We start from the raw sequence: 45,641 nt of genomic DNA, 5'->3' as shown, positions 1-45,641 counted from the left end.
AATATTACCTTTGGCAATTCCAATTAATGTGTTTTTATTCACAATAATATTAATCCTTCCTATGTATAGTGTTTTATAAGGAATAGGGCAGTTATCTATCTTCCATTAAGCTTATGTAACACTGCCCTAAATAAAATAACTTAAATTAAGGCGTAACATCTATTTGGGTAAGAACTACTGTAATTACTGCATAAGCCAAACCTGCAACAACTTGTTCGGTCCATAACCAAGTTCCCGCAGGCTCTACATCGTTTCCTAAAGCAGAAACGCTTGGACGTGAATATTCCATTTTTCTCACCTCCTTTTTAAAGTGGTTTTAGATGCACTAAAGATGTTTTAATGAAACTGGTAATATAGCTAATTAATTTGATCATTTTATTTGAGATTACTTATATCATTCAAATCTTTGTCAATCATATCAATATAGATATCCTTATCCCGCCAGACAGTTGGAATGCCATCATTTCTTTTGTTCATATCTTCAATGCATACTATAGTTTTTGCTATGACAGAAGGAATCTTATTTTCCCATACTTTACCTAAACCTGAGTTCCAGTATTCACTAAAGCTGTGATTTCTTAAATTACCAACAACTAAAGGCAAATATGCTGAAACTACAATATCTCCGTTAGCTCTTACATTACAATGATTTACACATTGACTGCTGGATGTGGTTCGAAATCTTATTAAATGATCTATAGGATCTCCCCATTTGATTTCTAGTGAAGTGTTTTGATTATTAATCCGGTTAATTTCTTTTACAAGTTGACGATATTGCATTTTACTTACATTAATAGACGATTCATTTCCATCAGCTCTACCTAGTAACATTAGTGGCTGAACTCGAAGTTCTCCATCTATACCGATTTTACTTAAAATGGAATGAACCTCTTCGATTTCATCGACATTAAAGCAAGTAGGAGTAAAAGCGACAGAGCATTTTACATCCAACTTTTTCAAAAGATTTATAGCCAAAATAGCTTTATCAAAAACCCCCTTTTTATTTCTCAAACGGTCGTGGGAATCTGCCTTAGAACCATCGAGACTAACTTGTATACGGTTAACGCCATTTTCTTTTAGTTGCATTATAGTTCTCTCATTTAGAAGTAGTGCATTTGTTACCATCGAGATATTTGCTACTCCCAATGATTTTAACCGAGAAGACGCTTTGCATATTAAATCTTTTCTTAGCAAAGTTTCTCCACCACAAAAGCAAAAGTTGAACAACTCCATTTTTCCCACGTCTTCAATAAAATCCATGACCTCACTATCTGACAGCTCATTGGTAGAAACTATATTATCCCCGCTATTATTGTAGCAGTGCAGACAACGTAGATTGCATTTATTTGTAATATCAAAAGCTATTTGGTGAGGGCCTTTTAAAATATTAGCTGGATCAAGCAAAATATCAGTTGTACTCATTGTGCATTCCCCCTTTCAGTATATATAACTGAATATTTCAAGACTTTTTTCGTCAATTTCGTTTATTAAAAGACCCTCTTTAGTAAAATTAAGTTTTGTTAATTTTCGAGAAATTTCTTCATGATTTTTATTGTTCATTATGCTCTGATATTTTATTTTCGTTATGTTTTTTACAGCAATATCTTGTAAAGTTTCTTTTATCATAGAAATTATCTCATCAAAAAATCGCGCATTAATTTTAATGACGCCAAGAACAGATGTTGTTGAATTTTTCTGAGTAGGCAAGAAAACCGAGACTACTCCTTCCAATCTCCCACTAGGATTTTTAAGGAGAAAAAATTCCTCGGCATATGTAAACAGTTTTGATCTGTAGGATAATTCATCAGTATACTCTTTTACATCTCTAACTGGATTTAAATATTCTAGTATCGATGTATCAGCTATTACACTCTCTTTTTTGAAGAAATCTTTTAGCTGTTGTAAATTTCCTTCCTCCGCTAAACTTAATGTGTAGCCATCTTTCAATGTTCTTATCTTCGTCTGCATAAAAGGATTCCCCATTTCTCCCCAGTTAAGTAGGCCAAACCTGGAATAATCAAATAACACATTTTTTAAATCCTTAACAACTTGTTCCTTATCTGCGTTATTGAAAAATAATAAGATTTCTTCCATGACTTCATTAGTGGTCTTCTTACCATCACAAAAATCTAAAATTTTCAGCGCTGTCGGGTTAATTAAAATCTCTCTTAGCTGTGGCACAATGTTTGAATGGCAACTTACGAAGCCATTCTTTTCTTTTCTCATAAAGGAAATTGCCTTTTCGTTAAAAATGGGTTTAGAGTGTTGATATCTAGTATTGTCAACAGCGCTCGCTTCTTTTAGGTACATGAAACCTCCTCCTTCTAATCAAGTAATACTAGGAAAATCATAAATCAGAGAATTGAACGAATTTAGCTTTAATGTAAGAATTTATCTATGTCTTAAATAGTAATCTACGTATATTGTATTCCTACTCATAATTATGTCAATATTTTTAATTTTATATTTAAAATGGGAAATTTCTTTCTGGATTTGGATACACGAAATTGGTAGTGTGCTGAATTTTTTGATATAAATGTACTTGGGCGGTTGGCTAAGTGGGCTTTCTTTTGTATAATTAAGGGAATATTCACGGGAATTTTCTTTTTTTGAATTGAAAACATGCAAGTTATCCCTGGGGGTGCCTGATTTGAAGGAAACAACCACTATTCGCGCAGAGCTGGAGCAGTATATCAGACGAGAAGGAATTACGATTAGTAAGTTTGGGGAGAACACAGGTATTAATGCAGGTACGATCAGTGCCATTATTAACGGGAACCGGCCGATTGCGATGCTGCTGCTGGACCGAATTGCTGCCGGCATGGGGCTTGAAGAGGGGAGCCTCTATGAGCTCTATATTGATGAATTTATACGAAATACGGCGCCGAATTGGCGAAGGGTTCGTCCCTTTTTGCATCGCTGTGCAGAGCTGAACAAACTGGATTGTATTAAGCAAGTCGTGGAGTTTATGATGGACTATCTCATATACGCCCCGGCTTTGTTTGAGACAGCGGAGGAATTATTCAGCGAAGGCAGGTTCGAGGCGGCGGCCATTATTTATAAAAATGTGGCGGAAAGCGAGAAGTATCAACATTCGGAGCGGCTGGCGCTTTGCCAATACCGTTTATTTACGATTGCCATTGGCGATGACCAGGATGAAAATTTATGGGCAGCCACACATTTTGAAAGCTTTGTGGAGCGGTTGGGTGAGGCAGACCAATTGGATGCCCTAAGAGACTTGGCTAATACGTATGCCTCCTTGCGACGTTGGGATAAAGTAGAATGGTTTGCTGAAAAAATGGCTCAAAAAGCCAAAGTACAATACGAGCAAAAATACGGAAACACCAAGAAATCAGAGCGTGGCAAGGAACCTAAGGGTCCTTTGTTTATGTATATCGTATATTCTTACGTGCTGCGTGCCGGGGTGTGGGATGAGCGCGGGGATTACCAGAAGGCGTTGGAATATGTATCGCTATATTCTGATTTGAGCTGGGTGCAAGAGGATACAGAAGAAGCCCGGCATTTGAAGGCTCTTTGTAGCAACTGGGCTGAGGCCAATAGGTATTTGTATCAGTTGATGTCTGGCAGCCTGGATGTGATTCCACAGTATGTAGATTATTTGGAAAAAAACGAGGGCGAAATTCTGGTCGGGTTACATAAGATAATGGTAGCAGCCAACCGGTATGATTTTAATGTAGATCATGTACTGCAACACTTTGAAAAACAAATTGAGGCATTTGCAGATCAGCATACCAAGGTAGGCACTTATACAGAGCAAATGTCAGCAGATCTTTATGCACGATTTTTGGCAGAGATGGCTTGTTATGATCTCAACAAACATCGGTATTCCAAGGGTATGAAATTTTTACTCGAAAGCCTTTCCTATTCCGTTGTGCTCAATGGTAATCCTGTCACCATCAAATGTGTAGGACTATTTGAAAAGTATCGGCATACTGCCACTTCTGAGGACAAAGAGGAGTATAAAAACTTACTTGGAGAGGTAGAGTACATCCATGATAAAAAAGATCGTTTTTTCTCTGCTCGCATTTAATGTTTTTATCCTATTGAATTTTCCACCCGTTTCCCCTCCTACGGAGGACCCTAGTGATGTCCAAAGTCATGGTTTGGGGGGATGGGCATCGTCATCCTTTGAAACATCGACTTAGAGGGTCCAGATAACGTTAAAAAAGGTATTCTCTTATGAAAAAGGGGATACCTTTTTTGATGTGGAAATGCATTTGAAGGGGACTCTTGCCGTTAAGAGTGCGGAGCCGGAGGTTGGGTAGGTGGAAACCAGACATGACGCAAATCGACCCAGCCTTGGCTGTTAAAAGATACGCCGCGCACAGAAGGAAGATAGGCCGTCTGAACGGGCTTTTCATATAAGATGTGCAATTGGTGCTCATCCATGAGCCGAGTTTCGATATGCTCAAATTGCTGTGCCCTCACGGTATGATCGGCTTCCCGTGCAATTTCGCGCAGCAGTCTTTCGATATCCACGCGGCTATGCGGCTCCACATGCCCGGATACATTGAGATACAGATCAAACAGGCGCAATTGCTCATCACGATCCCGAAACAGAGAAAAGATGATCAAGTCTGATTCCATCCGAATAGATGAGCTTTTAAATTCATTCATGGGTGCGGCCACGATGCTACAGGTATATCCACAGGATTCGAGCTGAGCCGCGACCCGCTCTGCATCTGCTCTATACTCGGGAATGGTGGCAATTTGCAGCGTCGCCAGTGGTTCGCATGAGTCGTTGGCGTTAGATGAATCCCCTACTGAAGGAAGGGGGCGATGATCGAGACATGCTACAATGCGAGCACGTATTTCCGGGTTGCGCAGCGGCCCGTCCTTGTATGTGTTACAGGTGATAAATTTGCGTACCGAGGCCGCCGAGTGAATCTGACTCCATGCGGTATCTGTGTCTCTTGCCAGTATAGGATTATGGATAATGTGAAAAGAAGAAGCGGTGTCCTCCATATCTGGCGATTCCAGCTTAGTCGCCCACGGGAGCTGGACGATTTCTACCCGATCTAGATGAGCACGGCCTTGAAAATAAGGCGCAAAAGCCTCCAGTATGCATAGGCTTTCGTTCATTTCCGTGACCTTGAAAGCCCCCGTACCGATAGGACGGACGCCAAAGGCGGCTTCACCCACCTGATTAAGCTCACGTGGCACAATCGCAGCCCGGCTGGTACACAGGAAGGACAGAAATAGCTCGTTCGGCTCCTTTAGTATGAAACGTACCATTGTCGGACTTAACGCCTGAACGTGCTGAATTTTCCGCACAATAAAATGGTACAGTCTCCTTCCCGGCGCCCGACTCAGTCGCTCAAAGGTATAGACGACGTCTTCTGCGGTCAGTATTTTGCCGTTATGAAACAGCACTTCTTTACGCAGGAAAAAGGTCCACTGCGTACGAGTGGTATCCACCTCCCAAGCGTGCGCCAGTCCCGGCAAAATTTCACCGCTCTCGTTCGCCCGGCGGGCCAGCCCGTCAAAAACATGGCTGGATACGAAGGACTCGGCCAGCCAGTTCAAATACAACGGGTCCAGCGTATAGAGCTGCTGACGGATAGGCAGACGCAGCGTGTCAATCTGCTGCTGATCACTGCGCACCTCCGCATGATGCCCGAAATAATTCAGCAGCCAGCCTTGTAAATGCTCCTGCATGGTGGAGGACCGCGAGTGAACTCGAATTTCATCCAGCGCGCGTTTGATATCATGGCGGTCTATGGCTTGCATCATGGATTGCACGGCAATGTCTTCCGGCTGAATGAGGAAGCGCAGACTGGAACGTCGGCCTCTGCCTCGGCGGGGAGTCCACTGGATCCAGTCGTGCTGCTCCATTTTCTGAACGATCATTAAGGCATTGCGGTGGGTGCAGTCAAAAATAGCTGCCAGTTCATCCAGCGTAGTCTCTATGGTATGGTTCTCATCCCTGTCGTCAGCTGCATGGGAGTGAAGTCGTAAAAATTGGGCGTGAAGTTTCATTCAGGCATGCTCCCTTTCTCCTATGCTTGATTAAAAGCGCACCTGCTTTTATAAAATAGGAAATTTTATTTCGATTAATTTCTCTTTATCTTCTTATTTTATCATCTACAATAAGGGTTATAAAGCATAGTTGTGGAGGTATTTACCATGCATGACAAGATGAGTGGAACGTCTTTGCCAAAACCGTCGTTGTTGTCCGCCTTTGCTGGCGCCATTGTGTTGGCACTGGTTCATCAATATCTGTTCTACGGACATGGGCTGGGCGTGTCTATGCCTATTTTTGTTGCTGTATTTTATGCTTATATGTATACCTTTAATCGAGATCGTTTCCAGCCCAGTTCATGGATAAATCTTTTGCTATTTGTGATCATTTTCATGCTGGCATTGACATACGTGCTGTTCAATAACCTAGTCTTTTATGTGCTAAATGCCCTGGCTATACCTGCTCTGATTAGCGTACATATGGTGCTGCTGTTTGGGGAGAACAGGCATGGATGGTCAGAACCGGGTATTATCGGTCAGGCGCTAAGCCATTGGTTTTATCAAAACTTTCGTCATATCGTGACTCCGTTTCGGATGGCCAAAACGGCAGCCTTTCGGAATGTAAAAGATGAGCGTAAACGTGTGTTAGGTAAAGTGACGATCGGTTTGCTTATCGCCTTGCCACTATTGTTCATTATTATATCTTTACTGGCTTCGGCAGATGGGATGTTCAAAAATTTGTTATCCGGCATACCTGAGTGGATCGGTACGCTGTCCTTTGGAAGTGGCATGCTGCGGCTAATCTGGACCTGCTTTTTCACCTTCTGCTTCTTCTGTTACTTGTGGGGATTCGTACAGCCTGCTCCGCGGAAAACGGAGAGAGAGGTTCAGCCATCATCCACAGTACCTTACCACGAGCCAGTCGCGATCAGGTTTGATCCTGTCATTACGGCTACAGTGCTGATTGCTATGAACCTGGTGTATGTTGTGTTCGTTGTGCTGCAGTTTGGATATCTGTTTGGCGCATGGGAAGGTGCTTTGCCAGAAGGAACCTCGTATGCCGAATATGCGAGAAGAGGGTTCGGAGAGCTGGTAATGGTCACAGGTATCAACTTTGTGCTGATGATCAGTGTATTGAAGTGGACTGAATTCGGCTCAGGGATAGCACAAACATTGAACAGCGGCCTGCTGTACCTACTCGTAGGTTGTTCGGGTGTGATGCTGTACTCAGGATATACCCGACTGGTCATGTACGAAGAAGCATACGGATATACGTATACCCGCTATCTGGTACACGCGTTTATGATTTTTCTAGGCTTGCTGCTGCTCATTGCAGCTGTGCGTATTCATGTCCGTCAGCTTCCACTGGCGAAATATTATATTGTACTTGCTCTGATCGCTTATGTCGTCGTGAACTATGTGGGCATGGATGTACGGATAGCTGAAAATAATCTCGAACGGTATCGCACAACATCGGTGATAGACAAGGAATATTTGAGTGAGCTATCAGCGGATGCGATTCCGCTACTGATTGATTTTAGCCGCAAGGAACATGGAACGCTGGATGAGTTTTTACAAGCCCGCTTGACGAGCATGACGAGAGAAGAATCAGATTGGCCAGAATTCAATTGGGCTACGTATCGAGCGCAACGAGAATTGCACGACTATATTTTGAAATGAGAGGTGTTTGGGGATGATTGGAACAGATACGTTACAAGGTATGGCACTAGAGCTACAGGATGAAATGTCACACTACCAGCATCAATTTGGTGTAAGACGGAACGATTTTCTCGTGGAGGCTATGTCCTACGGAATGAGTGAGGAGGAAGCCCGTGCTAGTGCTATCCAGCGTATTGGACCAGTCGTTCCCGTCACCAGTATGCCTACGCTGGCTCTAGGTAAATCCAGACCGCTCAGTCCAATGTTAGCAGCGCGGTACCAATATGCCGGGGATTGGAAGGACATCCATGAGCACTTGCTTCTTCCTGATGAAGTGCTGCGGATCGCAGCTACTGAGCAGTTCCGCAGCTGGATCAGCGATATGCGAAATTACTGGGTGGAATCGGCCCCTTACCGATTCGGTGATGATCGTCTTTCGCTGCTATCGGTTGCAAGCGAGGAAGAAGGTCACTTTTCCATGCTCGTCTGGAAGGAACCGGGTGAAGAGCCGGAGGTATGGACGTATGCCTCCCAGCATGAATACCGATTTAGACATTTGCTCCACTGGTTCAAGTGGCTGAATGGGCGCAGTGAAGAATGAGAGGTTATAGATGATGAAAAAGAATCATAAATGGCTTGTGTTGTTTATCGGCATTGCTTTAATGGTGGGGTTTACAGACTATTTTGCACAGGCTAAGCCTGCGGCTACTCCTGAGCTTATCGTTCCAACCATAATCAGTGATGAAAGCCTTCAGCTAGGTGCTGATTAAACAATAAGGGGTATACATTATAAAAATATAGTTTATTTTCTGTCGTAATACGTTGTTAAAGTAAGCCGAAAATCACCCTAATAGTTGAGAGGGAATTGAAGCCAACATCAATTGAATGTGGAAAGCCATTCAGATGTTCAAGCGACTCCGTCATTTCCTCTACAACTTATAATCAGGGGGAATTTTCAATGGCTAGAAGTGCAAGCACATACGCATCTGTAATCGACGGTTTTAAGGTGGAAACGAACAAAAAGTATTCGCCGGTAGGTGGAACGAAATGCAATATTTTCGCCCAAGATGTCATGTCTGCGATGTCGGCACCCTTGCCGAGTGGCTTAGCCAACCAAATGGCTGATGATTTATTGAATAAAAAGGCACCGGGCTGGTCCTCCGTAACCTTTCAGGATGCTCAAAAAAGAGCAAATCTCGGGTATCCTACGATCGGGATCAAAAAAGCAGATGGGCACGGTCATGTCGTCGTCGTCAGACCGAAGGGTTCATCCATCACGATCTTGAAGGAAGTACAGATTGCTCAGGCGGGGACCAAAAATTACAACAGTAATACTATCAATTATTCTTGGGTGGCAGCTGATCTGCCAGGAGTGAAATTCTACACACACGACTAAGAGGATTTGAGATATTGGCAATCTAAAAGACCCTGGAAGCAGATGGAGTGGATCTGCTTCCAGGGTCTTTTTTTATTTTGAAACAGAATGCTTAGATACAATGAAAGCTTTGCCTGGCTTGATAAAAGCAACTGCATAGCCATTAGAGAAGGAAGAAGATTCAGATCTGTATTCAAGTTTAGTTAGCAATTGGCCTTGGCGATTGATGTAACCGAATTTTCCGTCTGAGACAGATGAGTTTGTTTGTTTACCGACTAAAGCAATGCCTTCCTTGAATGGAGATGCAACATCATATTTTTGTTGATATTTAATGACCAATGCTCCGGTTTTATCAATAAATCCAACCTCGTTTTTTGCATTTTTCACACTGGCCAAGCCTTCACTAAAATTCTGTGCATCCGTAAATTTAAAGGGAATCACGACTTTTCCCTGTTTATTGATGAATCCCCATTTCCCCTTGGCATTTTGGACTGGAGCCAATCCTTCCGAGAAGTCCCCACCGGATTTGTATTGAGGTGGAATGACTTCTTTCCCTGCCGTATTGATATAACCGTACAGACCCTTGCTATTCTGAACAATAGCCAAGCCATTCGAGAAACTACGGCTGTATTTGTATTGATAAGGAATTGTTAGTTGACCGGAAGTATTCACAAAACCAATCTTCCCGGTGTTAGGGGCATAGGCAAGAGCCAGGCCGTCTGTAAATACATATTCCGAATCGCCATTTACTTTAAAATGAGAAAGGATTTTTCCTGTTCGATCTATAATGGCATTTTCCTTAGTGTCCGCTATGGTGACCTTGGCTTTGCCTTCGCTAAACGAATGAGCTTCGGCATATTGGCAAGGAATAACCAGTATTCCTTTGGTATTAATGTATCCATAGAGATTGGTTTTTGTATTTTTAACTACAGCGCGCTGCTCATGGAAATCCTCACCAACAGGCTTGATTTCGGCAGGAAGAGAGAAAGCCTTTGCTCCTTTGGTATTGTAATACACAAGGCTTCCAGCAGATGTTTCGGCGGCCAATAAGCCATCATGAAAAGCACCATCGCTGAGCGGGCGAGCAATGTTGTAGTCCAGTGGACTTTTGGAAACCTCAATGGTTGTTGCACTGGATGCGGCCCAGCCTGTTCCCGTAATGGAGAGGCTAGTCACCAGAATTAATGCAGCTAATCCTAACTTTTTTAACATGCATAAGCTCCTTTGTGAGTTGATTTTTAACTTCGGGCTTTCGAAAATTCTGCCCTCATACGTAAGGTCTTCCATAATATAGACGAAAAGAATGTAGGAATGTTTCTTGATATTCTAAATTTTTCTAATTTCTAGTGTGTGAAAGCTCTAAACCTGTCCTATATCTTTCGGATGCGCAATAGCGAGTTGCCGTTACGCATAAACTCGTACGGGACCTTAATCTCCGTCACTCGTAAGCCTTCCGCTTCCAGCTCAAAAATCAATCGATCTAGCAGATCGTAACGAGTACCCGTTAAGTCGGTCAGTGGAAAAATACGGACTTCCTCCGAGGCCACTCGCAGCAGCTCGTGTATCGTATTTTTATGAAACTCATAGTCGAGTCGATCACTATACATGAACAGAAAATGGGCAGACAGCACGAGATCAAACTGTTCATCCCCAAAGGGAAGCTCCGGAAGCACCGCAGAAACGTAGCGTTCTGGATGCTTCCTCATATCCTGTGTGCAATCCTGGAGTGCTTGACGGCGCTGCTCGCTAAGCTCTTGCACATCTCCATAATAGCTCCAAACATAATTATCTTTTGCACGTTCTAGTGTTTCCATTGCATGCGTAATATCCAGTTGACCTTTTTGTTGTAGATCGTCAACCTTGTGATCGTAGGCAATATCGCTTGCGGTGACATCCAGCGAGGCGTTGCAGCCTAGAGCAGTGAACGAACATGCGCCTGCGGGACAATCCAAAATTTTTTTACCTACAAGTTCAGGAATGCGCAAATTGAACATCTGTACGTACTCTTCAAACGTGCGACCGATGAACACGATCCGGTCCAACTCTTGCTTGGTTTTACTTTGCCTCTTCTCATCTCTACTCATCTCTACTCACCTCAGCTATTCTTTTGGGTACGGAGGGCTCTCAAGGTTGCTCCGTTAAGTTCATGTTAACATTTTTTAGATTCCATAACATATCATCAGGCACACCCTCTCATTGTGAAAATGATTATTATTGAGAGACTAAAGATAATAGATCGCGCTCATGTTCAAGAAAAAATGTCATTTTAAAAAAAGTCTATACATATAAATTAAATGTATAGACAAATCGAAAGTATGGATTTATAATTACGCTGTAAACGTTTTCTAGTACTTAATATCCAATAAGATCTTGAAGGGAAGGAATAATCATGAAGAAAATTTTACTGGCGTGCAGCTCAGGTATGTCTACAAGTTTGCTGGTTACTAAGATGCAGGAATATGCTAAGTCCATTGGAGACGAGGCTGAAATTTGGGCAGTAGGTCAAGATCAGGCGGCAGAAGACATGGCTAAGGCTGACGCAGTATTGATTGGCCCGCAAATGAGTTTTCTTAAAGGACAACTGGAAAAGGAAGCAGCTCCATATGGTATTCATGTGGAAGTGATCGACATGATGGCCTACGGAATGGTTGACGGTAAGAAAGCCTACGAACAGGCCGTGAAGCTGGTGGAACGCAAAAATGGATAAAGTTAATATAGCTGAATTGACGGAAGAGCAAATTAGTTTCCAACTTATTCTTCATAGTGGAAGCGCTCGCAGTAAAGTAATTCAAGCACTGACTGAATACCGAAATGAAAATGTAGAAGGCGCGGACGAACTGCTCAAAGAAGCCAAGCAGGATTTACGTGCTGCACATGATATCCATTTTCAAATGGTTAAGAAGGAAGCGGGAGGTACTCAAACTCCCTTCTCGCTCCTTTTGATGCATGCCGAGGATCATCTGATGTCCACGGTTACCATGAAGGATCTGGTGAAAGAACTGCTGGAGCTGTTCAAATCCAGAAGTTTATAGCTGGACCTGTAAATTTGTGAATTTTGAGACATGAAATGCTTGCAACCCTATTGATGCAAGTCACTTCGCGGGGAGGAATAGGCTTTGTTTGAAAAATTAAGCCGGATACTGATACCTATTGCCGGTAAACTGAACAACAACCGCTATCTTAGTGTACTGCGTGATGCATTCATGCTGTCATTTCCATTAACAGTTTTTGGCTCCATCATCGTCGTTATTATCAATCTGCCGTTTCTAAAAGGGTGGATGGGCGACGGAAATTATGCGACTTTTAGCAGTCTGCTGAACATTGCGCCTAATGCCACACTGAATATCATGACCTTATTTGTCATCGTCGGCATTGGTTATTATCTATCTCGAAGTTACAAGGTCGAGCCCATATTCGGTGGCATGATCGCGCTAGCCAGCTTCTTGATGCTCACCCCTTTTGTACTGACACAAGAAAGCGGTGCCACGATTGCTGGTGTTATTCCGGTGGATCGGATCGGGGCCAAAGGCATGTTCCTTGGTATGATCGTCGCCTTTATCGCGGCTGAGATATACCGGAGGGTGACACAGCGGAATTTTGTCATCAAAATGCCGCCAGGCGTTCCGCCAGCAGTAGCCAAATCGTTTGCCGCTTTGCTTCCGGCATGTATTACATTGGGCGTATTTTTGATCATTAATGTTGTCGTTACACTGACTCTTCATAATAACCTGCATGATCTGATTTATCATGCTGTACAGGCACCTTTGGTGCATTTGGGCAGTGGTATTATACCTACATTAATTGCTATTTTCTTTGTTCAGCTTTTATGGTTCTTTGGGCTTCATGGTCAAATTATTATCAACTCGGTTATGGACCCAATCTGGAATACGCTGGCACTTGAAAACTATGAAGCGTACTCCAAAGGAGCAGAACTGCCGCATATCATCACCAAGCAGTTTGTGGATATTTACACCGTAGGTATCGGTGGTACAGGTATGACACTGGCTGTCGTGCTTACGATTCTGATCTTCCTGAAGAGCAAGCAATTGAAGCAGGTCAGTAAGCTGGCCCTTGGTCCGGGCCTGTTCAATGTCAATGAACCCGTCATTTTCGGTTTGCCGATTGTGATGAATCCGCTTATTTTTGTCCCATGGGTCATTGCTCCAATGATCGTTACGCTGATTACTTACTTTGCCATGACTACGGGGATTGTACCGCCGCCAAACGGGATACAGGTTCCTTGGACGATGCCGTTGTTCTTTAGTGGAATGATGGCTACGGGATCTCTAATGGGAGGCATACTGCAGTTGTTTAATATGGCTGTCGTCTTTGTCATCTGGTTCCCATTCCTGAAAATTATTGATCGGATGAACGTTCGGAAAGAGCAGGAAGAGGAGCTTAACCAAGCAGCTATTGTAGGTAAGGATCAAACTGTTGGAATGTAGTGTGAATGAGCTGCTAGTTTAGCAGACTTGTTCATTGCAAAAGAGAGAGGAGTAGAGCTGTGAATCATACCGAAATGAAAGATATAGAGCAGCAAGCCATTCAATACCGTTTTCCATCCGACTTCTGGTGGGGCTCATCAGCCTCGGCTACCCAGACAGAGGGAACCGTGGAGGGAGACGGCAAAGGACCGAACATTTGGGATTATTGGTTTGAGCAGGAGCCAAACCGTTTTTATGACGGGGTAGGACCTGGCGATACATCCCGATTCTATACTCGTTACAAAGAAGATATTGCACTCATGAAAGAGCTTGGTCATAACTCCTTCCGGTTCTCTATTTCCTGGTCACGCCTGTTTCCGGCAGGAAGAGGGGAATTGAACCAAAAGGCGGTTCAATTCTATAATGCCGTCATTGCAGAGTTGCATCAGGCGGGGATTGAGCCGTTTGTGAATCTGTATCATTTTGATTTGCCGATGGCTTTACAGGAAAAAGGAGGCTGGGTGAACCGGGAGACGGTCGAAGCTTATGTAGATTACGCTAACACTTGCTTTGAGCTATTCGGGGATCGTGTAGCCAAATGGTTTACGCATAACGAGCCGATTGTCCCGGTGGAAGGCGGCTATCTGTACGATTTCCACTATCCAAATGAAGTGGATTTCGGGAAAGCTGTACAGGTGGGATATCATACCCTGTTATCGAGCGCGAGTGCCATTAAGGCATACAGAGAGGGAGGCTATAAGGGCAAAATCGGTATTATTTTGAACCTGACGCCAAGCTATCCGCGTAGTCAGCATCCAGCAGACGTGCGGGCTGCTGAAATATGCGACGCGTTCTTTAACCGTTCCTTTTTAGACCCATCTGTGACGGGAGAATTCAATCCTTTGCTCGTGGAGTTGTTACGCCAAGAGGGTTTTTTACCAAGCATGGAAGACGGAGATCGGGAGATTATACGTCAGGGCACTGTGGACCTGCTGGGGATTAACTATTATCAGCCACGCAGAGTCAAGGCCCGCGAGAGTCTGCCGAATCCAGATGCACCTTTTGTGCCGGAACGATTCTTCGATTATTACGCCATGCCTGGTCGTAAGATGAATGAGATGCGAGGCTGGGAGATTTATGAGAAGGGCATTTACGACATTCTGACCAATGTCAGAGAAAATTATGGCAACATTGAATGCTTCATTTCAGAAAACGGAATGGGCGTTCAAGGTGAAGAAAAATTCAGGGATGAAAACGGCATGATCCATGATGACTATCGCATTGATTTTATCCGTGAGCATCTCAAATGGGTCCAACGGGCCATCTCAGAAGGCTCCAATGTGAAAGGCTATCACTTATGGACATTTATGGACAACTGGTCCTGGACGAACGCTTATAAAAATCGTTATGGCTTCGTATCTGTCGATCTTCAGAACGAAGGCAAAAGATCCGTTAAACAAAGTGGGCACTGGTTCAAGCAGGTGATTGAGAACAACGGATTCTAAGAAGACAGGTGGTCCTCTGGGCCGCCTTTTTTCTTCAATTATTGAAAATGAGTTATGCTGTATACCGCTGGTGAGAAAGTATAATGTTCGGTATACTTATTTATATACCGTAATACCTTAACGTCCCGCCTGCAGAATAAAAAAACAGCGCTACCGATCTTTTTGGTAAAATGCTGACATAAAACAATTTTTAGTACAGGTGGTAGACAAATGAACAAATACGAACAGATTGCACGCGAGGTCAAAGAGCGCATTCTGAATAAGAGCTACAGTATTGATGACCCGATCCCCGACGAGATCTCACTGGCTAAGGAGTTTCGTGTCAGTCGAATGACGATTAAGAGGGCATTGGACACATTAGTGATGGACGGGCTACTGAATCGTAAAAGAGGACACGGAACCTTTATCGTCAAATCGGTTCATAATGGACCTGTTAATGTCGTTGTGAATGAAATGCTGGGGCTAACCAACGTGCTGCGCGGGAAAGAAATTAAAAATAAAATAATCGCCTTTGATGTTCAATTTCCATCCGAAGAGGTGGCGACCCATTTATTTATTGATGCCAATTCTCCCGTATATCATGTGGTCCGTCTGCGTGTGGTGGAGGGCGAGCCCTATGTTATCGAACGCACGTATATGCCCACCAAGCTAATCAGCGGTATTACCGAGGAGGTGCTGTACGGCTCGGTATACAAACATATTAAGGAGGAGTTGGGCCTTAATATTGTGGGTTCGCATCGTACAATCCGAGCATCCAAGTCGACAGAACTGGATCGGGAACACTTGGATTGTGCTGCGGATGACCCAATTTTGGAAATTGAGCAAGTAGGCTATCTAGATACGGGTATACCGTTTGAATACTCATTCTCACGACATCGTTACGATAAATTTGTGTTTACCACAGTGAATCGGATGCGTTGAGCGAATGAGTACGAGACAGGTGGTAAAGCAAACATGGCAGAAGAAGCCTATTAAGTATGGGATTCTCCTGCCATGTTCCTTTTTAATGAAGCAAGTTAATTGCCAAGCAACCTGACTTCATGCACCGTTGGGGTGTACCAGTTGTTTGGATTATTAAATAACACCGCATTTACAAGATTGATGCGCACGTAACGGGCTTGGAAGTTAACTTTGTCGCTGGTAAAGCCATATGCGGTATTGCTTGTGCGGTCAATGGTGGAATAATGAACACCATCCGTACTATATTCGATTTTATACTTATAATATGCTTCAGATCCTTTGTACATAAACCATGAAATATCCACTTCGTTAATCGTCTTGGTGCTGCCCAAATCAACCTGCCACCAAGCAGGCCAGGATGCAGATGTAGCCTTCCATGAGGTTTGGGGATTGCCATCGTTCGCCAGTGAAGCTGGAGAAGCGGATGCGGCAGAGCTGGCAGTTGCTGTTTTGCCTAGCGCGTGATTCACAAGAGATGGCAGGGTGACTTTGCCTGTGGCAGCATCCAGATCCCAACTACTGTACCAATTGAGGGTTGCTGTTTTATTAGCATCATTCAAGGTCAGTGGCAACCAAATAAATTTGTGGTCGCTCAGATTGAGCGGGTTCCAGCGGTCACCCATATAGATGTAGCTAATTCCTGCGCTGCCTGTAATCGTGGCAATGGAGTGGATTTGCGATCCATAAGCCGCTGGATCACCGAAGGGCGACAAAGCAGACCAGCTCCCAGTCATAGAGCTGGCGGTTGCATAGGCGCCCTGATTGGGATACCAGCCGGATGCTTGCGAGGTGAACAGGTAGTAGGTGTCGTTCTTTTTCACAACAGCAGGCGCTTCACGATAACCATTCTCAAAAATCCAGCCAACGAACGACTGCACGCCCGTATAGTCGGCTGTCAGCTTGAAGATCGCCATCGTATCGTTGGCGCCGCCATTTTTACGGGAAGCTGTAATGAGGTAGCCGCTACCGTCGGTATCTGTGAACACTGTCATATCACGGGACTCGTAATTGAGTGGACGGAAGCTGCCTTGGTAGATAAAATTCCCGTCGGGTGTATCGCTGGTAGCGACAGCTACGCGACCGAGTGAGTAATCCGTGCCATTTTCATAGTGTGCCCATAATACATATTTACCGGTGGATTTGTTGTAGATGACTTTGGGACGCTCGATCTTGCTTGAATTCAGCTCAGGGGCGGAATTTTTGGTGAGAATGCTGTTGCGGAAGGACCAATTTTTTAAATCGGTCGAGGTATATACGTTCACTTTTTCAAATTTCCAATTTTCGGCATGCTCGCCATACCAATAATAAGTGGCGCCTACTTTCAGGATATTGCCGCTATTCGCCTGAATCGGGTTGCCTGCGGTATCTTTCCAATCCGTTCCGTTCGTAATGGCTGTGCTTGCTGTTGTGCTCAAGGACAGTTCAGCAGGGGGTGCGCCCAAACCACCATCCAGTGCCTGGTTCGTCTCTGCCCCGTAGGTTGCTTGGGTCACATCTGTCGAACTGGCCTGTGCAGCATTAGGTTGAAGCCCTGTACTTACGAATACGAGTATTAGGCAAACCCATATGCCTAGCCATTTGCTATACATCCACTTCACGATATCATCTGCCTCCCATATAAATAGGATGGACCCGAACAGCTTGTCCGGTACCTCATCTACGATTCTATCTTAATTGGAAACGTTTACAAGTGGAATAAATTGAAGTTTTTCAAATCAGAAATTGGATTCGATACTGAATGAAAAAGAGGATGGGGTCAGCTGAGTTTAAAAGGAGCATCCCTTCTTTTCTTACTTGTAAATGTGCTATTATCTATACTTAAAATGTATATGATTGTGCGTTTTGTCACTGACATGTTCACATTATTTCAAATTTAAAGTGACTGGAATCACATAAAGGGTTACTTTATGTGGGTATACTTGCTTTTATTGAGGGTTAACAAAAGGGAGCTATGTTGTAACACTTTTTGTTCATCATTATTTTGGAGAGAAGAGGGATACAACAATGCTAAGTGAGCAAACCATTGCAACGATCAAATCGACCGTACCTGTTTTGGAGGTACATGGAACTACAATTACCAAGCGGTTTTACCAGTTAATGTTTGAGGCTCATCCTGAGCTTCTCAATATATTCAATCACGCCAATCAAAAGCAAGGACGTCAACAGGGTGCGCTGGCCAATGCTGTATATGCGGCTGCACAGCACATTGACCGTCTGGAGGAAATCCTTCCAGTGGTTCGTCAGATTGCACATAAACATCGCAGTTTGGGAATTAAGCCAGAGCATTATCCGATCGTCGGAAAATATCTGCTCGCCGCGATCAAGGATGTGCTGGGGGATGCGGCAACAGATGAGATCATCAACGCATGGGCCGAGGCCTATGGTGTGATCGCGAGTGTGTTTATAGATGTGGAAGCTGAAATGTACAAGAATGCTGAACAGCAGCAGGGAGGTTGGTCAGACTTTAAGAACTTTGTTGTACAGAAAAAGGTTAAGGAAAGCAACCAAATTACGTCCTTTTACCTGGTTCCGCAAGATGGACAGGTGCTGCCTGCATTCGAGCCTGGGCAATATATCAGCTTGAAGATGGAGATTCCGGGTGAACATAATACCCATATCCGTCAATATAGCCTTTCTAGTGCACCAGGAAAACCTTACTATCGGATATCGGTAAAACGAGAAGATGCTGTAGGGTCTCGTCCAGCGGGCAAAGTATCTGTGTATCTGCATAAGCACGTGCAGGAGGACGATGTAATACTAGTATCTGCACCGGCGGGTGATTTTACGCTGGATCGGACAGATCGCAGACCTGTTGTATTGATCAGCGGTGGAGTTGGGCTTACCCCGATGGTCAGCATGCTGGCTTCCCTGGTAGAGACTGCTCCGGATCGGCCCGTCACTTTTGTCCACGCAGCAGTCAGCGGAGATAACCATGCTCTGCGTAATGAGGTTGAGGAGCTAGTCGCTACACATGCACAGGCCGCAGTTCGGTGGTGCTACAGCAGACCAACGGAGCAGGATCGACTAGCTCAGGCCTTTCATAAGGAAGGACATCTGGATCTGGCCTGGCTGCAATCCGTGATACCGGAACGTAACGCTCAGTATTACTTCTGCGGTCCTCAGGGATTCATGCAGTCCGTATACGGGCTGTTGAAGGAGTGGAATATCCCTGCATCGGATATCCACTATGAGTTTTTTGGCCCTGCAACCGCGTGGGAAGCAGACGCACAATAAAATATTTAAAAAGACGAAGGATAGCTATCCTTCGTCTTTCTTTTTGCAATGATTACAATGGGAAATCCTATTCATTGGGCACTACCCACTGGTTACTAATTCTTCTTAGTATGCTCATGTTTTCATAAAGTAGATGGACACAAAAATTCTATATGCTGCGGCATATACCGACGTAAAGCCTCCGGAATTCTGATCGAGCCGTCTTCCTGCTGATGATGCTCCAGCAACGGGATCAAAATGCGGGGCGAAGCGACCGCTGTATTGTTTAGCGTATAACAATATTGTAGTTTGCCATCCGCATTACGATACCGGATGTTGGAACGACGCGCCTGAAAATCAAGCAGCTGAGACGATGAGTGTGTTTCGCCGTAAGCCTGTCGACTAGGCATCCAGGTCTCAATGTCCACCTGCTTGTAGGTTTTTTGCGACATATCGCCTGTACAGACAGCCATCTTGCGGTAAGGCAGCTCCAGCAGTTGAAGCAGATCTTCCGCATTACGCGTAATCTCTTGAAACATCTGCTCTGAAGCGTCCAGGCTTGCTTCGCAGATGATGACCTGCTCCACCTTGGCAAACTGGTGTACACGATACAGTCCGTGTACGTCCCTTCCGGCCGAGCCGACCTCGTTGCGGAAGCATACGGATACGGCTGCGAGCCGAATCGGGTCCGTAACGTCCACAATCTCGCCGCTGTAATACGAGACCAGCGGAACTTCCGAGGTGCCTACAAGCCATTGATCCTCTCCTGCGATGCGGTATGTCTGATCCAGCCCGAGCGGGAAAAAGCCCGTGCTGCGCATGGCCTCCGAGCGTACCATTAATGGAACGTCCAACAGCTGAAATCCTCGTTCGCTTAGCAGATCAACAGCAAGCTGCTGCACGGCCCGGTGCAAAGCGACCCCAGCTCCCGTCAGATAGTAGTTACGGGTACCGGCTGTTTTGACACCGCGAGGCACGTCGATCAGGTTGTGAAGCTGACCGAGCGTCATATGATCCTTGGGCTCAAATCCGAAGTCGGGTATCGTCCCGACCCGTTCCAGTTCTACATTATCTTGATCTGATTGGCCTCGCGGCGTATCTGGCGATACGATATTAGGAATCAGAAGCAAGAGCTGTTGAAACTGTTGCTCTACTTCCTGTTGCGGTGCCTCAAGAAGATCTAGCCGTCCGTTAATTTCCTTGACCTGACGCTTGGCCTCAACCGCCTGTTCATTTTTCCCGGTCTGAATTAGCGCCCCAATATCCTGACTACACTGATTGCGCGTCTGACGAAGCTGTTCCACTTCCTGAAGCAGCTGTTTTCTCCGATCATCCAGGGTCAACAGTTCTGCGACCGATACCTGTATTCCTTTGTCGTCCGCTGCTCTCTGAACCTGTTCTTGGTGCTCTCTAATCCATTTGATATCTAACATGACACCGCACTCCCTTTCGGATAAAAATACAAAAAGCGCCCTCATCCACATGGGACGAGGAGCGCTTTGATCTCGCGGTGCCACCCAAATTGACCGGACAGCATGACAGATGTCATGGCTCTCCAATCCACTTTGCTCCGCTTTAACGGGCGGGTCCGGTTTACTTAGGAACATATCGCCATATCGTACACTAACGTATAATCCTTGGCGTAAACGCCTCCGAGTTGGATGCTCTTCATAGGCATAATGTCGTTTGCTTTTTTGTTAGTATACGGATTTTTGGCAAGTTAATCAAGAGCGTAAGTCTGTACACTGGATTACTTCCGCTTTTCAACACGATCCTTTTCAATAAAAATAAATACACAGTGTAAATAATGCGGGTTTCATGTTTGCGAAGGGAAAGGTAGGCTTTATTTCTTATGTATTTCCATTCTACTTCATCTGCGATGATAAAACTGGAAGAATATATAAGTATTAGCCCTAATTCAGCATCCAAAATGGGCTATAGTCTCTATAATGCTTTTTTAATTTCATGTAAAATGTAATGATTACCACAACGAACAGCGATGGAGGAGAACATGGAGGATTTTAAAGATCGTTTACATACGATCCGCCAAGAACAGAACAAGCTGCTCAAGGAGTATCAAACATTAATTGCAGACTATGAAGCTTCAGATATCATTCTGGAGAATGAGGTGCTGCGAAAAAAGTTCGAGGATTATCAGGCTCGCTGCGTTCAGCTGGAAGAGCGGGTACGACATATTGAGCAGGAAAATAGTAAGCTGCGCACTGCGCTGACGGAGCAAATGCTGAGCGAAAAGGCGAATATGATTCGCATTTCGCGGGAAAAGCTGGAGACCTATTTTGCTTCCAGAACGACAGAAGGGGAAAATCGGCTGACATCCATTGAATATGGGGCTAAAAACCGGGTGGACCAGCTTATTCAGCAAACCACTCATGAGCTTAAAGAAGATCAGGACGAGATTGTCGCTAGACTGCGACTATTTTCGGAGGAGATTCGTGACCGGATCATGGAGCAGCGCAGGCGGTTTCAGGAAGCAGAGCGCAATTTGCTCCATCAAACGGCAAACGATTTTCAGCAGCTCGAAGAAGAAGAGATTAGCGAAGAAACAATGCAGAAGCGTATGAAGCAGAACCAGTTTGAAATGATGCTGGGATTGAACTGGATCAACAAGCTGGGGATTTTGCTCATTATCTTGGGTGTGGGAGCTGCCTTTAAATACTCATACTCGAACTGGTTTACCGGAAATATGAAGGGCGTTGCCTTCTTTTTACTAGGAGCGCTGATGCTGGGCGGCGGCGAGTGGTTGTATCGCAAGCAGAAACAGACCTTTGCGCTCGGGATTTTGGGCGGTGGTATTTCTGTACTATACGGGTCCATTTTTTATAGCTACTTTTTGTTAGAGATCATAGGAATTTATACAGGCATAGGCTTGTCCGTTCTCGTTACGGTCACTGCTGTGCTGTTGTCATTAAGATATGAATCTCGCACAATATGTTCTTTTGGTTTAGTAGGGGGCTATCTCCCGTTATTCTCTTATATGGCAGCAAACGGGCTGGAAGGAAACGCCGTGTACATCTCGATGGGCTATCTATTCCTGCTGAACTTGCTGATCCTGCTCGTATCCTTCCGCAAACGGTGGGTCATCGTGCAATATATCAGCTTTCTGCTTAATACCCCATTAATGGTTGTACTCGCGTGGTTATCAGACAGCACCATAGCCAGCATGCTATATGCAATCATTACATTTGCAATGTATCTTGGGATGACACTGTGGGTGCCGTTCCGATTCAAAACAAAACTATCCTGGCTGGATTTCTCCCTATTGGCTTTAAATACAGTCGTGAGCTGTTCCGTTCTGTATTCTCTATTCGGCGATGCAGGTCTGGATGATTACAAAGGCTTGCTGGCACTCGTATTTTGCTTGGTGTATGGGGGGTTGGGTCAATGGGTTCGTCGATATATTCCAGAGGAGAAACAAACCAAAGTACTGTTTTATGCGACATCATTGACCTTTGCCATTCTCATGATTCCATTCCAGTTTGGAGTCAGATGGTTGTCCATGGGCTGGTTAATCGAGGCAGTACTTCTCACACTATATGGACATCGTTATCGCTTAAAAGAATTGGAACGTGCAGGCTGGGGCATTCTAGCACTGTGTCTGGGCGCATTCTTTTTCATCGATTTCCCTATATATCTCTTATCAGGCTTTGAGACGGATTATTTTGGGCTTAAATATACGCTTATTACATTGGGAATGTTAATCGTTACTGTCTTCTATGCGATTGAATTTAGCCGTCCGAATGCTTTCAAAAACAATCGGTTGTACGAAATGCATATCATGCAAGGTTTTAAGTATGCAGCTTTGGTGAATGTGTACTTTTACCTTTTGTATGAAGCTGGGCATTGGTATAACATCGTCGTATCTGATGAGTTTGCACATTACACCTTGTATAAGGTATTGTTGTTCACCTGCGTATCGCTGGTATTGGCTTATTTCCTGCCTAAAGTGAAGCTACTCTACGATCGGGTGATTAAATACTATAGTCTGGCGTTGTATGTGATAGGCTACGTGCTGGCACTGGTGGTTACCGTAACGATTCCTACCTTGCATGAGGACTATGCGCAAAATACGGCTGCGGATTATGTAGCATTGGTTGTACTAACAGCCTTTAATGTACTGGTGTTCTTCAGCAGCAGGGATTTCCTAAACGCGCTGACGACCCGACATTATAGAAGTAATGAGCTGTATCCGGTCATTATGGGTGTATATTTGCTGGGGATCATTACTGCCTTTCTCGGGGTTCAGTTCCATCTGGGAGACGCGGGTCTTGCGTTCAGTCTGGTGTATCTGCTGCTGGCTATTTTGTATATTGTATACGGCTTCCTCAAACGAGTGGTCTACATCCGCCGGTTTGGGTTGGGCTTAACCCTGCTATCGACAGGTAAGCTGCTTTTGTACGATCTACACCTGTTAACGTCGGGAAGCACGATTGTAGCCTATTTCTCCTTTGGAGTTGTATTACTAGCCATTTCGTATATTTATCAAAAAGTATCCAATCGTATGGGAGAGACCATTACAAAGAAGGATACGGAAGAAAAAATGTAGTTTTTTGTAGTATTGTGTAGATACCAAGCATTATGAAAATAAATCCGGAAATAGTGAAAAATTATGCATGACCTTGCATCCTACTTACGCTATAATGAGAAAAAATTATTTATGTACGCATGCTCAAGTTTATGCGTAAGTAGAGAGAATGAGGGGGATACAATGAATTTGGGCAAGGGGCAGAATAACCTGTCTGATAAAAATGAACGCTTCTCGTCGGCTGGATTCATACTGGCAGCGATCGGGAGCGCGGCAGGGTTAGGTAACATCTGGAAGTTCCCTTATATTACCGGACAATATGGCGGAGCTGCGTTTTTCTTGTTGTTTATTGTCTGCCTGTTGCTTGTTGGTTTGCCTGTACTTTTAGCAGAGCTTGCGCTTGGACGTGCAGGTCGAGGAAGTGCTGCCTCTGCAATGGTGAAAGTAGGCGGACATCCAATTTGGGGCAAGATGAGCATTATGTTTGTTATCGTGCCGTTTGTTATTTTGTCGTTTTATGCCATTGTAGGGGGATGGACACTGCATTATGCTGTAGAAGCATTTAGTGGAAGTCTGTTTTCAAATAATGATTTTGCTGGACAGTTCGCTTCTTTTTCCTCCGGCTATGCGCCGTTGGTATGGTTGTTAATTGTTTTTGCATTTACAGCAGTCGTGGTTACCCTTGGGGTATCGAACGGAATTGAGAAGTTCAATAAAATTCTGATTCCTGCTAAAGTTATCCTGTTGCTCGTGTTGATGATTAACGCTCTCATGCTTCCAGGTTCTGGTGCGGGTGTATCCTTCTTTTTGAACCCCGACTTTTCTAAGCTGAGTATTGAGTCTGCATTGGTTGCTTTGGGACATGCTTTCTTCTCCCTCTCACTGGGGATGGGGATTATGGTCACATATGGTGCTTATGTGGATCGTCGACAATCGCTGGGTGGAGCTATGCTGGCAGTTGGTGGCGGGGATTTAATCTATGCGTTTATCGCAGGTATGATCATTTTCCCTACAACCTTCTCCTTTGGTATTAACCCTGCCCAAGGGCCGTCTTTGGTCTTTATTGCTTTACCGGCTGCGTTTTCTGCCATGCCTTTCGGAGCTTTCTTCGGTGGTCTGTTCTTCGTATTGCTGGCAGTTGCAGCATTAGGCTCTATGGTATCCCTGCTGGAGGTACCTGTAGCTTATGTTATGGAACGGTTCCGTTGGAGCCGGATTCGCTCGGTTCTTATCGTGTCGATCCTGTGTCTGTTGCTGGGCGTTCCTTCTGCGTTGTCCATGGGGTTGGTTCCAGAGTTAAAGGTGGGCGATAAATCCTTCTTTGACTTTGTTGACTTCACAGCCTCCAACATCTTCTTGCCGCTCGGTGGCTTGCTGATTGTTATATTCACAGGGTACTATTGGAAAACGGCTGGCGAACATGCCAATCTCAAACCTCTCTGGTTCCGTGTATGGTTGTTCGGTCTTCGGTATGTTGCACCAATCCTGATGTTGTTGGTCTTCCTTCATACTTCAGGGATCATCAAATTTTAATAGATACGAACTTGAAAAGAGGTATTTTCTTCCTAAGGGAAGAGATACCTTTTTTTGTATATCTATCAGTGGTTACCTAAGTGTGGAAAGGAATGATATAATAAAAACATTGTCATTAATTTTAACTTCAATGAAATCATTGCGATTATGAAGTTTTATATAATGAATGAAAAGGCTATAGGGCATCGACAGACGATGTGCAGGAGAGGGAAAGGGCAGAAGAGCATTGAAACAGACAGGAAGCTGGAATTTGCAAGAAGGACGGCGGCTGAAATGAAGTCTAATCGGTTGTCGCCACAACGTCGTTATATGCCAGGTTTGGATGGGTTAAGAGCACTGGCGGTCATCGCAGTCATTGTGTATCATTTGAATCCGGATTGGTTGCCGGGTGGGTTGCTGGGTGTAGGCATATTTTTTACTTTGTCAGGGTATCTGATTACAGATATTTTGGTCAGTCAGTGGGATACATATCATAGTTTTAAAATGAAAGATTTCTGGGTGCGTCGTGCCAGAAGGTTGTTGCCTGCCATGCTGACAGTTGTGGCTGTCATTGTCCTGTGCTCGTTGCTTTTCGATCCATCACGGCTTACGGCCTTGCGCGGAGATGTACCTGCCGCATTGATGTATATGAGCAATTGGTGGTTTATTTTCCATCAGGTTTCGTATTTTGAAAGTTTCGGACCTCCTTCTCCACTTGGACATCTGTGGTCGCTGGCAGTGGAGGAGCAGTTTTATATCCTGTGGCCATTACTGCTGGCGCTTGGGCTGAAGTACATGCCCAAGCGTATTGTACTGGCCGGATGGGTGACTTGTCTGGCGTTAATCTCGGCGCTCCTGATGGCCGTGATTTACGTACCGGGAAGTGATCCGAGCCGGGTATATTATGGCACCGATACACGCGGCTTCGCTCTGCTGATTGGTGCGGCGCTGGCCTTGGTATGGCCAAGCGGCAAGTTAAAAGAGCATGCTTCTGCCAAGGCGCGCTTGCTTCTCGATGGCGTCGGTGCAGTTAGCCTGCTGCTGCTTTGCCACTGGGCGTGGGCCTCGAATGAATACGACCCGTCTATGTACCGCGGCGGCTTGCTGGGGATTGCAGTGGTCACTGCTATTGTGATCGCAGCATTGGCACACCCGGTGAGCCATCTCGGTCGTCTGCTTGGACGCAAGCCGCTGCGCTGGATCGGGGCCCGTTCCTACGGACTGTATCTATGGCATGTTCCGGTTATCACGCTAACGACACCTCAGGTGGATACCGATGGTGTGCATGTGATGCGTATCTTTTTACAATTGCTAGCTACCGTACTGCTGGCGTCTCTTTCGTTTAAATATATAGAGGAACCGATTCGGCATGAAGGATTCCGGCACTGGCTGGCAGGAATTCGCTCAGCGGTTCGTCGACAAGCGCGGTGGAGATGGCTGCCTACAACGGCAACAGCAATGCTTTGTATAGGCATTGGTATAGGTACCGTTCACCTGTACGCGGCATCTCCTGATGCAACATTGCAGGCAGCAGCCAGTGATGAGAAGCCAATTGCCAAGGCAAAGGCGATGCCGCCGCTTCACGGAACGGTGTCCGTTGCTTCCAAAGAGCCTATAGCCACTAAGCCTCAAGGAGCCAAGGATAATAAGCCTCCGTCCCAAGCCGAGACGCCTAAAAACACGGCAGTCAAGGCGGGTAGTACGGATACTGCTACGACACAGTCTGGGGAGTCTTCGACTGAGTCCAAACAAGCTAAGCCTGTAACAGGGGATGGCTCAAGCGTGACCGCCATTGGAGACTCTGTCATGCTCGATGTACAGTCGTACATTCAGGAATACTTCCCGGGGGCTGTTGTGGATGGACGGATCGGCCGTCAAATGACGGAAGCGCCTGCTGTACTGGAGCAATTGAGACAGAACAGACAACTGGGCAAGACGGTGATTATCGAACTGGGCACGAACGGTGCTTTTACCAAGGACCAGTTATCTGATCTGCTCGCCAGCCTGAAGGATGCAAAGCGTATTATACTTGTGAATACCCGTGTACCTAGGCCCTGGGAGAGCATTGTAAACAAGCATCTTGCCGAGGCTGCATCCCAAGATCCGCGAATTACAATGATTGACTGGTATGCAGCAAGTTCCGGTAAAGACTCATATTTTGAGCATGATGGAGTACATTTAAAACCTAAGGGTGCTAAAGCCTATGCATCTTTGCTGGCTCAAGCCCTAACGAAGCAATCTTGATAAAACCGAAATGATATTTATAAATTATGCAAATGCAAGATAAGAAACCACCGGGAGTAGGTTGTTCATCCCCTGGTTGAAGTGCATCCTTAAACTTTCATCGGCTAAACTTCAGAGTTTTCCAATGCTCGTTCTAAGGTGCGCTTTCACCCTGCTCTGGTGGTTTTTCTTATTTTAGTGTGGAGGTACATAATCTAATGGAAAAGGGTTATTCACATAGCAGAACAAGAGAGCATCGCTTGAAGAGGAACAGAAGAAGGCTGATGCTGATTGCTATTGTATTATTTGTGGCAGGTTGTATTACTTTTATTGCGATAAAGGTTACGGATAGCAAATCACACGCGCCGACACAGGAGCTTGCTAAAAAAACAGATGCTGCATCCAAGGACTCATCTAATGCCAAAGCTGGCGCAGGGGCAAAGGATAAAGTGGTCCCTCCAAAAAATGATCCCGATGTAGAAGATGGTGCCTTCGTCGAGAAATATTTAAAACAGCAAATGCTAGGACAGATGCCTGATGGAGCCGATGGTAAAAAAGTGGCCTACTTATCCTTCGATGACGGTCCATCCGTGACGGTCACACCTCAAATATTGGACATTCTGAAAAAGCAGAAGGTCAAGGCAACCTTTTTTATTGTAGGTAAAGAAGCCAATGAAAATGAGCATACCAGGAACCTTATCAAAAGAATTGTCAAAGAGGGTCATGCGATAGGAAACCATACGTACTCACATAATTACAAGTATTTATATCCGAACAGACGAGTAAACACGGATCATGTTATGCAGGAGATCGAGAGGAACAATCAGGTTCTAAAAAAAATACTAGGACCCGAATTCTCCACCAGAATGATCCGATTCCCCGGGGGACACATGACATGGAACAGAAGAGATCCACAGGGAATGGCTGCTCTGGATAAGGTTTTGCTTGAAAAGGATTATCATCAAGTAGATTGGAATGTATTAACGAAGGATGCAGAGGGAAGATCCAAGAAGGCACCCGCACTAATCAACCAGTTTATGAGGTCAGTCAAAGGCCGTGAAAAAGCTATTATACTCATGCATGACACTTATGGTAAAGAAGAAACAGCCAAAGCATTGCCGCAAATTATAGAATATCTGAAGAAACAGGGATATGAATTTAAGGTTATGAAGTAGAATATATATGAGCAAAGGACGGGGGCACATCGCCACCGTCCTTTGCGCTATCTAAAGTATATAGTCCGCATCATTTAGATGCGCTCTGCTTCACCCATAGCCTGAATGAAGGCGCCAATCCCTTTGGGGTCATTAGTTATAATCGGCTCACTAATATAATAAGCGAAGGTACCATCCCGGCGATCCTTACCACCCAAACCGCTTACTTGCACTGTTTTGTTCAGATTCACGAGTCCTTCTTCGGTAATCGTGATAAACTCATCAATAATGCCTTTACGGATGATTTCTGCTTCTTGGCGATAATGCTCAGGCAGATAACCTTTGCGAACACCTTTGGCCATAGCGTACAGAATCATGCAGGAAGCAGAGGCTTCCAGATAGTTGCCTTTCACATGGCCCAGATTGAGCACCTGATAGAAGACGCCGCTTTCTTTATCACGCACCTTCAGCAAGGCCTCCAGTGTTTCGTTCAGCATATCAATCAAGACGGGACGATCTGCATGATCTTCCGGGATGTAGTCCAGCACGTCGACGAGTGCCATGACAAACCAGCCCATTGAGCGGCCCCAGAAATTTTTGGAACAGCCTGTTTCCGGGTTGCACCAATGCTGTTCCCGCTTCTCATCCCAAGCATGATAGAGCAGACCCGTTTCAGGATCACGTGTATGCTTGTAGCATAGCTTGAATTGCAGGGTCACATCGTCAAATTCTGACGGGTCTCCGAATTCGAGGATAAATTCAGCATAGAACGGGGCACCCATGTACAAGCCGTCAAGCCAAATTTGATACGGATAGATTTGTTTATGCCAGAACGCGCCCTCGCTGGTGCGAGGATGTTTTTCCAGCTGACTGCGTAATTGGAAGGCTGCCTTTTTATAGCGTTCATCCCCTGTGGCACGATACAGAGAGAAGAGCAGCTTGCCGTTATTCACGTGATCAATATTGTATTCATCTACTTTATAGCGCTGAATCACGCCATTTTCATCAACAAAGTGATCCATATGTTTTTTAATATATTCCATATACTTGGGATCGCCTGTCAGTTCGCCAACCCACTCCAGACCCCTGTAAATCACACCATGGTCATATTCCCATTTTTCATAAAATTCCGGACTCCGCTTAAGCACGGACTCGCTCATACGTACAGCCCAGGAACCTGTTTTTGTAGGATTGGTTGTTGGTTGCGATGTTGAATTTGCCATGATACAGTCACCTCTTCAGTAAAGTTTAATCTGTAATTGTTATTGCTGTTTACATAGACGGAGTATGTGTCTTGGGATCAACGGGTTTGTTCTTGAAGCCCACATTATTGTTGCCCCAGCACCGGTCGTAACTGAAACCTGTCAGCTGTTCGAACACTTTGCGAGCTTCCGGCTTCGCTGATTTCATGGAGCCACCGTTTTTGAGGCGGTCAATCTCCGCGATTAGCTTCTTGTGGCTGTCAATATCCAGCTTCATCACGACAGAAGCCATCATACCGATGATCGCGAGGGCGATCGTACCCACCACGAGTACATAAAAGATAGCGTGCTGAGCAGAGAGTGGCTGACTTTCAGCTCCCGATACAAAGCCAAAGTGCTGCAACACCCAGCCGAGAATGAAGACGACTACGGCTCGCACCATTTTTCCGGCAAAAGTCATCATCCCTGCATAAATACCTTCCCGGCGACGACCAGTCAACGCTTCATCCACATCGGCAAGGAACGTGTATTGATTCCAAGGGATGTAGTAGACGCCACCCGTACCAAGCCCCATGAACAGGGTGATGACATATAGCCATATCATTGTATTAGAGGCTCCTGTGAGATAGAGCAGACCATAACCGGCTACGCTAAAGCAAACGACGACAAGTGCGGCGATGAAAGGCATACGAAACCCTTTACGCACACAGAATTGGATAAAGAAATAGGTAGAGATCAATTGAATGACAGAGTTAAAGCTATTCAGATTGGATACCATTTCAGAGCTTTGGAACAAGGAGAATACAATAAAGTACGTAAACGCTGAAGTAAACAGCCACTCCGCCGAAAAGCCGCCCAGATACATCCCGAGATGATGACGAAATGTCTTGACCCGAAAAGTAGAAGAGATGTCGACAAACAACTTTTTCATGGAATCTATAAAAGAAAGCGGAGCTTCACCTTCCAGTTCCTTTTGCAGTTCCTCACTTGGTCGTTCCCAGGAGTTTTTGTATAAGAATGCCATGGCGATTAGCAGGATTGCTGCAAAAACGAGACCCGTATACAAGAACGGCAATGGTGAGTCTTTGCCGTAAGCAGCAATAAAGCGACCAGGGATAAAAGCGGCGGCGAAATTGGCAATTTTACCGAACATGGCCTTCCATCCAGTCAATCTGGAGCGTGCGCCGAAGTCTCGGGTCATCTCGGAGGCTAGCGCTTCATAAGGCACCATGACAGAGGTGTACACCAGTTCAAACAGCACATACGTACTCAGGTAATACCAGAAGCCCAACCCATCTATCCAAAGCAGCGGATACACGAGCATTAGCGGGATTCCCAACATGATGAAAAAACGGCGTCTGCCGAATTTACGGCCTAAGCGGGTTCGGTGAAAGTTATCGCTGATAAAGCCCATGATCGGATTGCTGACCGCATCTATGATGCTGGCAACAGAGAAGATGGCTGCGGCCTGAACAGGAGACAGTCCGCAGAAGGTTGTATAAAAGTACATTAACCATGCACCACTAATAGCAAGTGCACCACTTCCCAGCATGTTACCGCTTCCATAGGCAAGTGTATGTTTCAGTGTGATTTTTCGTTCCATGATCCGTTCACCTCATATTTTGTCTGGTTATGAGGACAATCACCGGTCGCTATATTATGCAGTATGGTCTAGGTTGGTAGATGGGCCAGGCGTCCTGATGAGTTGGAGCTATTACCGCGCCCCTATATTTCCGCTCGGAGTACCCGAGCCAATCAGATCGCTTCCTTTGGCCAGCTTAAGGAAATCCCCCAGCTGGATGGAAACGTCTGCACTTCGAGTGATGGAAGGTACGAGACTAACAAAGTCATCTGCACTGGCTGCGAGACCTTTGGCATTCGTCGATTTTTTGTTTTTCCACCAGACGTTGGAGTTATCCTGGTCTGTACCACTTGTTTTATCACTCGCTGTTCCCTCGAAAGAAAGATTGTTAATGAACACGTGTTCACCCTTATCAAAGGCGAAATTGCTTTGCCCATTGTCCCATGACGTATTGTTGGTCAACGTGATTGTGCCAGGGTTACTGTTGTAGGTGAATCCATGCTTTTTGTTTTGGAAAGCAATACTGTTTTTCACAATGTGGTTGACTTTGATTTTGTCTCCACCCAGCTTAAAGCCGTTGCCGTCACTGTTCGCAGTAGACGTTCCATCAGAGGTTTGCCCATTGTGATGAGCCACACTGTTCAAAATGGTTACGGCACCGATAGGGCCTGTTTCCGTTTTGCTGTACAGATCCCAACCATCGTCTACGTTGTACGCTGCCAAGCAGTTATCAAACACGTTGCCTGGCCCTACAGTCAGTTTGGCTGCAAAGCCATCGGCATCCTCGCCATTATCAGGATCGGCGTTGTCGTGAGAGTAGGAATTCAAAATCAAATTGTTTGACGGCCACTCATTGTTGGAAGCGTTAGGAGAATAACGTCCGAGCTGGAGCCCGGTATCCCGATTGTGGTGGGTCTCGACGTTTTCAATCCGGTTATTGCTGCCGCCGATATAGATACCGTTATCTCCGGCACCTTTAACCTCAAGACCTTTGACCAGCCAGAAGTCTCCGTTAAGCTGAAGTCCCCGATTGGCTGAACCAAAGGCCTGAGCAGAGAAATCAAGTACGGGCTTTTCACTGCCGTAAGCGACTAACCCTTTGAGTGAGCCGTTACTGCCGTTATTTCCACGCTGAATTGTAATTGTTGAGGAGTAGGCGTAGTTACCACCACGCAGGTAGATCGTTTTGCCAGGGGCAATTTGTGTCAGTGCTGCTTCGAGGGTGGTAGGACTAGAAATGGTGCCTGGATTGGACACGTTACCATTTGGAGCCACATACAAATCACCTGCCGCTAACGTAGTGGAAACAGCTGCTGGATTGGTTGCACTGACTGCCTCCTCTGTGAGTGTGGAAGAGGGAAGGCTGTTGGATGGAACATCCGCGTAAGCGGTTCCAAGAAGGCAAGAAGAAGCAAAAACAAAAGAAATACCGAGTCTTAGAGCGTTAAATCCGTTTTTTGGACGATCATTCCGTTTAAACATGTAAATTCCTCCTTATCTGAGCTCATATTTTAAAAGAAGATAGCACATATAAAAGCGGCTCATGCTGCCATTCCATTAAAAGGCAGGACACCTCCCGGGGGAACAGATTGACCTATCATAAGTCCAAAACGCTCTAAGAAGTATATGCACAGTGTAATATATGTTAACGTTTGCATCAATAGTTTTTTATTGCTTTTTTGATAATGTGAAAAAAAGTTCACACTTTTGTTTCAACTAAAAATATGGCTTTGCTAGACTAGGAAAATTTGATTATGCTTATACATTATACATATAATAGAAATAAAACCGTGAGAAAGGGCGGATTTAGTGCATGGAGAATGGGAAGCATTTGACGAATTCAGTTTCCGAAGCATTGCACGAAAAGCAACCGCGAGTGAAACATGAGATGATGGATTGGCTCAAAGCAATTGTTGTAGCTATTGTGCTCGTGTTCATTATACGTTGGTTATTGTTTGCGCCGTTTATTGTCGAGGGAGCATCCATGGAACCGAACTTCAAGACAGATGAGCGAGTGGTCGTGAATAAGATGATTTACGATTTTCGTGATCCCAAGCCAAGCGAGGTTGTTGTATTCCATGTGAGGAAGGAACAAAAAGATTTTATTAAGCGTGTTATTGGAGTGGCTGGAGATACCATTCAGTATCAAGGTGATCAACTTTATGTAAACGGTAAGAAAGTAGAGGAGCCATACATTCAAAGAGCTATCCAGGATGCTCATGCCAAGGGAGAATTATACAATAATGTGGACTTTCCCAATGGGACCATTACCGAATCCAAGGTTCCTGAGGGGTATATCTTTGTGATGGGTGACCACCGCAATAATAGTAGGGATAGCCGTGCTATTGGTTTTGTTTCCATCAAGGATATTGTTGGACGTGCGGATGTGGTTTTTTGGCCGATCGATAACGCCCAATGGGTTAAGCATAAATAAGGCCAGAGTACAGGCATGGACATCACGAAGACAAGAGGACTTGCGTAAGCTTTACGCAAGTCCTCTTTGGATTGTCTATAAGGGTGTAGTAGTCTCAGCCTTTGACGGCCCCGGCCACTACGCCCTTAACAATGTATTTTTGTAGAAAGATAAATACGATAATGGAGGGCAGCACAGCCATTACCATCGCGGTCATGGCATATTGCCAGTCGGATGTATACTGCCCGACGAAGGTATAGGCGGCCAGGGTAAGCGTTTTGGTGCTAGGTGAGCCGTTGACCATGAGCAGCGGAAGCAGGAAATCGTTCCATATCCACATCACGTCGATAATAACAATGGTGGCGGTGACCGATTTCAGCAACGGAAAGATGACGGAAAAGAAAAGCCGAAAGCCTGAGGCTCCGTCGATCTTGGCGCTTTCGTCAATCTCGACCGGAATGCCTTTCACGAAGCCATGATAGATAAACACTGCCAGCGGGGCTCCGAAACCCCAGTACAGCAGGCCAAGTCCCCAAGTGCTGTCTGCCAAATTCAAGTCTTTCGCCAGTCGCAGAACGGTCAGCATAATAGATTGGAATGGAATCAGCATCGGCATGATGCACAGCATGTAAATGGCGGAGCTCCACTTGCTTTTCGTCCGTGCCAGCTTATAGGCAGCAATGGAGGATATTAGCACGATGCCTGCAAGCCCGAGCAAGGTAATGATCGTGTTATTCAGAAATAAGCGAGGATAGTCAATGAACTTCCATACGTATACATAGTTATCCAGCGAAAGCTGCTTGGGCAGTGCAATGACGTCGGTCATGACCTCAGCGAAGCTTTTGAACGAATTGTTAATGGCGAGAAACAGCGGGTACAAAAATAACAGTGATAATACAATCATGCCCGCTTCCAGCAAAATACGTACCGTACGGCTGCGTTGCATCAGGCTTCAACCTCCCTGCGTTTGAAAATAGACAATTGAATAATCGTAATGACCAGCACTGCAACGAATAAAATCAGGGCTTTGGCTGTTCCGTAGCCATACAGATTGTTCTGGAATGTATCTCGGTAAATATCATACGCAATACTGTATGTCGTACCTCCCGGCCCACCGCCAGTCAGAGATAGAATAACATCGAACACCTTGATCGAGTTGGTCAGTGCCATGAAGACCGAGATCGTAATCGAAGGTGCGAGCATCGGTAAAATAATACTGAAAAATCTCCGAATCGGCCCTGCTCCGTCCACGATGGCAGCCTCTTTTAGATCCTCAGGCACCGATTGCAAGCCTGCGATATAAATGACCATGTAAAAGCCAATAGATTGCCAAATGGATACCGCCAGAATGGAAATAAACGCGAGCCCTTCCTCGCCTAGCCAACTGAGCTGGAAGATACCCCAGCCTGTACTGTGTCCCAGTGACTCGAAGCCTTGCATAAAGATGAATTTCCATATAAAGCCGACAATGACGAGGCTGAGGATATAAGGAATAAAGAAAGCCGCGCGCAGCCAGGCCGAGCTTTTGAGCTTCATGTCGAGGACGAGCGCCAGCAAAATAGCCAGCACGTTTACCAATACAATGTACAGAATGGCATATTTGACCGTAAACCAGGCTGCATGTGCAAAGTTAGCGTCTCCGAGCAAGATTTGCTTGAAGTTATCCAGACCTACGAATTTCGGATGTTTGGATATGCCGTTCCACTTGGTCAGGGAATAGCGTATCGTCATCAAAAACGGAATATAAAATGCAATTGTAATACACAAGATTACGGGCAGGGTGAATAGACCAAATTCTAGCTTACTCCCCTTGTCGCCTTGTGTTCCCCTTTTTCTCAGCATAACGCACCTCTTTTTCTCAGCATTTTCCGGTCTTTCGCTCCAGGCTGTTTAAGATATAATGAAAGTATAGGATAGCCCCTAGGGCCGGACCAATGGATTTAAGAAAACAGTTGAGGGTAAAAATGTGTACGCTTTCAAAAGGGGCGATTATCATGATGTCAGGGCATGTAGGAACATTTCTTCAATCCATGTGGAGGCGGATGACACAAAAATTAGTGAACAAGCTCATTCTGCTGTTTACCTCGGTGATTATCCTGGTGGTGGGCTCACTCACGATTATTTCCTATCAGATGATTGAAAAGGAGTCGGTTAATCATAGCATCGCCAGCACAACAAATAATCTGCTGCTGGTCAATCAGAATTTGGAGGATTACCTGGAGGGGATGCAGCAGCTGGCTCTTCCGCAGCTTCGCTATAACGATATTATGAACGCGATTGCCAATGAGAATCAGGACTATGCTGCACGAATGGTCATTGAGAATTACCTGCGCAACATATTCTATTCCCGCAATGACCTGGAAGCGATCTATTTGTATGTGGCGGACCGGCATCAATACTACGTGGTGACTAGGGAAACGTACAATATTACAGTACGCAAAGGAATAAACACGGATATTCCCAAGCTTCCCTGGTATAAAGAAGCGATGGCCAGTACCGCTAACGAATCTTTTCAATCCTTTGTCGGGTCCCGCTCCAATATGGGCTATGTGGCGCCACAAGCCAGCTTTATGGCTTACCATCGAGTGTTGAGATCGATTGCATCCCGTCACCCGCAGGCAGTGTTGTCCTTCTATTACAATACAAGCGCTATTGATGAAATCATGCAGAATGTCCCGCTGGGTGAGGGAGACCAACTGATGCTGCTCAGCCCTAAACGGGTTCCCTTTTATGTGAATAGCCTTCCGTTGTATGAACGAATGCGTGATTCTGGAGTATTGGCTCAGATTGGAGAGGAAGGAAACGGGCGAGTAACGTGGTCAGATCGCAGTGGCAATCAGGAGTATTTGGTCATTTATGATGCTGGTGAAAAGAACGGATGGCAGCTCATCAAGCCCATTCCGTACCGCCAAATTTATGAAGCAGCTACGACCACGCGGAATTGGAGCTATGTCATCGGAGCTTTATTTTTAGGTGTGTCTATTATTTTAGTGACATTGACCTCGAACGCCATTACCCGACCTTTACATAAGCTATCTACCCAGATGAAACGGTTTAGTACCGGGGATTTTGGGGCAAGGGCTCCTGTGAAGGGGAATGATGAGATTGCATATTTGTCGCTGCATTTTAACGAAATGGTCCAAAGAACCGAAGAACTTATTAATGAGCGCTACCGCATGAAGCTGGTCGAAAAGAATGCCATACTCAAGGCACTGGAGGCAGAAATTAACCCCCATTTTCTGTACAATGCCTTACAAGCCATATCCACACAGGCATTAAAACGGAAGATGTTTGACATGGCAGATATGGTGGATGCTTTGGCCCAAACCCTGCGGTATTCCATCAATGGCAAGGATATCGTAGCTGCCCGCGAAGAGCTCAAGCATATCGAACGGTATATAGGCCTGCAAAAGGCAAGATTCGGGACGAGACTCCAGGTCGAGGTGGTATGGGAGGATACGTTGATGGAGCTGCCGATTCCGAGACTATCCGTGCAAACATTGGTAGAGAACTCTATTAAACATGCGCTGGAGAAAGTATCAAGTGACATTCTGATCGTCATTTCAGCCGAATCGGATTCTACAGACGCTACAATTGCAGTCAGGGACAACGGACCTGGGATTTCAGAGGACAAGCTGAAGATGGTGCTCGATTCGTTCCATGAAAAATGGGAGGAGCGGGAGAGCGAGCATATTGGCTTAAAAAATCTGAACACACGGTTGAAGCTTTTGTATGGAGATCAGGCGGGATTATTCATACTCACAGATGAAACGGGAACGGAAATGAGAATGCAAATTCCCCGGGGAGGAGTCAGCCATGTATAACGTACTAATTATTGATGATGAAGAGCCGTTACGTGAAGCCATTCGTATTGTTGGAGACTGGGATCATCTGGGTATCGAACATATTTATGAGGCGACGAATGGAAGGTTGGGAATGGAGCTGCTCGGTCAGCACCCTATTGATATCGTGATGGTGGATATGAAAATGCCGGAGATGAACGGCATTGAGTTTCTTCGTGTGATCGAAAAGGCGTATCCTCATTTGCTGACCATTGTCATTAGTGGCTACAACGACTTTGAATTTACGCGACAAGCAATTCAATCGCGGGTGGTAGATTATCTGCTCAAACCTATCAACCGCCAAGATCTGAATCAGGCACTGCGCAAGGCGGTGGACATTCTGGAAAGCCGCAAGCAAAGCAAGGACGAGTTCATTAGCCAGAGCATTACGCTAAATATGTCACTGCCAAAGCTGAAAGAGAAGCTGTATGTATCCATTTTGGATGGTAGCTTCAAAAGGCAGGCCGATACCGCGTTGCTCCCTTTAATTGGAGCGGATCGGCCGGAAAACCGCTTCGGAGTCATCGTGCTGAAGCTGCTGAACAGGAATGAGATCCGCAGGACACGCTTTCATGGCGATGTTGAACTGATGGATTTTGCTATAACTAATGTATTAGCGCAGACATCAGATGAACGATTGCGTTGTTTTAGCTTCCCCCATCCGCGACGGGAGCGCGAGGTCGTTTCGGTCTGTACCCTGGCGCCAGGACAGGAAGAGCATATGCCTCTCCTATTGGCACAAGTGGCCCAGAAGGCAGTTGTGAATCTGCACGGGCTGTTCAGTATGGTGGTAGCGGCCGGATTGGGCAAGCTCTGTACAGACGTAGTGGAACTGGCTTCTGCTTATAGGGATGCCAAGATGCTCATTCACAGCACGGATGTGTTGAAGCTGGAGGGGGAATCTATACTCCATACGGTGCCCCGGCAAATGGGTTCATCAGAGGAAATAACATGGACGGATCGGCTGTTGTCGATTCAAAAGGACGCTCAGACGGGTCAGGCCAATCGGGCAAAAGTGCTGCTGGGCGATCTGTTGAAACAATTGGCATCAGGCCCTGTTTTCCGCTTACAAGATGCAGATCGATTGATGCGGGAGTTCCATTTTTTACTAAGAGAAGCAGCGATTGAGCTGAGTACGCCTGTGTCCGCGTCTAATCAGGAGGGAACTTTCGGGGAACTGGGGCGCGTGGTTGAAGGCGATTTGTCTGCTGATTTTACGAGCTTTGCCGACTACAGTCAGAGATTACACCGGATGCTTGAGCTTTACATTGCTGGGGTTCAACATGTTCAAGCGGGAAACCAGCCCTTTGATATTACAGAGATCAAAAGGTACATTGACCGCTACTATTTTGAAGATATCAAAATCTCGTTTTTTGCTGAAACCTACTTTTTGAGCCGGGAATATTTGATGAAGTTGTTCAAGCAGCAATTTGGTTACGGCATTCACGAATATGTACAGAAGGTCAGAATGGACAAGGCGAAGGAGCTGTTAGGTGATTCCAGCCTGAAAATTCAGGAAATCTCCGATATGCTCGGGTACAAGGATAAGAACTATTTCAGTAAGGCTTTTCGCAATTATTATCAGGTGTCACCGTCGGAGTATCGCGTGAGCCTGCAATAAACCACTTTTTTACCCTTAACGCTTCACTAATCTGCCTTTTTAATTGAGGCTATATTTTTTAGAATGAGCGCATGGACGTTGATCACAAACAGATGGGGGAGTATCCATGTTAAAGAAGATGATGGCGTTATCCGGCAGTTTGCTTTTGACGGTCGGTTTGTTGAGCGGATGCGGAAGCAGCGGCGGCACAGATGCGGCTAAAGAAAGCACTGGCGGCAAAGAAGATTTGAAAACGGTTACAATAAACATGTTTACAGCCTCACCGGAGTATACTGATGCTTTTAACGCGTATATTGAGGAGTATAAAAAGGTCAAGCCTAATGTGAAGATCAATCTGGAGATCATGCAGGCAGACTACAACACCATTCTTAAGTCAAAAATAGCTTCAGGCAGTACACCGGATGTGTTCCAGACCACGGCTGGAGGCGATATCGACACTTATGCTGATTATAGCGCGGATCTGACCAATGAGCCGCTGGCAGCAGCCATGACGGATGCCGTCCGGGCGAATATGAGTTCCAGTGACGGCAAAGTGTTGGGATTACCGGTCAAGGGGAACCTGTTTGCGTTGATCTACAACAAAGATTTGCTTACCAAGGCTGGAATAACCTCCCCGCCGAAGACGGTTGCAGAGATGCAGGATGCCGTTACCAAGCTAGAGGCGAAGGGAATTACTCCATTTGCTAATGCCTATAAGGAGTGGTGGGTATGGAAGCACATTTTCCAACACTATGTAGATGCTGCAGCGCAGGATGCCGGGGTAGAGCCGAAGCAGCTTGTTAATGATTTTATTGCAGGCAAAGCGAAAATCAAGGACTACCCATTGCTGTACAACAACTTCTTTAGTTTCATTGATCTGACGGTGAAACATGGTACAGATAAGCCGCTGGAACGGGATAGCAATGCTGAAGTGAGCGATTTTGCCTCTGGTAAAGCCGCATTTATGACGGGCAAAGGTGCATGGGATGAGGAAGCGATTAAGAAAATTAATCCGGATCTCAAGATTGGCATCATGGGATATCCGGTAAGTGACAAAGCGGATCAATCGGTCATCATTACGGGGGCCGATCAGGCACTGCGTATTAACAAGGATTCCGAGGTATCCAAGGAAACGATTGAATTCTTCAACTGGCTGTACACCTCAGAATACGGTAAGAACTGGTTCTCCCAAGTAGCGAAGGTAATTCCTCCAATTAAGGATGCTCCGCTTCCTGATCTGGAAATGCCTAAGGAAATGGAAAGCATTTTGAAAACATCCAAATCCGGTGATTTGTCTGTGAACTACTCGCTGGATACATTCCACCAAAAATTTGGTGAACTGATGCAGGCTTATATCAGTGGTAACATGAACAAGGATCAGGCGGTTGCAGAGATTGAGAAGGCATGGACGCAGTTAGGTTCAGCGCAATAAGATTGGTTTTCGCAGAGGCGCCCTTACGGGCGCCTTTTTGTGTTATGGATAGAGCCAGTAAAAATGCAGACAAAAAAATATTTAATAATATTTAAATATTTACTTGCAAAAAGTTATTGAGTTATGGATAATAGATTGTGTGCAATATATCTACACCATTATGATATACATAATGACTGCACGGTGCAAATACGAGGGATGCCCCAGTTGGGGAATCTCTTTGTTTCGGTTGGACTGTGCCGATTGTGCTTATAATAGATCGTGTAATTTGGAGTGTATTTCTAGTTATGTGTTAGCGATAAAAAAGGAGATGAGCGTTTTGAAGACTTCGTTGTTTACACCGTATTCAATCAAAGATTTGGAGTTAAAAAATCGTGTGGTCATGGCCCCAATGTGCCAATACTCGGTGACGGCCAAAGATGGAATTCCGAATGATTGGCATCATGTTCACTACCTGAGCAGAGCTATCGGAGGCACGGGTCTAATTATTATAGAAATGACGGACGTAGAACCGGACGGACGGATTACAGATTATGACTTGGGACTGTGGTCAGACGAGCATGTCCCAGCTTATAAGAAGCTGGTTGACGGTATTCATGCGCACGGAGCCAAGGTAGGCATTCAGATTGCTCATGCAGGCCGTAAAGCTGAGGATGCAGCAGAGCCGGTGGCTCCTTCGGCCATCGCCTACCCGGATGCAAATTATAAGCAGCCGCGCGCACTGACCACGGAGGAAGTGCATGGCATGGTGCAAAAATTCGCAGACGCCGCCCGGCGGGCGGTTCAAGCGGGCGTGGATACGATTGAGCTTCACGGTGCGCATGGTTATCTAATTCACCAGTTCCATTCACCAGTTACGAACAAGCGGGATGACGAGTATGGTAAGGATTTATCCCGTTTCGGCGTTGAGGTTATTCAGGCTGTACGCAAGGAAATGCCTGCGGGTATGCCGTTAATCTTCCGTATCAGCGCGGTGGAATACGTAGATGGTGGATACGATGTGGATCATGCCATTGAGCTGGGGCGCGCATATCAGGCGGCAGGCGTGGATGTGATCCATGTTAGCTCGGGCGGAGAAGGCCCGGCTGGAGCTAGAAAGCCAGGCAACTATCCGGGCTACCAAGTGCCGTTTGCTCGTCAAATCCGCGAGGCGCTGAACATCCCAGTAATCGCCGTTGGCGTACTGGATGACCCAGCCTTGGCGCAGTCTGTAATCGGCAATGAGGATGCCGATCTGGTCGCTGTGGGACGCGGACTGCTGCGCGATCCGTATTGGGCGATTCATGCAGCGGTTGCGCTGCGCGGCGAAAAGCCCTCCGTACCTGAACAATATCAACGTGGCTACTGAGGCCTAAGTAATCCCACGTTGTTTATATATAAACAGGCACCTGTAACGAAGTGTATGCTTCGTCGGGTGCCTGTTTTGTTTTATGGGCTGTCTTTATTTGTAGGATGGCTCCGGCACTTCATTTTGTAGGAAATCTATTTGTTTCATATAAGAGTTAGAATAAGTGCTGCTATAAGACATTAGATCCGCATGGCTGCCCTGTTCTACAATTTGACCATTTTGAACAACTAATATATGATCCGCATGAATGACTGTTTGGAATTTATGAGCAATAATAATGATAGTTCGTTTACCCTTAAGCTCATTTAGAAGGTCCAAGATTAGAGATTCAGTTTCAGCGTCAAGGGCAGAGGTTAGCTCATCCAAAATGAGCACAGGTGCATTGTGAAGCAGTGCCCTGGCTATAGCCAGACGTTGTTTCTGGCCTACCGATAAATCATATTTTCCAGAAATAATATTAGTATTATATTTTTCAGGAAGGGATGAGATATAGTCATGTAACCCCACCTTCTTTGAAATATTAACAACTTCATCTAAAGTAGCATTTTTATTGCCAAAGGCAATATTATCGAATATGGTTCCTGTTGTTAATAATTCTTCTTGTGTGACTACCGCTATATTTTTATAGAAGTAATTTTTATTCAAATCGTGTAATCTTTTATCCCCATAGTAGATCTCGCCCTTAGTCGGAATGACTTCTCCGGTCAGGAGCTTCACAATAGTCGTTTTACCAGATCCACTTTCACCTACGATACCTAACATTTGATTTTTTTTGATTTCAAACGAGATGTCATCAAGAATAGGAGTAAGATTGTTATAGGAAAAAGAAACATTTTTTACGTATATTCCATTTTCCATAAATCCCTCAATATTTGTGCCGTTCCAAACATCATTTAAATTGAAAAAGTTAAGAATCCTTTCAGCTGAAGCTATCGCTGATTGCACACCTACGTTTAATTGCGACAAGCGTGATACAGGTTGTAGCAACTTGACTATATATGTACTGAAAGCAACCAGTGTCCCTAAAGTAATCTCTCCATAAATCAGTAAAAAACCTCCAATAACTAGTAAAAGTAAAGGGAAAAATCCGCTTAAAAAGTTACTGATTATACCTAGTAGCAGTTCTCGCGCAAAAAGTTTTTTCAAAATACGAACCAAAAGGATTTGTTCTCTGCAAAATAGGGCACTACTATATTTTTGACGGTTGAATCTGATTGCAGTCCATTTTTGTTTCAAACCTAACTGAAGGGTTTCTGTCATATTTTCATATTGTTTTTTGTAGGCAACATTTAATTGGTAGACTTTCTTTTTTGAATTGTAGTATAAGAAAAAGTAAATAGGGATAAAGATCAGGGAGACCGTTGCCAGCTTCCAATTCATAAAATAGAGAACAACAGCGGTTGCGACAATTGTCAGACAGTCCGTAAACATAGCTATAAATGCTTGATTTAACAATCCAGTAAGAGCTTCAACATCATTATAGAGTAAGGAAATAATTTTTCCGGTGGGCTGATAGCTTCGTAAATTTAGATTTTGTTGATGTATATCATTCCTCAACCGGAACTGTAATAAATTTTTGATTTTAAAAATAACTGAATCTCTCAGTGCTCCTGTCAATCCTCCACCAATTAGTAGCAATAAAAAAAGGCTACCTAAATAGCTGATTTCTTTAGCTGAGAGTGTTTCTGTGTTATAGGAGTCTATCAGCCGTTGCATTAAAATAGGCTGGTAGACCGTGAATAATATATTTATAACAATGATACAAAGTGCAATAATTTGTAGTGATAGTAAAGGCTTAATGTATTTTTTGATTAGTTGGAACATAAAATAGGCCCTCCATATTTGGGGATAAAGCCAGATAGAATTAGAGTAGCTAGATCGGCATTGTTAATAAATAATACGTAGTGATATAGAGGCACAATGCCGAGTAGTTATTACTAACCCAAAAGGGTGCTTCTTTGTTCCTGGGTAAGTTGGAGGTACAAATTCATTGTAGCATTAATAAAGTTCTTAGTTACTTTGCAAAGTTTGGCGACAGGTTGACTGACATTTCCATTCTCTGCAAAGTTCTCTTGATGGCATCCACCACCACAAAGATTTTTGGCCCAACACTTTGAACAGGTAGTTCTATTTCTTACTGTTGAATTCTCAATGAAATCATACTGTTTGCTCAACGGATCTTCCTCAAACAGATTGCCTATGGAGCATTCATCCTCGCCTACAAAACGATGGCAAGGGAACAGATTTCCCCTAACATCAACAGCAGCCGCATTCGTACCCGCTCCACAAAAGTGAATTCTAGGACCGCCGGAATGAATTTTATTAAGCATACCAAGGACATTGGACATTCTTTTGGCTGTAGCATAGTCTTCCCGCTCCAGCAACTCTCGGAAATGCTCTACGAGTTTAATCATTTCTTTTGATAAAGTATCGTAGTGTTCGTCCGATAGGGAATAAAGTGCGGGAGATAGATATATATTTCTAAACCCCAGTTTCACTAAATGGTCAAAAGATTTAGAAAGGTCAAGCTCTGCAGGGGTTACAGTACCTCGTGCGCCAATTTTATGATCATTTCTCATTTCTTCTGTGCGTTTCAAAAGTAAATCGTAAGACCCTTGCCCACCTTTGAAAAAACGATTGAAATTATGTGTTTTCTCATCACCATCTATGCTGGTCTGCACAGAAAAATGATGTTTGTAAAAAAAGTTTTTGATTTTAGGAGTAATAAGTGTACCATTCGTAGTTATTGAAAAAGTAAATTTCTTATTATGAATTTCAGATTGCTCATGAACATACTGCACCGTCTCTTGTATGAGAGGGAAATTTATCAGGGGTTCCCCACCAAAAAAAGTGATATTTAACTGTTCAATTTCTCCCGATTGTTGGATCAGAAAGTCTACAGCAGATCTAGCAATCTCTGATGTCATTTTCCCTTTTTGATTATATTCTCCCTCCTCCCCGTAACAGTAAGTGCATCTAAGGTTACATTCTTGGACCATAAACAACGTCAGAGAGGATAACCTAAACACTTTATGCGATTTATCAAGCACCCCCATTTTTTCAACATCTGATATGTTGGTATCTGTGGTAATAATATATGCTTCCTTCATATTTTGGATGGCTTCTTTTACTTGTGATAATTCATAACGCTCGGCCAAATCCTTAACAACATGTTCCTCGTTTTTGCCTTTACTATGTAGAATATCGATAATTAATGAGTCAATCTCAAATATGGCATTCGTCACCACGTTATAAAAGAAGGTTTTTGAGCCGACTTCAAACAATTTATAAGGGTGAAAATGAATGAGTTCATCTTTTTTATCCTGAATCAGATTAGCCATTCCAAAGACCTCACTTTTATTATTGGGATAAGTTAAGAAAGGAAAACGGGATTAATTTTAATTAATCCCGTTTGGAAAGTATCAAATCAAATAGATAAGGAAGTCCTACGTATCACTGAAAATGCAAAAGTCAGCTTTGTCACATTTGCGACAGTAATCACCAGTATCACAGAAGTAACAAGTATCGCTTGTCGTACAACCTCTGGCAAGCACAGGCTCTTTAACCCCTGCTATAACGTTGATTTGTTTTAGCATTTTCCCACCTCCTTATACAAAGCTATACGGTGTTTAGGTATGTAAAGCACATATAAATCATACATCCATAAAGGGA

General features: G+C 44.8%; 36 protein-coding genes. 20 read left to right on the top strand and 16 right to left on the bottom strand.

Features of this window, described 5'->3' with window-relative positions; genetic code table 11:
* Positions 1-145: 145 nt before the first annotated feature.
* From ACQQ6X_RS14900 to ACQQ6X_RS14890, 3 genes are all read right to left on the bottom strand, one after another.
* Positions 146-289 (bottom strand): hypothetical protein, encoded by a 144-nt coding sequence (locus ACQQ6X_RS14900; protein ID WP_305165967.1) that lies wholly within the window; start codon positions 287-289, stop codon positions 146-148.
* A gap of 86 nt (positions 290-375) precedes the next feature.
* Complete coding sequence (locus ACQQ6X_RS14895; RefSeq protein WP_305165966.1) at positions 376-1,422, bottom strand: radical SAM/SPASM domain-containing protein; 1,047 nt, start codon at positions 1,420-1,422, stop codon at positions 376-378.
* Between the two features lie 15 nt (positions 1,423-1,437).
* Positions 1,438-2,310: a hypothetical protein gene (locus tag ACQQ6X_RS14890; protein WP_305165965.1), complete on the bottom strand. Its 873-nt coding sequence runs from the start codon at positions 2,308-2,310 to the stop codon at positions 1,438-1,440.
* 340 nt (positions 2,311-2,650) lie between these two features.
* On the opposite strand from ACQQ6X_RS14890, the gene ACQQ6X_RS14885 reads away from it, so the two are divergent.
* The gene (locus ACQQ6X_RS14885; RefSeq protein WP_326401276.1) at positions 2,651-4,051 is read left to right on the top strand and encodes a helix-turn-helix transcriptional regulator; all 1,401 of its coding nucleotides are present in this window, start codon (positions 2,651-2,653) and stop codon (positions 4,049-4,051) included.
* Between the two features lie 206 nt (positions 4,052-4,257).
* On the opposite strand, the gene ACQQ6X_RS14880 is transcribed toward ACQQ6X_RS14885, so the two are convergent.
* Positions 4,258-6,000 (bottom strand): ABC transporter substrate-binding protein, encoded by a 1,743-nt coding sequence (locus tag ACQQ6X_RS14880; protein ID WP_305165964.1) that lies wholly within the window; start codon positions 5,998-6,000, stop codon positions 4,258-4,260.
* A gap of 147 nt (positions 6,001-6,147) precedes the next feature.
* Here ACQQ6X_RS14880 and ACQQ6X_RS14875 point away from each other — a divergent pair, with 147 nt between their 5' ends.
* From ACQQ6X_RS14875 to ACQQ6X_RS14860, 4 genes are all read left to right on the top strand, one after another.
* Positions 6,148-7,662 carry a DUF4153 domain-containing protein gene (locus tag ACQQ6X_RS14875; RefSeq protein ID WP_305165963.1) on the top strand — a complete coding sequence of 505 codons (1,515 nt, stop codon included), beginning with the start codon at positions 6,148-6,150 and terminating at the stop codon, positions 7,660-7,662.
* 13 nt (positions 7,663-7,675) lie between these two features.
* Positions 7,676-8,242 carry a hypothetical protein gene (locus ACQQ6X_RS14870; RefSeq protein ID WP_305165962.1) on the top strand — a complete coding sequence of 189 codons (567 nt, stop codon included), beginning with the start codon at positions 7,676-7,678 and terminating at the stop codon, positions 8,240-8,242.
* Between the two features lie 10 nt (positions 8,243-8,252).
* A complete protein-coding gene (locus ACQQ6X_RS14865; RefSeq protein ID WP_305165961.1) occupies positions 8,253-8,411 on the top strand; it encodes a hypothetical protein in 159 nt (52 codons plus the stop codon).
* A 188-nt stretch (positions 8,412-8,599) separates the two neighbouring features.
* Positions 8,600-9,037 carry a hypothetical protein gene (locus ACQQ6X_RS14860; protein WP_305165960.1) on the top strand — a complete coding sequence of 146 codons (438 nt, stop codon included), beginning with the start codon at positions 8,600-8,602 and terminating at the stop codon, positions 9,035-9,037.
* Between the two features lie 72 nt (positions 9,038-9,109).
* Here ACQQ6X_RS14860 and ACQQ6X_RS14855 read toward each other — a convergent pair whose 3' ends face one another.
* Together ACQQ6X_RS14855 and ACQQ6X_RS14850 are read right to left on the bottom strand one after the other, a co-directional pair.
* Positions 9,110-10,228 carry a WG repeat-containing protein gene (locus tag ACQQ6X_RS14855; protein ID WP_305165959.1) on the bottom strand — a complete coding sequence of 373 codons (1,119 nt, stop codon included), beginning with the start codon at positions 10,226-10,228 and terminating at the stop codon, positions 9,110-9,112.
* Between the two features lie 158 nt (positions 10,229-10,386).
* Positions 10,387-11,100, bottom strand: a complete 714-nt coding sequence (locus tag ACQQ6X_RS14850) for an SAM-dependent methyltransferase (RefSeq protein WP_305165958.1) — start codon at positions 11,098-11,100, stop codon at positions 10,387-10,389.
* Positions 11,101-11,405: 305 nt separating this feature from the next.
* Between ACQQ6X_RS14850 and ACQQ6X_RS14845 the strand changes: the two genes are divergently transcribed.
* The 5 genes from ACQQ6X_RS14845 (at position 11,406) to ACQQ6X_RS14825 (ending at position 15,866) form a co-directional block, all read left to right on the top strand.
* The gene (locus tag ACQQ6X_RS14845) at positions 11,406-11,723 is read left to right on the top strand and encodes a PTS sugar transporter subunit IIB (protein WP_029518773.1); all 318 of its coding nucleotides are present in this window, start codon (positions 11,406-11,408) and stop codon (positions 11,721-11,723) included.
* Positions 11,716-12,048 (top strand): PTS lactose/cellobiose transporter subunit IIA, encoded by a 333-nt coding sequence (locus tag ACQQ6X_RS14840; protein WP_058830993.1) that lies wholly within the window; start codon positions 11,716-11,718, stop codon positions 12,046-12,048. Before ACQQ6X_RS14845 ends, ACQQ6X_RS14840 begins: the two co-directional genes overlap by 8 nt.
* Positions 12,049-12,132: 84 nt before the next feature.
* On the top strand, positions 12,133-13,461 hold the full coding sequence (gene celB / locus ACQQ6X_RS14835; RefSeq protein WP_305165957.1) for a PTS cellobiose transporter subunit IIC: 1,329 nt from the start codon (positions 12,133-12,135) through the stop codon (positions 13,459-13,461).
* 74 nt (positions 13,462-13,535) lie between these two features.
* A complete protein-coding gene (locus tag ACQQ6X_RS14830; RefSeq protein ID WP_305166135.1) occupies positions 13,536-14,945 on the top strand; it encodes a glycoside hydrolase family 1 protein in 1,410 nt (469 codons plus the stop codon).
* 210 nt (positions 14,946-15,155) lie between these two features.
* Complete coding sequence (locus ACQQ6X_RS14825; RefSeq protein ID WP_305165956.1) at positions 15,156-15,866, top strand: GntR family transcriptional regulator; 711 nt, start codon at positions 15,156-15,158, stop codon at positions 15,864-15,866.
* 95 nt (positions 15,867-15,961) lie between these two features.
* Here the strand turns inward: ACQQ6X_RS14825 and ACQQ6X_RS14820 are convergent, their stop codons facing one another.
* Positions 15,962-17,503 (bottom strand): family 43 glycosylhydrolase, encoded by a 1,542-nt coding sequence (locus ACQQ6X_RS14820; protein WP_305165955.1) that lies wholly within the window; start codon positions 17,501-17,503, stop codon positions 15,962-15,964.
* Positions 17,504-17,909: 406 nt separating this feature from the next.
* Between ACQQ6X_RS14820 and hmpA the strand changes: the two genes are divergently transcribed.
* On the top strand, positions 17,910-19,139 hold the full coding sequence (gene hmpA, locus ACQQ6X_RS14815) for an NO-inducible flavohemoprotein (protein ID WP_305165954.1): 1,230 nt from the start codon (positions 17,910-17,912) through the stop codon (positions 19,137-19,139).
* A 122-nt stretch (positions 19,140-19,261) separates the two neighbouring features.
* Here the strand turns inward: hmpA and serS are convergent, their stop codons facing one another.
* Entirely contained in the window at positions 19,262-20,551 is a 1,290-nt protein-coding gene (gene serS / locus ACQQ6X_RS14810; protein WP_305165953.1) for a serine--tRNA ligase, read from the bottom strand.
* A gap of 578 nt (positions 20,552-21,129) precedes the next feature.
* On the opposite strand from serS, the gene ACQQ6X_RS14805 reads away from it, so the two are divergent.
* The 4 genes from ACQQ6X_RS14805 (at position 21,130) to ACQQ6X_RS14790 (ending at position 28,571) form a co-directional block, all read left to right on the top strand.
* Entirely contained in the window at positions 21,130-23,682 is a 2,553-nt protein-coding gene (locus ACQQ6X_RS14805) for a DUF2339 domain-containing protein (protein ID WP_305165952.1), read from the top strand.
* Positions 23,683-23,844: 162 nt separating this feature from the next.
* A complete protein-coding gene (locus ACQQ6X_RS14800) occupies positions 23,845-25,194 on the top strand; it encodes a sodium-dependent transporter (protein WP_149034750.1) in 1,350 nt (449 codons plus the stop codon).
* A 273-nt stretch (positions 25,195-25,467) separates the two neighbouring features.
* A complete protein-coding gene (locus ACQQ6X_RS14795; RefSeq protein ID WP_305166134.1) occupies positions 25,468-27,417 on the top strand; it encodes an acyltransferase family protein in 1,950 nt (649 codons plus the stop codon).
* 197 nt (positions 27,418-27,614) lie between these two features.
* Positions 27,615-28,571: a polysaccharide deacetylase family protein gene (locus ACQQ6X_RS14790; RefSeq protein WP_305165951.1), complete on the top strand. Its 957-nt coding sequence runs from the start codon at positions 27,615-27,617 to the stop codon at positions 28,569-28,571.
* A gap of 74 nt (positions 28,572-28,645) precedes the next feature.
* Here the strand turns inward: ACQQ6X_RS14790 and ACQQ6X_RS14785 are convergent, their stop codons facing one another.
* From ACQQ6X_RS14785 to ACQQ6X_RS14775, 3 genes are all read right to left on the bottom strand, one after another.
* Positions 28,646-29,773, bottom strand: a complete 1,128-nt coding sequence (locus ACQQ6X_RS14785; protein ID WP_305165950.1) for a glycoside hydrolase family 88/105 protein — start codon at positions 29,771-29,773, stop codon at positions 28,646-28,648.
* Positions 29,774-29,822: 49 nt separating this feature from the next.
* Positions 29,823-31,355 carry an MFS transporter gene (locus tag ACQQ6X_RS14780; protein WP_305165949.1) on the bottom strand — a complete coding sequence of 511 codons (1,533 nt, stop codon included), beginning with the start codon at positions 31,353-31,355 and terminating at the stop codon, positions 29,823-29,825.
* Positions 31,356-31,466: 111 nt separating this feature from the next.
* On the bottom strand, positions 31,467-32,816 hold the full coding sequence (locus tag ACQQ6X_RS14775; RefSeq protein WP_305165948.1) for a right-handed parallel beta-helix repeat-containing protein: 1,350 nt from the start codon (positions 32,814-32,816) through the stop codon (positions 31,467-31,469).
* A gap of 331 nt (positions 32,817-33,147) precedes the next feature.
* Here ACQQ6X_RS14775 and lepB point away from each other — a divergent pair, with 331 nt between their 5' ends.
* Positions 33,148-33,768, top strand: coding sequence for a signal peptidase I (gene lepB / locus ACQQ6X_RS14770; RefSeq protein WP_305165947.1), 621 nt, complete (start codon positions 33,148-33,150; stop codon positions 33,766-33,768).
* Between the two features lie 94 nt (positions 33,769-33,862).
* Here lepB and ACQQ6X_RS14765 read toward each other — a convergent pair whose 3' ends face one another.
* Both ACQQ6X_RS14765 and ACQQ6X_RS14760 read right to left on the bottom strand, forming a co-directional pair.
* Positions 33,863-34,693, bottom strand: coding sequence for a carbohydrate ABC transporter permease (locus ACQQ6X_RS14765; RefSeq protein WP_305165946.1), 831 nt, complete (start codon positions 34,691-34,693; stop codon positions 33,863-33,865).
* A complete protein-coding gene (locus ACQQ6X_RS14760; protein ID WP_305165945.1) occupies positions 34,693-35,589 on the bottom strand; it encodes a carbohydrate ABC transporter permease in 897 nt (298 codons plus the stop codon). Before ACQQ6X_RS14760 ends, ACQQ6X_RS14765 begins: the two co-directional genes overlap by 1 nt.
* A 122-nt stretch (positions 35,590-35,711) precedes the next feature.
* On the opposite strand from ACQQ6X_RS14760, the gene ACQQ6X_RS14755 reads away from it, so the two are divergent.
* The 4 genes from ACQQ6X_RS14755 (at position 35,712) to ACQQ6X_RS14740 (ending at position 41,969) form a co-directional block, all read left to right on the top strand.
* Positions 35,712-37,571, top strand: coding sequence for a cache domain-containing sensor histidine kinase (locus ACQQ6X_RS14755; protein WP_305165944.1), 1,860 nt, complete (start codon positions 35,712-35,714; stop codon positions 37,569-37,571).
* Positions 37,564-39,210 carry a response regulator transcription factor gene (locus ACQQ6X_RS14750; protein WP_305165943.1) on the top strand — a complete coding sequence of 549 codons (1,647 nt, stop codon included), beginning with the start codon at positions 37,564-37,566 and terminating at the stop codon, positions 39,208-39,210. Before ACQQ6X_RS14755 ends, ACQQ6X_RS14750 begins: the two co-directional genes overlap by 8 nt.
* A 106-nt stretch (positions 39,211-39,316) precedes the next feature.
* Positions 39,317-40,621 (top strand): extracellular solute-binding protein, encoded by a 1,305-nt coding sequence (locus ACQQ6X_RS14745; protein WP_305165942.1) that lies wholly within the window; start codon positions 39,317-39,319, stop codon positions 40,619-40,621.
* A 319-nt stretch (positions 40,622-40,940) separates the two neighbouring features.
* On the top strand, positions 40,941-41,969 hold the full coding sequence (locus ACQQ6X_RS14740; RefSeq protein ID WP_305165941.1) for an NADH:flavin oxidoreductase/NADH oxidase: 1,029 nt from the start codon (positions 40,941-40,943) through the stop codon (positions 41,967-41,969).
* Between the two features lie 93 nt (positions 41,970-42,062).
* Here ACQQ6X_RS14740 and ACQQ6X_RS14735 read toward each other — a convergent pair whose 3' ends face one another.
* The 3 genes from ACQQ6X_RS14735 to papA all read right to left on the bottom strand — a co-directional run bounded on the left by ACQQ6X_RS14735 (position 42,063) and on the right by papA (position 45,565).
* The gene (locus ACQQ6X_RS14735; protein WP_305165940.1) at positions 42,063-43,793 is read right to left on the bottom strand and encodes an ABC transporter ATP-binding protein; all 1,731 of its coding nucleotides are present in this window, start codon (positions 43,791-43,793) and stop codon (positions 42,063-42,065) included.
* Positions 43,794-43,906: 113 nt separating this feature from the next.
* Positions 43,907-45,310 carry a PapB family radical SAM/SPASM ranthipeptide maturase gene (papB, locus tag ACQQ6X_RS14730; protein ID WP_305165939.1) on the bottom strand — a complete coding sequence of 468 codons (1,404 nt, stop codon included), beginning with the start codon at positions 45,308-45,310 and terminating at the stop codon, positions 43,907-43,909.
* Between the two features lie 105 nt (positions 45,311-45,415).
* Positions 45,416-45,565 carry a freyrasin family ranthipeptide gene (gene papA, locus ACQQ6X_RS14725; RefSeq protein ID WP_369425857.1) on the bottom strand — a complete coding sequence of 50 codons (150 nt, stop codon included), beginning with the start codon at positions 45,563-45,565 and terminating at the stop codon, positions 45,416-45,418.
* Between the last annotated feature and the right edge of the window lie 76 nt (positions 45,566-45,641).

Source organism: Paenibacillus ottowii (assembly GCF_050516475.1).
GTDB lineage: Bacteria > Bacillota > Bacilli > Paenibacillales > Paenibacillaceae > Paenibacillus > Paenibacillus ottowii.
This window is presented reverse-complemented; position numbering and strand designations above follow the sequence as displayed.

Coding starts and splice junctions, on each gene's coding strand:
- ACQQ6X_RS14900 (WP_305165967.1), bottom strand. CDS start 289: ATGGAATATTCACGTCCAAGCGTTTCTGCTTTAGGAAACGATGTAGAG.
- ACQQ6X_RS14895 (WP_305165966.1), bottom strand. CDS start 1,422: ATGAGTACAACTGATATTTTGCTTGATCCAGCTAATATTTTAAAAGGC.
- ACQQ6X_RS14890 (WP_305165965.1), bottom strand. CDS start 2,310: ATGTACCTAAAAGAAGCGAGCGCTGTTGACAATACTAGATATCAACAC.
- ACQQ6X_RS14880 (WP_305165964.1), bottom strand. CDS start 6,000: ATGAAACTTCACGCCCAATTTTTACGACTTCACTCCCATGCAGCTGAC.
- ACQQ6X_RS14875 (WP_305165963.1), top strand. CDS start 6,148: ATGCATGACAAGATGAGTGGAACGTCTTTGCCAAAACCGTCGTTGTTG.
- ACQQ6X_RS14870 (WP_305165962.1), top strand. CDS start 7,676: ATGATTGGAACAGATACGTTACAAGGTATGGCACTAGAGCTACAGGAT.
- ACQQ6X_RS14865 (WP_305165961.1), top strand. CDS start 8,253: ATGATGAAAAAGAATCATAAATGGCTTGTGTTGTTTATCGGCATTGCT.
- ACQQ6X_RS14860 (WP_305165960.1), top strand. CDS start 8,600: ATGGCTAGAAGTGCAAGCACATACGCATCTGTAATCGACGGTTTTAAG.
- ACQQ6X_RS14855 (WP_305165959.1), bottom strand. CDS start 10,228: ATGTTAAAAAAGTTAGGATTAGCTGCATTAATTCTGGTGACTAGCCTC.
- ACQQ6X_RS14850 (WP_305165958.1), bottom strand. CDS start 11,100: ATGAGTAGAGATGAGAAGAGGCAAAGTAAAACCAAGCAAGAGTTGGAC.
- ACQQ6X_RS14845 (WP_029518773.1), top strand. CDS start 11,406: ATGAAGAAAATTTTACTGGCGTGCAGCTCAGGTATGTCTACAAGTTTG.
- ACQQ6X_RS14840 (WP_058830993.1), top strand. CDS start 11,716: ATGGATAAAGTTAATATAGCTGAATTGACGGAAGAGCAAATTAGTTTC.
- ACQQ6X_RS14830 (WP_305166135.1), top strand. CDS start 13,536: ATGAAAGATATAGAGCAGCAAGCCATTCAATACCGTTTTCCATCCGAC.
- ACQQ6X_RS14825 (WP_305165956.1), top strand. CDS start 15,156: ATGAACAAATACGAACAGATTGCACGCGAGGTCAAAGAGCGCATTCTG.
- hmpA (WP_305165954.1), top strand. CDS start 17,910: ATGCTAAGTGAGCAAACCATTGCAACGATCAAATCGACCGTACCTGTT.
- serS (WP_305165953.1), bottom strand. CDS start 20,551: ATGTTAGATATCAAATGGATTAGAGAGCACCAAGAACAGGTTCAGAGA.
- ACQQ6X_RS14805 (WP_305165952.1), top strand. CDS start 21,130: ATGGAGGATTTTAAAGATCGTTTACATACGATCCGCCAAGAACAGAAC.
- ACQQ6X_RS14800 (WP_149034750.1), top strand. CDS start 23,845: ATGAATTTGGGCAAGGGGCAGAATAACCTGTCTGATAAAAATGAACGC.
- ACQQ6X_RS14795 (WP_305166134.1), top strand. CDS start 25,468: ATGAAGTCTAATCGGTTGTCGCCACAACGTCGTTATATGCCAGGTTTG.
- ACQQ6X_RS14790 (WP_305165951.1), top strand. CDS start 27,615: ATGGAAAAGGGTTATTCACATAGCAGAACAAGAGAGCATCGCTTGAAG.
- ACQQ6X_RS14785 (WP_305165950.1), bottom strand. CDS start 29,773: ATGGCAAATTCAACATCGCAACCAACAACCAATCCTACAAAAACAGGT.
- ACQQ6X_RS14780 (WP_305165949.1), bottom strand. CDS start 31,355: ATGGAACGAAAAATCACACTGAAACATACACTTGCCTATGGAAGCGGT.
- ACQQ6X_RS14775 (WP_305165948.1), bottom strand. CDS start 32,816: ATGTTTAAACGGAATGATCGTCCAAAAAACGGATTTAACGCTCTAAGA.
- lepB (WP_305165947.1), top strand. CDS start 33,148: ATGGAGAATGGGAAGCATTTGACGAATTCAGTTTCCGAAGCATTGCAC.
- ACQQ6X_RS14765 (WP_305165946.1), bottom strand. CDS start 34,693: ATGCAACGCAGCCGTACGGTACGTATTTTGCTGGAAGCGGGCATGATT.
- ACQQ6X_RS14760 (WP_305165945.1), bottom strand. CDS start 35,589: ATGCTGAGAAAAAGGGGAACACAAGGCGACAAGGGGAGTAAGCTAGAA.
- ACQQ6X_RS14755 (WP_305165944.1), top strand. CDS start 35,712: ATGTGTACGCTTTCAAAAGGGGCGATTATCATGATGTCAGGGCATGTA.
- ACQQ6X_RS14750 (WP_305165943.1), top strand. CDS start 37,564: ATGTATAACGTACTAATTATTGATGATGAAGAGCCGTTACGTGAAGCC.
- ACQQ6X_RS14745 (WP_305165942.1), top strand. CDS start 39,317: ATGTTAAAGAAGATGATGGCGTTATCCGGCAGTTTGCTTTTGACGGTC.
- ACQQ6X_RS14735 (WP_305165940.1), bottom strand. CDS start 43,793: ATGTTCCAACTAATCAAAAAATACATTAAGCCTTTACTATCACTACAA.
- papB (WP_305165939.1), bottom strand. CDS start 45,310: ATGGCTAATCTGATTCAGGATAAAAAAGATGAACTCATTCATTTTCAC.
- papA (WP_369425857.1), bottom strand. CDS start 45,565: ATGCTAAAACAAATCAACGTTATAGCAGGGGTTAAAGAGCCTGTGCTT.